Source organism: Agarilytica rhodophyticola (assembly GCF_002157225.2).
GTDB lineage: Bacteria > Pseudomonadota > Gammaproteobacteria > Pseudomonadales > Cellvibrionaceae > Agarilytica > Agarilytica rhodophyticola.
In genome coordinates this window covers 1,303,358-1,361,028 of sequence record NZ_CP020038.1, presented here as the reverse complement: position 1 = coordinate 1,361,028, position 57,671 = coordinate 1,303,358, and the positions used below count along the sequence as shown (strand labels likewise).

Annotated in this window: 53 protein-coding genes and 1 tRNA gene; 26 read left to right on the top strand and 28 right to left on the bottom strand. The window is 39.2% G+C overall.

All coding sequences use genetic code 11. From position 1 onward, the window contains the following. Positions 1–278: 278 nt before the first annotated feature. The 3 genes from BVC89_RS05795 to BVC89_RS05785 form a co-directional block, all read right to left on the bottom strand. Positions 279–2,600 (bottom strand): TonB-dependent receptor plug domain-containing protein, encoded by a 2,322-nt coding sequence (locus BVC89_RS05795; protein WP_086930276.1) that lies wholly within the window; start codon positions 2,598–2,600, stop codon positions 279–281. A gap of 423 nt (positions 2,601–3,023) precedes the next feature. Then, entirely contained in the window at positions 3,024–3,401 is a 378-nt protein-coding gene (locus BVC89_RS05790; protein ID WP_086930275.1) for a hypothetical protein, read from the bottom strand. 943 nt (positions 3,402–4,344) lie between these two features. Beyond that, positions 4,345–5,400 carry a YHYH protein gene (locus BVC89_RS05785; RefSeq protein WP_086930274.1) on the bottom strand — a complete coding sequence of 352 codons (1,056 nt, stop codon included), beginning with the start codon at positions 5,398–5,400 and terminating at the stop codon, positions 4,345–4,347. Positions 5,401–5,466: 66 nt separating this feature from the next. Here BVC89_RS05785 and BVC89_RS05780 point away from each other — a divergent pair, with 66 nt between their 5' ends. The 4 genes from BVC89_RS05780 to BVC89_RS05765 all read left to right on the top strand — a co-directional run bounded on the left by BVC89_RS05780 (position 5,467) and on the right by BVC89_RS05765 (position 8,932). Beyond that, a complete protein-coding gene (locus tag BVC89_RS05780) occupies positions 5,467–6,939 on the top strand; it encodes an ATP-binding protein (RefSeq protein WP_086930273.1) in 1,473 nt (490 codons plus the stop codon). A gap of 8 nt (positions 6,940–6,947) precedes the next feature. Next, positions 6,948–7,634 (top strand): response regulator, encoded by a 687-nt coding sequence (locus tag BVC89_RS05775; protein WP_086934531.1) that lies wholly within the window; start codon positions 6,948–6,950, stop codon positions 7,632–7,634. Positions 7,635–7,893: 259 nt separating this feature from the next. Beyond that, a complete protein-coding gene (locus BVC89_RS05770) occupies positions 7,894–8,517 on the top strand; it encodes a CDP-alcohol phosphatidyltransferase family protein (RefSeq protein ID WP_086930272.1) in 624 nt (207 codons plus the stop codon). Positions 8,518–8,638: 121 nt separating this feature from the next. Then, complete coding sequence (locus tag BVC89_RS05765) at positions 8,639–8,932, top strand: hypothetical protein (RefSeq protein WP_086930271.1); 294 nt, start codon at positions 8,639–8,641, stop codon at positions 8,930–8,932. 61 nt (positions 8,933–8,993) lie between these two features. Here BVC89_RS05765 and BVC89_RS05760 read toward each other — a convergent pair whose 3' ends face one another. The 4 genes from BVC89_RS05760 to BVC89_RS05745 all read right to left on the bottom strand — a co-directional run bounded on the left by BVC89_RS05760 (position 8,994) and on the right by BVC89_RS05745 (position 15,660). After that, the gene (locus BVC89_RS05760) at positions 8,994–9,554 is read right to left on the bottom strand and encodes a hypothetical protein (protein WP_086930270.1); all 561 of its coding nucleotides are present in this window, start codon (positions 9,552–9,554) and stop codon (positions 8,994–8,996) included. Positions 9,555–9,632: 78 nt separating this feature from the next. Beyond that, positions 9,633–10,664: a hypothetical protein gene (locus BVC89_RS05755; protein WP_086930269.1), complete on the bottom strand. Its 1,032-nt coding sequence runs from the start codon at positions 10,662–10,664 to the stop codon at positions 9,633–9,635. A gap of 736 nt (positions 10,665–11,400) precedes the next feature. Continuing rightward, positions 11,401–14,523, bottom strand: a complete 3,123-nt coding sequence (locus tag BVC89_RS05750; protein ID WP_086930268.1) for an efflux RND transporter permease subunit — start codon at positions 14,521–14,523, stop codon at positions 11,401–11,403. A gap of 3 nt (positions 14,524–14,526) precedes the next feature. Continuing rightward, positions 14,527–15,660 carry an efflux RND transporter periplasmic adaptor subunit gene (locus BVC89_RS05745; RefSeq protein WP_086930267.1) on the bottom strand — a complete coding sequence of 378 codons (1,134 nt, stop codon included), beginning with the start codon at positions 15,658–15,660 and terminating at the stop codon, positions 14,527–14,529. A 103-nt stretch (positions 15,661–15,763) separates the two neighbouring features. On the opposite strand from BVC89_RS05745, the gene BVC89_RS05740 reads away from it, so the two are divergent. Beyond that, entirely contained in the window at positions 15,764–16,384 is a 621-nt protein-coding gene (locus tag BVC89_RS05740; protein ID WP_158657802.1) for a TetR/AcrR family transcriptional regulator, read from the top strand. Positions 16,385–16,571: 187 nt separating this feature from the next. On the opposite strand, the gene BVC89_RS05735 is transcribed toward BVC89_RS05740, so the two are convergent. Next, positions 16,572–17,663 (bottom strand): Vgb family protein, encoded by a 1,092-nt coding sequence (locus BVC89_RS05735; protein ID WP_086930265.1) that lies wholly within the window; start codon positions 17,661–17,663, stop codon positions 16,572–16,574. Between the two features lie 501 nt (positions 17,664–18,164). Between BVC89_RS05735 and BVC89_RS05730 the strand changes: the two genes are divergently transcribed. Next, the gene (locus BVC89_RS05730) at positions 18,165–19,268 is read left to right on the top strand and encodes an MBL fold metallo-hydrolase (protein ID WP_086930264.1); all 1,104 of its coding nucleotides are present in this window, start codon (positions 18,165–18,167) and stop codon (positions 19,266–19,268) included. 125 nt (positions 19,269–19,393) lie between these two features. Here the strand turns inward: BVC89_RS05730 and nagA are convergent, their stop codons facing one another. Further along, positions 19,394–20,551 carry an N-acetylglucosamine-6-phosphate deacetylase gene (nagA, locus tag BVC89_RS05725; protein WP_086930263.1) on the bottom strand — a complete coding sequence of 386 codons (1,158 nt, stop codon included), beginning with the start codon at positions 20,549–20,551 and terminating at the stop codon, positions 19,394–19,396. 1,192 nt (positions 20,552–21,743) lie between these two features. Further along, positions 21,744–22,121: a Rap1a family protein gene (locus tag BVC89_RS05720; protein ID WP_086930262.1), complete on the bottom strand. Its 378-nt coding sequence runs from the start codon at positions 22,119–22,121 to the stop codon at positions 21,744–21,746. An 87-nt stretch (positions 22,122–22,208) separates the two neighbouring features. Here BVC89_RS05720 and BVC89_RS05715 point away from each other — a divergent pair, with 87 nt between their 5' ends. Together BVC89_RS05715 and BVC89_RS05710 are read left to right on the top strand one after the other, a co-directional pair. After that, entirely contained in the window at positions 22,209–22,751 is a 543-nt protein-coding gene (locus tag BVC89_RS05715; RefSeq protein ID WP_086930261.1) for a DUF2975 domain-containing protein, read from the top strand. A 14-nt stretch (positions 22,752–22,765) separates the two neighbouring features. Next, positions 22,766–22,984 carry a helix-turn-helix domain-containing protein gene (locus tag BVC89_RS05710; RefSeq protein ID WP_086930260.1) on the top strand — a complete coding sequence of 73 codons (219 nt, stop codon included), beginning with the start codon at positions 22,766–22,768 and terminating at the stop codon, positions 22,982–22,984. A 114-nt stretch (positions 22,985–23,098) separates the two neighbouring features. On the opposite strand, the gene BVC89_RS05705 is transcribed toward BVC89_RS05710, so the two are convergent. The 4 genes from BVC89_RS05705 to BVC89_RS05690 form a co-directional block, all read right to left on the bottom strand. Beyond that, complete coding sequence (locus tag BVC89_RS05705) at positions 23,099–24,610, bottom strand: DUF885 domain-containing protein (protein ID WP_086930259.1); 1,512 nt, start codon at positions 24,608–24,610, stop codon at positions 23,099–23,101. Between the two features lie 156 nt (positions 24,611–24,766). Next, positions 24,767–25,597, bottom strand: coding sequence for a helix-turn-helix domain-containing protein (locus BVC89_RS05700; RefSeq protein ID WP_086930258.1), 831 nt, complete (start codon positions 25,595–25,597; stop codon positions 24,767–24,769). Between the two features lie 82 nt (positions 25,598–25,679). Further along, positions 25,680–25,756, bottom strand: a tRNA-Met gene (locus tag BVC89_RS05695). A gap of 118 nt (positions 25,757–25,874) precedes the next feature. Further along, positions 25,875–26,819, bottom strand: a complete 945-nt coding sequence (locus BVC89_RS05690; protein ID WP_245929351.1) for a YbgA family protein — start codon at positions 26,817–26,819, stop codon at positions 25,875–25,877. Positions 26,820–27,144: 325 nt separating this feature from the next. Here BVC89_RS05690 and BVC89_RS05685 point away from each other — a divergent pair, with 325 nt between their 5' ends. After that, a complete protein-coding gene (locus BVC89_RS05685) occupies positions 27,145–27,576 on the top strand; it encodes a hypothetical protein (RefSeq protein WP_086930256.1) in 432 nt (143 codons plus the stop codon). A gap of 45 nt (positions 27,577–27,621) precedes the next feature. On the opposite strand, the gene BVC89_RS05680 is transcribed toward BVC89_RS05685, so the two are convergent. Next, complete coding sequence (locus BVC89_RS05680) at positions 27,622–30,759, bottom strand: DUF5060 domain-containing protein (protein WP_086930255.1); 3,138 nt, start codon at positions 30,757–30,759, stop codon at positions 27,622–27,624. A gap of 1,256 nt (positions 30,760–32,015) precedes the next feature. Between BVC89_RS05680 and BVC89_RS05675 the strand changes: the two genes are divergently transcribed. Then, on the top strand, positions 32,016–32,579 hold the full coding sequence (locus tag BVC89_RS05675; RefSeq protein WP_086930254.1) for a hypothetical protein: 564 nt from the start codon (positions 32,016–32,018) through the stop codon (positions 32,577–32,579). A gap of 968 nt (positions 32,580–33,547) precedes the next feature. Continuing rightward, positions 33,548–34,126 (top strand): hypothetical protein, encoded by a 579-nt coding sequence (locus tag BVC89_RS05670; RefSeq protein WP_086930253.1) that lies wholly within the window; start codon positions 33,548–33,550, stop codon positions 34,124–34,126. A gap of 74 nt (positions 34,127–34,200) precedes the next feature. Here the strand turns inward: BVC89_RS05670 and BVC89_RS05665 are convergent, their stop codons facing one another. Continuing rightward, positions 34,201–34,797, bottom strand: a complete 597-nt coding sequence (locus tag BVC89_RS05665) for a TetR/AcrR family transcriptional regulator (protein WP_086930252.1) — start codon at positions 34,795–34,797, stop codon at positions 34,201–34,203. Positions 34,798–34,885: 88 nt separating this feature from the next. Between BVC89_RS05665 and BVC89_RS05660 the strand changes: the two genes are divergently transcribed. From BVC89_RS05660 to BVC89_RS05640, 5 genes are all read left to right on the top strand, one after another. Continuing rightward, on the top strand, positions 34,886–35,818 hold the full coding sequence (locus BVC89_RS05660; RefSeq protein ID WP_086930251.1) for a glutathione S-transferase family protein: 933 nt from the start codon (positions 34,886–34,888) through the stop codon (positions 35,816–35,818). A gap of 46 nt (positions 35,819–35,864) precedes the next feature. Then, positions 35,865–36,233, top strand: a complete 369-nt coding sequence (locus BVC89_RS05655) for a DUF6616 family protein (protein WP_086930250.1) — start codon at positions 35,865–35,867, stop codon at positions 36,231–36,233. A 26-nt stretch (positions 36,234–36,259) separates the two neighbouring features. Further along, positions 36,260–36,892, top strand: coding sequence for an HD domain-containing protein (locus BVC89_RS05650; RefSeq protein WP_086930249.1), 633 nt, complete (start codon positions 36,260–36,262; stop codon positions 36,890–36,892). A gap of 228 nt (positions 36,893–37,120) precedes the next feature. Continuing rightward, positions 37,121–39,358, top strand: coding sequence for an acylase (locus BVC89_RS05645; protein WP_086930248.1), 2,238 nt, complete (start codon positions 37,121–37,123; stop codon positions 39,356–39,358). A 227-nt stretch (positions 39,359–39,585) separates the two neighbouring features. After that, positions 39,586–41,577 carry a methyl-accepting chemotaxis protein gene (locus BVC89_RS05640; protein ID WP_086930247.1) on the top strand — a complete coding sequence of 664 codons (1,992 nt, stop codon included), beginning with the start codon at positions 39,586–39,588 and terminating at the stop codon, positions 41,575–41,577. A gap of 30 nt (positions 41,578–41,607) precedes the next feature. Here the strand turns inward: BVC89_RS05640 and BVC89_RS05635 are convergent, their stop codons facing one another. Next, positions 41,608–42,360 (bottom strand): VOC family protein, encoded by a 753-nt coding sequence (locus tag BVC89_RS05635; protein WP_086930246.1) that lies wholly within the window; start codon positions 42,358–42,360, stop codon positions 41,608–41,610. A 25-nt stretch (positions 42,361–42,385) separates the two neighbouring features. Continuing rightward, the gene (locus BVC89_RS05630; protein ID WP_086930245.1) at positions 42,386–42,841 is read right to left on the bottom strand and encodes an SgcJ/EcaC family oxidoreductase; all 456 of its coding nucleotides are present in this window, start codon (positions 42,839–42,841) and stop codon (positions 42,386–42,388) included. Positions 42,842–42,949: 108 nt separating this feature from the next. On the opposite strand from BVC89_RS05630, the gene BVC89_RS05625 reads away from it, so the two are divergent. The 3 genes from BVC89_RS05625 to BVC89_RS05615 all read left to right on the top strand — a co-directional run bounded on the left by BVC89_RS05625 (position 42,950) and on the right by BVC89_RS05615 (position 45,171). Continuing rightward, a complete protein-coding gene (locus BVC89_RS05625; protein ID WP_086930244.1) occupies positions 42,950–43,858 on the top strand; it encodes a LysR family transcriptional regulator in 909 nt (302 codons plus the stop codon). 224 nt (positions 43,859–44,082) lie between these two features. Further along, the gene (locus BVC89_RS05620; RefSeq protein ID WP_086930243.1) at positions 44,083–44,538 is read left to right on the top strand and encodes a hypothetical protein; all 456 of its coding nucleotides are present in this window, start codon (positions 44,083–44,085) and stop codon (positions 44,536–44,538) included. A gap of 54 nt (positions 44,539–44,592) precedes the next feature. Then, positions 44,593–45,171 carry a hypothetical protein gene (locus BVC89_RS05615; RefSeq protein WP_086930242.1) on the top strand — a complete coding sequence of 193 codons (579 nt, stop codon included), beginning with the start codon at positions 44,593–44,595 and terminating at the stop codon, positions 45,169–45,171. Between the two features lie 198 nt (positions 45,172–45,369). Here BVC89_RS05615 and BVC89_RS05610 read toward each other — a convergent pair whose 3' ends face one another. Together BVC89_RS05610 and BVC89_RS29570 are read right to left on the bottom strand one after the other, a co-directional pair. Next, positions 45,370–45,882 carry a mechanosensitive ion channel domain-containing protein gene (locus tag BVC89_RS05610; protein WP_086930241.1) on the bottom strand — a complete coding sequence of 171 codons (513 nt, stop codon included), beginning with the start codon at positions 45,880–45,882 and terminating at the stop codon, positions 45,370–45,372. 289 nt (positions 45,883–46,171) lie between these two features. After that, positions 46,172–46,327, bottom strand: coding sequence for a hypothetical protein (locus BVC89_RS29570; RefSeq protein WP_158657801.1), 156 nt, complete (start codon positions 46,325–46,327; stop codon positions 46,172–46,174). Between the two features lie 248 nt (positions 46,328–46,575). Here BVC89_RS29570 and BVC89_RS05605 point away from each other — a divergent pair, with 248 nt between their 5' ends. The 5 genes from BVC89_RS05605 to BVC89_RS05590 all read left to right on the top strand — a co-directional run bounded on the left by BVC89_RS05605 (position 46,576) and on the right by BVC89_RS05590 (position 49,812). After that, positions 46,576–46,995, top strand: coding sequence for a hypothetical protein (locus BVC89_RS05605; RefSeq protein WP_086930240.1), 420 nt, complete (start codon positions 46,576–46,578; stop codon positions 46,993–46,995). A gap of 374 nt (positions 46,996–47,369) precedes the next feature. Next, positions 47,370–48,545 (top strand): DNA/RNA non-specific endonuclease, encoded by a 1,176-nt coding sequence (locus BVC89_RS30105; RefSeq protein WP_216825095.1) that lies wholly within the window; start codon positions 47,370–47,372, stop codon positions 48,543–48,545. Positions 48,546–48,547: 2 nt separating this feature from the next. Further along, positions 48,548–48,904, top strand: coding sequence for an immunity protein YezG family protein (locus BVC89_RS05595; protein WP_086930239.1), 357 nt, complete (start codon positions 48,548–48,550; stop codon positions 48,902–48,904). A gap of 430 nt (positions 48,905–49,334) precedes the next feature. Next, on the top strand, positions 49,335–49,544 hold the full coding sequence (locus BVC89_RS29565; protein ID WP_158657800.1) for a hypothetical protein: 210 nt from the start codon (positions 49,335–49,337) through the stop codon (positions 49,542–49,544). 4 nt (positions 49,545–49,548) lie between these two features. Beyond that, the gene (locus BVC89_RS05590) at positions 49,549–49,812 is read left to right on the top strand and encodes a helix-turn-helix transcriptional regulator (protein ID WP_086930238.1); all 264 of its coding nucleotides are present in this window, start codon (positions 49,549–49,551) and stop codon (positions 49,810–49,812) included. A gap of 65 nt (positions 49,813–49,877) precedes the next feature. Here BVC89_RS05590 and BVC89_RS05585 read toward each other — a convergent pair whose 3' ends face one another. Next, a complete protein-coding gene (locus tag BVC89_RS05585; RefSeq protein ID WP_158657799.1) occupies positions 49,878–50,147 on the bottom strand; it encodes a hypothetical protein in 270 nt (89 codons plus the stop codon). 102 nt (positions 50,148–50,249) lie between these two features. Here BVC89_RS05585 and BVC89_RS05580 point away from each other — a divergent pair, with 102 nt between their 5' ends. Then, positions 50,250–51,554, top strand: coding sequence for a tyrosine-type recombinase/integrase (locus tag BVC89_RS05580; protein ID WP_086930236.1), 1,305 nt, complete (start codon positions 50,250–50,252; stop codon positions 51,552–51,554). A gap of 36 nt (positions 51,555–51,590) precedes the next feature. On the opposite strand, the gene BVC89_RS05575 is transcribed toward BVC89_RS05580, so the two are convergent. From BVC89_RS05575 to BVC89_RS05565, 3 genes are read right to left on the bottom strand one after another with little or no spacing between them, the layout of a single operon-like run. Next, positions 51,591–51,824, bottom strand: a complete 234-nt coding sequence (locus BVC89_RS05575; protein ID WP_086930235.1) for a hypothetical protein — start codon at positions 51,822–51,824, stop codon at positions 51,591–51,593. A gap of 2 nt (positions 51,825–51,826) precedes the next feature. Next, positions 51,827–52,042 (bottom strand): hypothetical protein, encoded by a 216-nt coding sequence (locus tag BVC89_RS05570; protein WP_086930234.1) that lies wholly within the window; start codon positions 52,040–52,042, stop codon positions 51,827–51,829. Further along, complete coding sequence (locus tag BVC89_RS05565; protein ID WP_086930233.1) at positions 52,039–52,626, bottom strand: recombinase family protein; 588 nt, start codon at positions 52,624–52,626, stop codon at positions 52,039–52,041. The genes BVC89_RS05570 and BVC89_RS05565 overlap by 4 nt, the downstream gene beginning before the upstream one ends. A gap of 247 nt (positions 52,627–52,873) precedes the next feature. Between BVC89_RS05565 and BVC89_RS05560 the strand changes: the two genes are divergently transcribed. After that, positions 52,874–53,212, top strand: a complete 339-nt coding sequence (locus tag BVC89_RS05560) for a hypothetical protein (RefSeq protein ID WP_158657798.1) — start codon at positions 52,874–52,876, stop codon at positions 53,210–53,212. On the opposite strand, the gene BVC89_RS05555 is transcribed toward BVC89_RS05560, so the two are convergent. The 4 genes from BVC89_RS05555 to BVC89_RS05540 form a co-directional block, all read right to left on the bottom strand. Beyond that, the gene (locus BVC89_RS05555) at positions 53,213–53,818 is read right to left on the bottom strand and encodes a hypothetical protein (RefSeq protein ID WP_158657797.1); all 606 of its coding nucleotides are present in this window, start codon (positions 53,816–53,818) and stop codon (positions 53,213–53,215) included. A gap of 360 nt (positions 53,819–54,178) precedes the next feature. Further along, positions 54,179–54,973 (bottom strand): iron-containing redox enzyme family protein, encoded by a 795-nt coding sequence (locus tag BVC89_RS05550; protein WP_086930230.1) that lies wholly within the window; start codon positions 54,971–54,973, stop codon positions 54,179–54,181. Then, positions 54,963–56,288, bottom strand: coding sequence for an NCS2 family permease (locus BVC89_RS05545; RefSeq protein ID WP_086930229.1), 1,326 nt, complete (start codon positions 56,286–56,288; stop codon positions 54,963–54,965). The genes BVC89_RS05550 and BVC89_RS05545 overlap by 11 nt, the downstream gene beginning before the upstream one ends. Next, on the bottom strand, positions 56,285–56,680 hold the full coding sequence (locus BVC89_RS05540) for a hypothetical protein (protein ID WP_086930228.1): 396 nt from the start codon (positions 56,678–56,680) through the stop codon (positions 56,285–56,287). Before BVC89_RS05540 ends, BVC89_RS05545 begins: the two co-directional genes overlap by 4 nt. Positions 56,681–57,671: the final 991 nt, after the last annotated feature.

Here is a 57,671-nt window from a genome sequence, read left to right as displayed (position 1 = left end):
TTTATAGCGATAACTCATTATCAGTATTTAACCAAGTAGCAACTTCAAACTCTGACGGTTTTTCTCGTGTTATTTTCATGATCATTTACTTTATTTAAACAACCCATTAATACACTATGTGATAAGGATGCAAAAAGAAGTTTACTGTCCAAAACGACCTAGAACCTGTTGGCACTAGGCTTCTTTTTATAAAACCATCTTTGATAAAGGCGGCATTGGCTAACCGGATATATTGATACATCCGGTTAATCACAATCTGAAGGGATAGGAATTAATTATTAAAATACACCGCGTAAAATCAACTGCACATTGCTATCTGACTGTGCTCTATCACGAGAAATGCTTGCAGGATTAGCTTGATTTGCGATATTGAGGGTATTAGTAACGCCTTCAGAAGCATCGTCAATATTTTCAGCGACGAGACGAGCTAAGAAGTATTTATTAAAGCGCTTCTCAACGAAAATATCCACTGAAGGGTCTCGATCAAACACTCGAGTTGTCGAACTACCGTCTTGATTGACGAAGCGAATTGTTTCGTCACCTTTTATATTGTAACTAACACCATAACTGAACAGTGATCCCACCTTATGATCAAGGGTGAAGTTAGCTGCGACAGAGTCGACTGCACGATCATCATCGAATTCTCTTTCAAAATAAGATATGTTCGACGAAAAACTTAAATCAGGGAGACCTATAAGTCGCATAGGAATACTGAAATCTAACTCAGCACCTTTTAAAATATTCTCACCATCTCCCGAAACAATAACATCTAGAGAGTCAACAGGAGAGCCATTTTGCGCTTGGCTATTGAGAACAGATAATAAACTCGCTTGGTTATTGGCAATAAAAGTTCTTACTTCATCGACTCCTTGAACCTCGACTACCTGCGGTATGTTATCTGATTCTTTGTGAAAAAGCGCAAAGCCAATAATGCCTCTTTTTTCATCAAAGTGATATTCGTAGTCCAATTCAGTAGAAATATATTCTTCCTGATCTGGGTCTAAATATTCAAAGGTGTTAGCACCAACTTGCGTAAAAGCCGGAGCAATAACTGGAGGTCGAGACACGTTACTTGCAGCTGAGAACCTCAAGTCATGGTTTTCGGCAATACTCCAGCGGATATGTGCTGATGGGTTGCTTGTGCTTTGATCCGACTCTACAAGCTGCTGATTGCTACCTGAAGACATTGCTTCGTTGTCTGTAGTCTCATATCTGTATCCCAAATCGACTGAAAAATTCTCAGTTGGATGCCAAGAATATATACCGAAAAAGTCAATTCTTGACTGCTCCGCACTGCGAATATCTCCTAAGCTATCAATATCTGTCTCATTAAGCTCAGTATGCACACCAAGCTTAACGTCATAAGTTGAATAACTTAAAAGATCTAATCTAACTTCAAACTTTAATTCTGATCGCTCAAGGTCTTGGCTGTCATCATCTGTTACTGCATCAGTGGGTGTTAATGCAGATGACAAAGTATAATCGAAACTTGATTCATCATAGCTTAAATCAAAGGTCAATGTATTATCCGAATCGGCACCCAAAGGTAAAGCAAGGGAAATTGCTGAACCAAAATTACGCTGCTCTTCAGTATTCTTTTTGATGGCAAGAAAATCTGGATTGTCGAATCCATTAGTGGAAGTCATCACACCTTCAGTATCATCATCTCTATCATTACTAAAATAGTATGCTTGCACTGATAAAGCAGTATCATTCTCGTACTGCTTATCTAATGTGAGGTTAAGACCTAGTTGAGTTTTATCAATAAGGGTTTCTTCCCTAGTGAAATTCATGTCCGCATCTGTCGTGATATTTCCATCGGCATCTTGATTAAATACTTTATTTTCGATGGTACTAACAGTATTACGAGAATTATTATCAAAACTATAACTTACAGAAAAATCATAATCATCCGCCAAGCTACCGCGAAAAGAGCCCGAGACATTACCGCTGGTTTCGTCACCAATCTGTCTTAAGTTAGTACGCCAATAACCATTTTTTGTAGACGGAATATCCTGACCATCTTTTAGCACAACGTTTACTGTTAAACCATAACCTTGGGCATCAATATCGGCGCTACCTGTACGATGTACTTCAATCTTTTTTACAAGCTCAGCAGGTATACCGCTAAATGATAGAGTGTTTTCATCATTAATACCTGGAATTCTTCTACCATTTAAGAGAATCTGTCCGGCACCCCGACCGAATGCACCACGAAACCCAAATCCATTTGCTTCTGTATCGGAAAAATTAGAACTTGAAGAAAAAAGGCTGTCAATATTTAAACCAGGTATGCGCTTTAACATATCACCTAGGTTTGTAGGCTCAAAGCGTTGAAAAAAGGCGATATCGTAAGACAAAATGGGCTGTATAGATTCTACTCGATCACGCGCCACTACCCGGGGGCTCACCACAAGGATAGCCTCTTCAATTTGATCTGAGCCACTGTCTACTGACTGGCTTGCTGATTGAGCCAATACGCTATAAGAATTAATGCTACCAATAATTCCCATTATTAAACACGAAAGTCTTGTTTTTGCAGTACTGCTTTTTTTAAATACCATCGTTTTCGAATTAGTATTTAAATCATTAGAATACATAATATCGCCCCTTTTAAAATATTAAATCAATGAAACTCGACAACCTTGATATTGGCTAAGTGATATTTATTCTGCTAGTAGATGTTCTTTTTATGGAGCCTACCAAAAACTCAGAACTAACACTTTTCTTCTTTACATTTTATTTGAGTGGCGTACCCATTTAAAAATGTTCACTTTAATTATAAAAATTTTTAGCAAACTCAAATTAATCAATATGAGGAAAGGAAAAATTAAAATAATTTTCGCATAGGAATATGCAATTACAATAAATCGTACTGGAAGGAATGAAGACAATTGTTATTGCTCGAAGTATAGCTGTATATGATACAGCTATATATTTCAAAACAACCGCATAAGGGAACTAACTATGTTACTAGTTTTAAGAGAGGATCTCAATGATACCTTATATTATGGTTTTAACTATCATCGATCACTTAACATATGCTGATAATCTTTCAAAGCACCGACCCAAAAATTTTGCAGAGACTCACTCACACTTCCATCTTTATTTCGGTATTCTATGACAAGCCCCACCGATAACTCTTTTTCCTCGGAAGAAAGATAGAGTTTCTCGGAAGAAGCATAATAGTACTTACCATCTTCCGGAGAATAATCAGGATTACCTAGCAAAGCATCCACCTCCTGTTTGGTCATACCAATAGAAAGTTTATTATGAACCGCTTGTATTTGAGCAAGCGATTTCTCAGTGCTGTAATTAGCACTTTCTCTTGCTGACATACTTGCATTACAACCAACAAGTATAATTAGAAGGGGTATCAAGCCAAATGTAGCAATTTTCATAGGGTATCACCTTATCATTAGCTAAAATATATAAGCCTTTATAAATACCTACCTAGGTAGAACGAGATTGACACTACCAAGTATTTTTAACTATGTGGCAATTTGAGCAAATATGGTCATTTTAATTTGGAATTATTTAGGTTTTTTATTAAACCTATAAACATGCGTGTCAATAACGGAGAAAATATTATTTAAATGTATTAAAGGACAATTTGCTTCTTTAATTGGTCAGGCATTATTGCTCGAAATTCAGATAGAAAGCTAACATATTGCTGGACAAAGATATAACATGCTTACAATAAAAAAAATAAATGATATCAAACGCGAATTATAAAACAAAAACCACCTTACCAATTCTTTTAAATAAAAATAAATTAATTTTATTTAATAAAAAAACCACATGGAAATAAAAAATAGGTATCGCAACAACATAGTATTAGATTTAACACACTATTAGCATAATAACTATTAAAACCAGAAAAAACTAAAGATAAACTTTGACACTAATACCAAACCAAACGGTTATTGTTACCAGATATTCTTCAACAGAAGTAGCAAATATAATTCAGCACCAAGTATTATCATATTCGCAATTAAATTATTAAGACAAAATTTAGGCTAAGTTTTTTTCTTACCGAAACCATTGTCTTTTAAAGATATTTTTCAAAGGCCTAATAGATTTTCTATAGATAATTTATAAGAGGGTATCATATCTGACTAATACTTTCTTAAAATGCTTAACTCGCATATAAAGTTGTCATTCTTAATAGCAAATCTATTTATTATCCGTTGTTTAGTCAGTATATAAGATTTCCCTTCAAAGTTAGCTAGCGTATCCATTGGTAACGCATAAAAACTTAATAATGAAAAAAGGACGAGCTTGTTACCGCTCGTCTAATAGGCTGATAAAATCAAGCAATATGACAATGTTTCTAGTGTTTTGTTAAGGTGGGGGGCCGCCGCCATTAAGAATAAAAGACTCATGTGGCGTGCCAGAATGGCAAGCAATAACCCACGGATATGTATCTATAGCATAGTAACCGTATTGTCCATTAACAGTCATACCGTTGCATTCATCAAGGTCGCCACTGTCAGTGAACTCCCAATCAGCAACATAGTTTCCATCGTAGGTGCCTCCAGGGTTAAGGCCATCGATGGAAATTCGCTCTCCTTCTTTTAAAGTGTAGCCAGAAACAGCTTTGCGCACTGTGCCACTTGCTTCATCCCAAAAATAGCTACCATAGATGGGGAATCCGTCAGCAGCGAAACCAATAACAGGTGAGCCTTCCGGTCCAGGGTTGTCATCAAACATTGCTTTTGGGCTTCCATGGTAGTGATACAATCCTCCTGGTTGAACATGTGCGTTATTAAGATCAGCACCAAATTTTTTGGCTGTGCCTAAAGGGTCTAGTAACCATGCAGAATCTTCCCCACAACCGATCCCAACATTACCGTCTTCATCCGCATCAGGGTTTGTGGGGTCATAGCATCCTGCGGAAAGAATATCTAACACAACGCCGTTTAACATAATACCGTTTTTAATACGTTGAGATAATGGAGTAGAGGACAGCGCCATACTTGGGTTACGGACAACTGTAAACTCTAGTTCTTGCTCTGCAGCAGGCCCACCAAAGTCCGCAGTATCATCATTAAAATCGTGATTGGGGATTGCGTCAGACATAAACGTACATGTCTCATCATCACTACTAATTGTCACACCTGCTTCAAAACCCGTACTTTCCTGAATATCGAGTACTGAGGCTTCATAGGTATTAACATAGTCTCCACAGTCTGGGCTGCGTTCGCTAAAGATAGCATTGGTTATATCCACCGCTTCCAATTCAGTAGCTGAATCATCAGATCCAGTAGAACTATCAGTGGAATCAGAAGAATCACTGTTGCTGTCACTACCTCCGCAAGCATAAAAAAAGAAGGAACATAGCAATAGTAAAACACTAAGGCATGATCTTTTTTTGGAGTATGGAATTCGATATAGCATTATTACCTCCGGTTTAGAATTAACACCTAGAGGCTAACAACGAAAAGTGCAGAACTTGTGCAGAAGATGCTTGAAAACGGAGGATATGATTTAAATTGCGTTACCCTGAGAAATGATACCAGTTACACTATAAGAATGATGCTTACAATTTCGAAAAAACTAACACTGGCTTTTGTGGTGTTAACAATAATCATACTAATAGCAACGCTTGGATTGGCCCGTTGGAGTTTCGAGCGAGGCTTTCTCGACTATATTAATACTATCGAGAAAATTCGTTTGGAAACCTTGGCAGAGAGTTTAGCCAAAGAATACGCCAATGCAGATAAAACTTGGTCAACATTAAATGAAGAGATGTTTGGTCGACTTATTCATCATACCCGTTCTAAATTAAATCCTCTGCCGCCGCCCGGACACAGGCCGCCAGCCTCAAAGAGGAATAAAGCTCACCCAAGGCGAACTAAGCCGCCAACAGCACTATATAATGCAAAAGGTACACTTATTAGAGGAAGAGATATATCAAATACAAAAGGTGATATGATTTCTGTACCTATACTCTTGGATTCAGTAAGAATAGGAGAATTAAGAAGCCATCCTCAACGACATTTCGCAACACCGGCTGAAGCAGCCTTCTCGCAACAGCAATTAGTCACAAGCAGCTTAATCGCCATATTATCACTAATATTAGCCATTGTTATCGCATGGTTGCTAACACGCATCCTATTGTCACCTATTCGCCATATGAACAAAGGGGTCTCACTACTCTCAAATGGTGACTATTCCATTCGCCTAAAAAATAATGGAAGTGATGAACTTGGACAATTGATGCGAGACCTCAATCACTTGGCCGATATACTGGAAAAAAACCGCACATCACAACGTCGCTGGCTAGCTGATATTTCCCATGAGTTAAGAACTCCAGTCACTGTGCTAACAGGAGAAATCGAAGCGCTTAAAGATGGTATTCGACCACTTGATATGAAACAGGTAGTGTCATTAGATCAAGAGATTTCACGTTTACGCTACCTTGTGGAAGATCTCTATCAACTTTCTTTAGCAGACATTGGTGGACTTAGATATACCTTTGAAATACTCGATATTACTATCATTATAGAGTCCGTCGTTAACAGTTTTCTAAACCGAGTCCAGGAGAGAAACCTCAAGTTGTCTTGTACAGCGGCAAGTAGAGTTAAAATTAATGGCGACAAACAAAGACTGATACAACTGTTTACTAACTTATTAGAAAACTCTTTAGCCTATACTCATGCACCAGGCGAGATCAAAATCGAAATATTAACCGACAACCAACGAGCTATTATCAAAATCCAAGATACTCCACCTGGAGTAGAAGCAAGCAAGTGTAAAAAGTTATTTGAGGCACTATACCGCCAGGAATCCTCACGCAATAGACATATTGAGGGTGCAGGACTAGGAATGGCCATTTGCAAAAGTATTGTTGAAGCCCATGCAGGAGAAATAGAAGCGTCTCCTTCTGCGCTCGGTGGTCTATGTGTCACTATTTACTTTCCCTTTATTAAATGAAGCTTACTATGAACAATAAAAAGATTGTCGTCGTCGAAGATGAAGAAAAAATAGCTCAAATACTAGTGGATTACTTGGAACCAGAGGGATTCGAAGTAAAGGTTGTTAATAATGGTAGCGATGCACTAGATACGATTCAGAATTACTCTCCAGATTTCGTTATCTTAGACGTGATGCTTCCCGGAAAAGACGGCTTAAGTATATGCAAAGAACTAAGAAAATTTTCAAATGTACCCGTATTGATGCTGACAGCAAGATCAGATGAAATTGACCGCCTTTTAGGACTTGAACTTGGAGCTGATGATTACGTGTGCAAGCCCTTTTTGCCACGAGAGATTGTTGCCCGTATAAAGGCTATATTAAGAAGAGCGAATGAAACGTCTACAACAAAACAAGAACATATCATCGGATACCGCAGTATCCGACTTTTACCAGACAGATTTCAGTGTCAAGCTGGACAACAAACCATCGAATTAACACCTGTTGAATTTAGGATGTTACAAGCATTAATTAGTGAACCTAAGAAAGTATTCTCACGAGAAAAATTAATGCAAGCAAGCTATCTCGACGACCGCATTGTCAGTGGTCGAACCATCGATAGCCATGTTAAAAACTTACGCCAGAAGTTAGCCGATGCGATTGGAAACGAAGAAATTATCCATTCCATTTATGGCGTCGGTTACAAAGTAGAATAAGAGTAGTGGCATTGTACTTTTTCATATATGCAATCAATAGCGAACATAGATAGACGATAAGTATCGAAAAAAACACGAAACGGTTCACCAGCACTATATTCAACCCATAAAATCACTATATAATTTCTCTCATTTTGCAAATTTATGCGCCTACCTTGTAGAAATAGCATATAACATAGGCAAATCTCTACTATTTTAAATTAGCTTTTCTTAGTAGATAAAAAACAGTCGTATAGTAAAACCATATAGAGACAAATACATGCTTGATGCTCACATCACACCTTTAATAGATCCTGTGATCAAGTTAATGGTAGAGAAAATAGACCGACACGGCATTACACCTAATCAATTGACCGTGAGCGGCTTTATTATTGGTGCACTTGCTTTACCGGCCTTGGCAATGCAATATTGGTACACAGCATTAGTATTAATTTTAGTCAACCGTTTGTTTGATGGCTTAGATGGCGCACTTGCTCGCCATTTAAACCAAAGTAGTGCGGCAGGTGGTTTTTTAGACATATCTCTTGACTTTTTATTTTACTCCTTTATCCCTCTAGGCTTTGCATTTGCAGACCCTCAACAAAATGCTCTTTGCGCAGCTATTCTACTGGCAACATTTATTGGCACAGGCGCAAGTTTTCTAGCTTTTGCTATTCCAGCAGAGAAGTATAATATCGATAAGCCGCAATTTGCCTACAAAAGTTTTTACTATCTCAATGGATTAACAGAAGGCACTGAAACCATCGCCTTCTTTGTTGCTTTTTGTATATGGCCTCAGTATTTTCACTGGCTATCACTAGCTTTTTCTGCAGCTGCAATAGTTACTATACTAACACGTGTAACAGGCGGTTATATGACACTGAAAAATATAGATAAAGAATAACTTTTACAGATAGCCACCATAAGCCTGTATTTACTGAACTTCTTCACATTTTCTCCACTTGTAATGCTTAGTCTTTTGACACAATAACAATCACATACAAAGTCATTTATGGAGAAAATTTATGTCATTTAAAAAACATAATATATTTACATCACTACTCATATTATCGATAGTTGTACTTTGCGCTCAAACACATGCATCTTCAGAAGATAGGAAAAAACGACATCGCAAACCACCTTTAGAAGCATTTGAAGCATGCGCAAATCTTTCGGAAGAACAAGCATGTAGCTTCGTTGGACGCAGAGACAACACTGTGGAAGGTACTTGTATTGTTCTACCATTCGACGAAGAAGCGATGGTATGCAAACCTGCTCATCGTAGAAAAAAACACAGAAACCAGGATAGTATTGAATAATAGAGTTAAAGGGTTATAAAATATTATTCCTTTTATAACCCCTTAGTTGCATATACAGCAACTAATTTGCCCTAATATCTGTTCTAGAAATACTGCCATCTGAGGAAATTTTTATACTATCCCCAATAGTTTTGCCATGATATAAGAGGTTAGAGTGGTCATTGGTATTCAGTGTCACACTAATATGATGCTCACCTTTAATTACTTTATCAAGATGGAACCAGTTACCGTAGAGCCTAGAGACTTTTCTACCATCAAAATAAATATGGGCATGGCCTTCATTATTATGATTTTCCTGGCCTGACATCTCGGGAGTAAAAGTAAAATTTTCAGTACTAATATTTATATTCCAACCTGATACGGGGTCGGGATAAGCCTTTAGTGATACTGATGGTATATGGCTCCAGTTAGAAATATCAACATCATTATGGCTGTGAGTTTTCATATGTTCGTGGTCATGATGAACATTTACTTCTACTACGCTATCAAGCTTTTCTACATCACTAGTATAGCGTGGTAACATTATACTATTAGATGAAGCAGCATAGGCTTCTAAGTTTGAAATCATATCAACAGCAACGAGAAAAGCAGATATCATCGCTAAGGGAAAAAGGTATTTCATAAATCGAATCAACTTAGGTTAAATAGATTGTTAAGGTGTTTACCAGGGTCAGTTAATGCTAACAACTACGTTATGTTGCTATTGAAAATAAAGGTGGGGAATATAGAAGCAAATATAATATGCCACACAAAATCCTAATACAGCCAAACAGTAGTAGATTAGAGTGAACGATATTCGTGCCGAGAGAGCATGATAATATAGCCCACTCGCACCAGGAAAACGCTTATCCCTGGTAAGAAAGAATGATGCTAATGGATTATTACTTAGCAGTAATATTATAAGTACAACAATAATTTCGAAATGACCTATCGCATCAATCATCCCAAACATTGGTATTGCACCGACAATAAAAAACAATAATACAGCTGATGCCATTCTTGCAGTTATCTGCCCTGCTAGTAACATAAATGCAGCGATAAACTCCACAAAGCCAGCAACGACCATGAAGGTATCAAAATCCATACCAAGCATAATGTTTGGATTTTTTTCTAATAACTCGAAGCTCCACTGAGGGAACGCCCACTTCTCAATAGATGCCCATAGCAACGATATCGCCATAGAAAAACGAAGTGCTATATCACGATAAACAAATACACTTTCTTTTCCTGTTGAATCTAAAATTAAGTAAACTGCAACTCCCAAGAATATAGGATAATCTAATAGATGAAAAAATCCATATTGATAAGCCGCTACACTATACAGTAAAAGAATTCCGAATCCTGAGATCATTTGAGTTCTTCTGTTTAACAAGAAAACGGCAATGCTCAACTGCACCCATGAAACCCAAAAAGCGTCAGTTTTAAGCTCTGGCGTTAAGTAAACACCATTCATTTGAGCAATAAAAAGCATAAACACAAAAGTCCCGAAGCGCAAAAACAAGGGCAGGTAATTTTTTGAAAAAGCAAAACTGTATTTCACCTTGTTTAACCAGGAAAACCTTACTTTGTTGAAGTATCCATCAATAAGAACTGCAACAAGTACCAGCACCGCAGTAACGGAAAAAAACAGTATAAAATCATAGCTTAGCAGCATATCTTTTATTTTTTTAGGTGGCGAATTAAGATCATATTCGACAAACCATTTAGTATGACCAACTGCAGTGACAGGCATAATCAAACAACCTATGACAGAAAAAAATAACAATTTCAATACCTGTATCATGCTACACCCTAATAAGCATTTATTTAAACAATAGAATTATTTTATAAATAGACGAAAAAGCTACTAACCATTTAAAAAATGGAAACATTTAAATAGTTAGTAGCATTAGAATCGATATCAAATCACGTATGCTTTACTAAACTTTACTGTTGTTTACAAACAAAAATAGCTCTTGTCAATCAAATATCTTAATTTGATCTTATACGTAGTTATATTTTTAGTAAAGATAAGGCAGCTGCCAACTTATTTTTTTGTGATCAAAATTATACAAAAAAATATTTATGCTTAAACATTTTTTAAATTCGATAATTAATTTGAATGATGAATCTATCAATATTCCGCAAGTAAGTATCAACTTTCCTATGGCGAAAAGCTCACCAACAAAAATATTAAAATAAATTTTTTCTTGGCTATTTATTTGCAGAACTCTTCTCTTATATTTTCTTTATACAGCCGGTGTAGACTTCTTTGGCGAGTGGTTTAAAACGAGAGAGTTAAGTAGGGAAATGTAATACAGCAAAGAGATTGTAGAAAACAACATGCTTCTACAATCTTTCACAAAATCATATAAAATGAGCAACGCCATGAAAGAAATTAAAAATCGCTTTACCTCCCAGGAAAACCAGATAGCGCAATCGATTAAGACCTATTAACATAGGTTAAACAGGTCATAATTATGCATATTCTAAATAAAAGCCTCTTGAACTACTGGAGACAATCTAGGCTTTTGCGGATGTAACATGCAGTAAACGGCAGGGGTAAAGAGCAATGATAAAATGATGGATAAACCAACTCCTCCGGCAATAACAACAGCTAAAGGAGGCCAAAACGTACCGCCGCTCATTAATAAAGGCCCAAAACCCGCTACAGTTGTAAAAGTGGTCGACAATATATGGCGAGATGTTCCCATAGTTTCTTCTATGATTGCTTCTACATTGCCCGCACGCGCCATACTATTGCTTTTAATAGCAGCAAGCACAACGATCGAGCCATTAATAGCAACACCGATCAAGCCTGCGGTACCAATAAGAGGATTAAATCCTACAGGTAGACCAAATATTCCCAAAGATAGAAACCCCAAACCAGAAGATAGTAACGCTACAACAATAATCACTAGCGCTAAAGTGACACTTTTAAATGCTAAAATTAGTGTCGCCATCATAAGTACTAACAGTACTGGTGCATAGGTGAGTAGTTGTCCCACTGCTTGATTTTGTGCATCGGCATCACCAGCTACTTCTATCCGATATCCACTGGGTAGAGAAAAATCACTCTCCTTTAGTACATTTAAAACGTTGTTGGTAATATCAATAGGCGCGATATTAGGTTCTAAGAATGCAGAGATTGTATTAACACGTTCACCGTTGCGACGGGTAATAGATGTGACTTCTGGTTTTAATGTGATATCGCCAAGGGCACTAACAGGTAGCCAAGTATCGATAGCAGGAGCATTTATCTTCATTGAAGCTATCCGCATTAAATCTCCGCGTATAGTATCAGACGCTTTTACTCGTACAGGTAGTTCCTGTAAATCTTCTAATACCGTTCCCCCTATAACTCCGTCAAGTTGTGTTTGAAATTGCGAAGACACATCATCCAAAGTAAGACCGGCAAGTTTCACTTTATCTTCATCAGCGTTTAGCCAAAACTTCGGTTTGCCACCTTCTGTAGAAGCAAAAGCGTGGGTAACACCTGTCTGGTTTTGTAATACCAGGCGAATACTTTCTCCGATGGAACGCAGGGTTTCCACATGAGGGCCAACGACACGAAAAGAAACAGGTGAAGATACAGAAGGACCTTGGGCAAAAGCCCTGACAATTACACGAGCTTGTGGAAAATTTTCGTCAAGGGAATCTTGCAGGGAATCGATAAGTCGGCTAGCTGAAGAGGCACTCTCGGCAAATACAACAGCATGAGCATAAGAAGGATAATTATCCTTGTTCATGATTTGATTGTAATAAACTGATGGCACCGAACCACCAACTAGCCACATAGTTTTTTCAACACCATCCTGTTCAACGATATGTTTATTCATTTCATCTGCAAGGTTATAGGTACGCTTTATGGATGCATCTTCGGATAACCACACTTGTATTTCAAACTGATCTCGATCAGCACTTGGAAAAAATTCTGTCGGTAGCTGAGTAAAAACAAAGATTCCAGCGATAGGCAGTAGCATCGCCACTAGTACTGATCTTTTTGGATGTAATAGTGCATAATGCAAATAACTACGATATTTTTTCGCAAGTGTTTTATTTTCTATACCATTTTGCCACCAAGCTTTGGAAACACTACCTGAAGCAGTATCGTCATTTTTCTTAGTGAATATTGCAGCCAAGGTAGCAATAATTGTTAATGATATACAAAAAGAAAGTGCCAAGGCCATAACAACAGAAATCGCAATAGGAGAAACAAAATCGCCGATATTCCCTGGCAATAAAAAAATAGGCATAAACCCTAGAATAGTTGTTAGAGTGGAAGCAAGCAGTGGAATTTTTAAATGAGACACGGCATTAGATAAAGCCTCGGCCGCGTTCATATTGCGTTGACGAATATTTTTCCGGACTTCGTCGGTAACAACAATAGCATTATCAATTAATAATCCGATCGCGATTATCATCCCGAAAATAGTCATTTGATGAATTTGCTCACCAAAAAAACTCAGCGAAAAAAGTGCACCGGCCATTGAGAGAGGTAGAGCTAAACCAACAATTAAGGCAGGCCGCCAACCCATTGAAAACAATACCACTAACATAACTACCAACACACCCAAAATAAGATTTGTCGACAAACTGTTGAGTCTATCTTCGGTATATTGGTTTTGCTCAAAAATTGTTTCAATACTAACAGAGCTACCAAATTCCTTCTTAAATATTCCTAAAACTTCGTTTGCACGTGCTGTCCACACATCGACTCGCACATTGTTTGTCATGCGAGCTGCCACATAAATGCTTCTATAACCATCTTTGCTGAAAGCAATATCAGTCTCTGGCTGCATAATTGTTTTTTTAATCTCTGCAATATCCCCTAAATAAACATTTTCGATGGGAATTGCTGCAATTCTATCTACTGTTGATAATTCTCCAGCCACTTCAATCAAAACGTCGCGCTTTGAAGAGCGAAAAGCTCCCGCTGTTTTCTTAGCATCTGCCTTTTGAATTAAGTTGGCGATCTGTTGATTATTCAGGCCTAATGCAGAAACTTGATCCGCCATCACTTCTACTGTAATTTCTTCTTGTGGTGCTCCGTAGAGTTTAACTAGTTCGGTATTACTAATATTACGTAAACGGTCAGCAAGCTCTTGTGACAGTCGGGTTAAAATATTTAATTGACTTTTTGCTGCTTTAGGTATCGAGAGTTCTACCACCAAAGTAAAGGCGCTTGCTCCTCGCTTATCATCAAATTCAGGTTCACCAGAAGCAGCAGGAAAAGAACTGGCAGCATCTTCTAGCTCTGCACGAATTTTTGAAAAAATCTGCTCATTATTGGTTTCATCCACCCAATCCTGCAGCTCAATAGAAATTAGTGAAGCACCATCACGGGAGGTCGATTCTATAGTTTTAATTTCGTGTAATTCGCGCAATTCATCTTCAATTGGTTTAGTGATTAAAGACTCTACACGGGCAGAGGAAGCACCAGGGAAAAAAGTAAGTACTGTCGGATTCCGATTGGTGATTCTAGGATCTTCCAAACGCGGTAAATTGGCAAAAGCAGATAACCCCGCAACTAAGATAATAATGATGCTTAACACCAAGAGATAACGGTTATGATACATTTGAGTATTGGGTAGTAACTTATCATTACTCATCTTTTATTCTCCCAGTGCTAAGGCTGCGCTATCGATAATACGCAGCTGCTGTCCAGGAACAATACGGTGCGTTCCTTCAGTCACGATTCGATCACCATGGTTCAATGAACCGCGAACAAAAGCTTGATCACTATTATGATATATTATTTCCAGAGCTTTACGCTGAGCTAGGTTCGACTCATCAACAAAATAAACACTCCATAAGCCTCTTACCGTTTCAGAAAGTGCTGCGATTGGAACCCAAACACCTTGTTCTTCAACAGCAACAGATGTTCGCAGCTCCACTAAATCTCCTGGTCGGACTCTCACATTACCAGCTAACGAAAAAATAACGTCAACCGTTTGCATTCTTTCGTCTCTCTTTTGTAGTATGGATTTAACGGTGACGGAAACGGGACTATTTTTTATATAAAGCTCGTGTGTATCTCCAACTTTAAAATTATCTGCCAGTCCATTAGCTAATGAAATACGCGCTTCGGCAGAAACGTTCTCTTGTAAACTCATTAAAGGAGCGCCTGCACTTATAACTCGCCCTTCATCCATCAAGCGGCTTGTTACAACACCGTTGAACGGCGCTTGAAGCGTAGATTTCTCGATGGTAACGTCAATGCGTTCAAGTGCAGCTCTAGCGCGCTTCACCGCAGCGGCAGATGTACTTCTGTTGTTCTCCGCTTCATCAAGCTCTTGCCTGGATACACCCTTAGCTTTGAATACCGAGCGAACTCGCTGCAAGGTCGCGTGAGATAACGACAGTGCTGCCCGTGCTTCTTCTAAAACAGCAGCAGCTTCTTTTCTTTGCGCATTTGCTTGTGCAACATCCAGCACTGCCAATACGTCCCCCTGCTGAACCTTATCTCCCTCGTCCACGTATATCTGCAATAGCTTACCGCCAATCTCAAAACCTGCGTCAGAAACTCTTGAGGCTTCTATTCGGCCAGTGAAAATTCTTTCTTTTGTATAAGAGTTTTGGGCTGTAACGAGTGCAGTTGTAACAGGCAAACCCTCCTTGGCGTTGTCGTCGGCTAGCGCTATTTGGCTGCAAAGTAGTGTGTAAGTTAAAGCTAAAATAATGGCTAAGCTATTGTTTCTATTAGTGATAATACTCTTGTGGTGATTTCTATTCTGTATCGCATTCATGGCTAGACCTTCAGTAATAAACCCTATATATCAAACTATACAGTCTAGTTTATTAAATGAATCGGCATTTGTCAAACTATACAGTCCAGTTTATAATTGCCTCATGAATCAGATTAATAGACAAACAGAACAAAAGGCCTCACGGGGCCGCCCAAAAGACCCTGAGAAAGCTGAAAAAATTCTCCATGCAGCGGCCCACCTCTTTTTAGCTCACGGCTTGAAAGGTACGTCGATGGATGCAGTAGCAAAGGAAGCAGACGTTTCCAAACAGACCTTGTACTCGCATTTTGCAGGAAAAGACGCCCTATACGGTGCAGTAATTAAGAGCAAAGTCAGCTCATATAAGCTTTCAGAAACAACGGTACTTTTTAGTGGCAATCTAGAGGAAGACCTCAATACTATTGGACAACAGGTACTTCTTCTGGAAATGGACCCCGACGCTATCGCCATGCTTAGAGTAGTGCTGGAAGAAGGCCACAGTTACAAAAAAACATCTCAGCTTTTTTATGAAAATGGGCCCAAGAAAGTAACCCATGAATTAACCCGTTACTTTGAATCAAGAGAAATTGAAGATGCACGTTTTTACGCCGTTGCATTTTTAAATATTTTGATGAGCGAATGGCAAATGAAAGCCCTAATGGGTTTACAACCACCACCAGATGAAAAAGAAATCGCGTCTTATGTTAAAAAGGTTTCTAAACGTTTTATCAAAATGTTGCCTTAATAAGGCAACACATCGACAAATACATGTTAATTTCTTATATAACTCTTAAGATCTATTAAAATCTCAGACAACTCTGTTGGAGCATACATTGGAACATAGTTCCGCCGTTCTCTAATACTGCTAGATCAAGGTAGACAAGCGGTTTAATATGATCATTAATATGCTCTGCTACAGGGCATGTTAACACTTAATTAATTTTAATCACTGACAAGGTAAATGGTCGACTCGCAGTTTTATTGGTCATTTCAGGGCTATCAAAAACGGCATCAAAGTTTGTAACAATAACTTCATTACCTCTCACAATTACTTCAGCTGGCCCATCCAACTCACCATTGGCGCCATCAGTATTTCCGTTTTGTACAAGTAGCTCACGCCTACCATTCATATCAATACTATAAACAGCATTAGCAAATAGGTCTGCGATATAAACTTTGTTGGTGCGTCTATCCCACTTCATACCATCAGTAGCGATCATACCGTCCGAAAAAACGGTGGTATTAATTTTTTCATTATTTTCGTCCATCGTCGTTTTGTGAATAGCACCTTCTTCCATAATTGCAGTGTAGAGACTACCTTCACCATCAATAGTGACACCATTTGCACCAAATTTAAGTTTACCGTTGGAAGTAAAGATTTCGAATAAGTGAGAGTCACTATTTTTAGTATCTGTATAAGGCCTAACTTGCAGTGGTTTTAGTGGATTTAATTCTTTGATATTAAATTTATATACACCACTTATCTGCTTACCGTCTTCGAATTTTAAAACTGTATCAGAAACAAATAAATCATTACCTTTCCATACAAGACCATTTGGAAATAACATCCCGGTAGCAACAACATGAGTGCTTATCGCCTTTCCATCCTTAACATTAATTCTTAGAATCCTAGACTTATACTGATCGTTAAACCACAGCTGCATATCAGCGACATAGGCATTACCATCAGGCCCAAAGGCGATCCCCATAGGCGCAACCTTACCAGTAGACTTTTCCATATCTTCAGGCTTAAATGTATACCATGTAGTTAAGCGGTTGTGTTTATCTACTTTGCCAATTGTTGGCACAGCAGGCTTTTTCATTTCACCAGATTTAATTAATGTATCATTGTGAAAATTAGGCGATGTAAAGTAAATGTTACCAGTAGCATCAAAGCCGCTACTTGCGGGAGAATTAAATGTTATTGGTAAACTTAAAAATAGTTTAGATGTTAATTTTTTGGCAGATACATAATTCGATAATAAGCCAATAATTACAATGCTTAAGATATATTTAATATTCATTTTAGTTTTCAGCTAACCATGTTTTTTTTATTTTTCACTTTATTATAATTAACTTAAATAAAATTATAATAATGATTATTACTGAATCATAATTAGTTTATTTTTGATAAAAAACTTAAAACTATAGTTATCTAACTAAAAAAGAGTTAAACACTAACAAGGCACAAATGTTAACGCCCAATAAAGCCAACGATGATAAGGGTGCTATATCCATTTTCCCCTTATTGTTTCTGATGCGCAAAGGCCCTAAGAGCTAGCTTTTTGTAATCAAGCATTATTCAAAACTGACGTTATTTCTGCGAAAAAATGAGGCCCCTAGCCAGATACAGTTTTGGCACAAAGAACAAACACTCCTCTTTTTAGTTGCATAATGAAACCAGATAAAGTATCGTAACAGTAGTTGCATAACGAAACTAAAAACATATAAGTATCAATGCTCGCTAGCTCACTATTAGGCACAGAAGTGATGAAGAACTGCGGGTAATTAAGGGGAAAGCTCCTATGAAAACTAAAACAATTCTGTACATTGCCTCGCCTCTAATAGTAATAGCAATATTCATTATGAGTCTTGGCGTGTGGATTCAAGGAGGGGGGCGTAATTCAGAAGAATCTATTCCTACGACATTCGACGATACTCCATTTCGCGTATACGAAGCAGTGGTTCCTGGCAGCCCCTTAAAACTCAAACATTTCATTTCAGAGAATAATGAAATCAATGTTTCATCCAGTTTAGTAATGGGTGAAAAAGAAGTGATTGTTTTCGCTGCTCCAGCCACAAAATACTCTGCAGAGCGCCTCGCAGACGAGATTGAGAAAACTGGTCGCAAGCTCACATATATTTATTTAAGCCATCCGCACTTAGATCATGCGCAGGGCGCGGTGATTTTGCAGCAGCGATTTCCAGGCGTAAAACTTATCGCCGAACCTAAAGTTGCAGAAATAAATAACTTACGCATTCCTCTACACGATGATATGGCAAAAAAGCGCTATGGAGATAACGCAGCCATACCATCACCAATTTTTGAAGAATACGATAGTGATGTCTTGATGCTAGAGGGGCGTGAAATTCAACTTTGGCACGATCAGCACGGTGATGTAGGCATAGGTTACGAAGATGAACCACATACAGTGGTTTATATACCAGATCTAAAAGCACTGCTACCTAATGACATTTGCTATTTTGGCGGCCATATGATGATGGGAGGCACAACTAAGCAGAGTCGTGCAAAGTGGAAAGATCAAATACGTAGCTATATGAATATGGATTTAAATGTTGTGATTCCAGGACATGTACCACGCAGCTGGAGTGGTAAAATGACGGCTAAAGGTGTGCTTAATCATAGCCTTACGTATATAGAAAATTATGAACAAGCACTAGAGTCGAGTAAAACCTCTGACGAAGTTATTAAAAAGATGTTGGCCAATTACCCCGATCTAGGGCATACATCTGCACTGTATTTGGGAACATATATAAATTTCAGAGAAACACATCGCTTGCTTTTTAATCCTCGGTTGGAAAAATTTGTATCATTTCTGCCAAAGTCTTTTGTTAAGGAACTAGATAAAAAGATGTTTGAAGATAAACGGAAGATGTGGAACTTATAAAAGAAAAATATTAGATTCAGTAAAGTTTACCATGGAAGGTATAATATTGTTCATATAGAAATTAAATTGGGTTATATTAATTTAAAGTCACTGTTAAATAAAACCATATACTCAAAGATTAGGTATTATTTATGCGGCTTATGCTCACCTGCTACCCAAGTGTTGAGTACATTATAATCCTGATTAAAATGCACAAGGTCTGCACGATAGCCATTTTTAATACGACCAAGACAATTGTCTTTTGCAATAAACTGCGCAGGGTATAAAGACGCCATACGCAAAGCTTCATCAACGGCTAGGTTTACATGCTCAACACAAAACTTTACCGCATCAATCAAACCAATAGCACTACCCGCCAAACGCCCCTGGGCATTAATAAGACAGCCATTATTCTCACTGATTTCTTCTGTGTATAATGTAAAGCTGTGATCTTCACTTCCTACAGTCGCCATCGCATCAGAAACTAAAAAAACTTTTCCCGGTGGTTTTGCAGCAATAGCGACTTTAATTGCAATAGGATGAACATGATGACCATCAGCAATAATACCGCACCAGGAATTAGGGTCAGATAATGCAGCCCCAACAACACCAGGGTCACGACCTTGCAAAGGGCGCATAGCATTATAAAGGTGAGTAAAGCCACTAACACCTGCAGCTAAAGCTATTTCAACTTTTTCATATTCAGCATCACTATGGCCTACACATACAATAATACCTGCGTCGACCAGTTGTTGTATATCTGATGGTGTTACCTGTTCTGGTGCAAGTGTCACCACCAGACAGGCCTTGCCAGATTTTCTTTGCTTTTCTAATAGCCATTGAATGTCACTACTACTCGCTTTACGAATATAACTAGCGCTGTGTGTACCTCGGCGAGACTCCACCAAAAAAGGCCCCTCTAAATGAAGACCAAGAATTCCCTTATATGATTTATCAAATGCTTCATGTACAGCCTCTACGGCGCACGAATAAGAAGAAGGGTTATCGCTAATAAATGTAGGCATCATACTGGTTGTACCTTTTTGGCGATGCCCGTCAAGCATATATTTTAAGGTTTCCAGACAAGGTTTATTGTTAAATAGCTTGCCACCACCACCATTAACCTGCAAATCAATAAATCCTGGTGCAACAATTCCATGAGCTAACTCAACACGTTCTATATTTTCAGGGAGTTCACTTAGTGGCATAATAGCTTGTATATTTTCTCCACTTAGTATAATGCCATGATTTTCAAAAAAATGCTGGCTATCAAAAATAGTTGCGCCGGTCAGAGTTTTTAGCATAAGAAGCGATTCTTCCAGTATTTAGACATATATTTATATACTACTTTAACATAAACAGTATTAATGCAAAGGTTTTCCATACCTTAAGTGAAACTTAAGCTAAGACTAATAGCCTTACAATTTACCACCCAATAAAATACAGTAAAACAAGTATAGTAATATCAAGACTACAGCACTATGCTTAAAACCAATGTATTTTCATAGTATATTGGCAAAACATCTGGAATGTTAATGTTAAATTAGTCGATTTTAGCTTGATATGACATGTTAAATTATGGACTGGGATTTATTTACTAAAATTGAATATTCTTGAGAGCTAGATAAGACAAACAAAACCTTCCTCTCCAAACCTCTTTTGTCGTAATATCCTTAATAAGGGTAAGTTAATATGAAAAAAGTAATTAAGAATATCTTAATCTTCAGCGCAATATTAATGACCGCACCCTTCTCTACATTACATGCCAAAATAGTTGATAATTTTAATCATTTTAGTGAGCTAAAAAGTATAAATTTTTTATTTGAAAAAAATAACTCACGATTAGTTTGTGCGCAATGGATATGCCCTCCTCGCCGAATTTGCTACTGCATCCGACACATATAAATTTACACTTAATTGTCGAATTAAAAAATTCGGATCGACTTAATATACCGCAATATATTTTGCAGCATACTAGAGATTTAACTTAAGTAATTTTTTGAGCATTTACTTGAAAATAGACAATCTAAAACAATGTATATTTATTGCCTTAAGAACGGCTACCCATACTGCATCGAAACATCAGGCATAATATCAATGTGAAATTATATATTTTCACATTGATATGATTACACACGGATCCTAAATCTTTAAGCATATGGTCACTATTACATTCAATGGTGCGATAGTTACCACTGTCGGCATAAACCGAGTACAAGATCATTAAGCAGTCATTTCATAGCCAAGCCATCACAGCCCGCAACACAATCGCATCCATAAATACAGACAACTTTGTGGAAAAGTGTTTTTCATTTTTGCTCTGACTCACAGTCAAATGATGCTTACAACACCTCCACCAGGCAACAAATACTTAGTTTAAACAACATCATATGGGATAAATATCAAATCTCAGACTATATTTTATCTAACATTAACCTGCTCTTTGCGATGCCTCATGATTAGGCACCGAGCAATACTAAGTCTCATCTATTATATTCATTTCTTACATGGGTATTTGCGCCTATACATCTCCACCAAGACTACCGACGCTGGCCGGCTCTTATCTGCGCTGGAAGATTGCTCAAACAAAGTCATCATCTCTTTTATGGAATAGCTCTTACCTTTAGGTGGACAAAACAATGGTGGTAAATCACTAGAGCCTAGACCCTCTTGATAGGCTCCGACACCTTCGACAACTCCTTGTAAGTAGTATGTCAAAGCATTCCACTGTGCACGACCAGCAAAGCTGCCTGACTGAGTACGCGCCTGAATGCCTTTAAGCTCGTTTACTGTTAATCGCTTTGCCTGAAGCGGCAAGCTAAAGAACAGAGCCGTAAAACTTAAGCATGCGAACAAAAATTTGATATTTTTCATATTTCCTCCTTATCAAAATATTAATCCTTGAAATTTAAAAATTCAAGTGTTACTTTAATTTTTAAAAGTAAAGGACGATTTCACCCCATGACAATTAAGATAACAACTAAGCATCAACAATTTGCACATGTGCTTTCATATCTCACTTTATTCGGCGCGCTTATGCTGCCGCTCATGGCAGCTACAATCTGGCTTTTCTGGAATCAACTGGCACCATTTGCGTCCCTCAACCTCCACCATATCTTCGATCTACGCCAGCTATCGGTGGGTGAGCGGTTGGCGGGCTTTACTGTCTCCCTCATCGGCGCGACCATTCAGGCATATGGCTTATTGGGCTTAAGAAAAACTTTTTGTGAGGCTGCCGCCAATAAGCCACTATCGGAGCAGGCTATATATGGCTTTCGCCGTTTCGCATGGGTAACTCTCACTATGGTTTTTATTGGTGTTGCACAGAGAACAGGGTTAATTATTATTTTTTCCTTGAGTGACCCTGCCCAACAAGGAATGTTAGATATTCAGCTTGGCACCGAAGAACTGAAATCACTTTTTATGGGGCTACTATTGGTTTTCGTTGCTCATATATTTGCCGAAGGAAAAAAAGCAAAAGATGAAAATGAAGCCTTCTTGTAAGATATGAATCACATATGAAAATTATCGTCAATCTCGATGTTATGCTAGCGAAGCGAAAAATGCGTTTAAAAGAACTAGCCGAAGCAATTAACTTAACAGAGCAAGCCCTATCTATGATTAAAACCAACAAGGTAAAAGGCGTTCGCTTCGATACGTTGGTAAAGATATGTGATGTACTGGATTGCCAACCTGGCGACATTCTAGAATTTACACGTGAAGAAACTGATAAATAATAATTTAGTTATGATTCAACATTTTATGATCGAATATCATATAACTTACAAATAAAAAAATAAAATTTATCTTTGCAAATTATGCGCTGCTGTATTTTTATATAGCAGTAACGCCTATGTACCGCATTCCAGGCATTTAGAGATAGATGTATCATGCATAATAGAACTTACCCAAGCTCGAATATCATTTTGCACTATCGATAGGGGCCTTGCTCCTGCCTTGAGTACGACTTCGTGGAAGGCTTTTATGTCAAAAGCAGAACCCATAATTTCCTGCGCTCGTTTGCGTTCAGTTAAAATAAGGTCTGCCCCCAATATATAGCTTAGAGATTGACCAGGCATGGCAATATAACGGTCGACTTCTATTTCAATTTCTGTGCGAGACATAACGGTATTTTCTAGCATGAAATTAATGGCTTTTTCACGTGACCAGCCTCTTAAATGTAGCCCAGGCTCTACGATAAGACGACTCGCCGCCCAAAGATGTTTCGCCATCATCCCTTGTCGATCAAAGCTAGAAGAATAAAGTTTCATTTCATCAGCGAGGTATTCTGCATAGATAGCCCACCCCTCAACCAAACCAGTAAGACCTGAATCGTATCTTGGTGATGGCGTATCACGAGGAAAAGTTGCCCACAAATGGTGACCAGGAATACCCTCATGGAAAGCGATCACCTCGGCCATTATGCGACGTTCATTGGGTCTCGATGGATTGATGATGTAGCTGGCCGAAGAATCCCCTTGTTGTCGGCTACGGTAACGGCCTGCGGGAAATGCTGCTTGTAAGTGTTGTGGCAACTTGGTTACAACTATCTTCTCAGAAATTTGATTTGAGAAGGCTAGGTGTGTCTTTTCATAAGAGCGATCCAAAGCATTTTCAGAAATGCGAATTAACTCATCAACCGTCGTCTTATTATTTTTCAACGCACCTCGTAAACGACTGAGTATAGTGTTTAAGTCTTCTCCATCCTTGCCAGTTTTAAGTAATTCAGCACGAGTTTCATTGATATAACGCCAGCCAATTTTCTCAATTTCTTCTTGTGTCAAACGTAAACTCGTCCACCATCTAACGGCATTTAAAAAACACTGCGATCCATCTTTGGTCAACAGGAGACCAGGAAGCTCTTTTACTGCAGGTAGATACTCATTAACAAGAAAGGCATCAAATTGCGCGACAGCTAAAGCAATCTTTTTTCTTACGAGAGCATTCCAAGCCGCCGCATTGGGGTGAGCCTTACTCTTAAATATATATTTTGAATTAGGGGATAATAATTCAGCAGTGAGATCCGCTACTTGCTGTTGAACACGTAAAACAACTGCACGTGGTGCAGTTTGCTTCATCTCTATTCCTAACCTTAGTTGATCGACCAGAGATATAATCGCCTGAGACGCTGAATGCCAGTGTTTGATTTGCTCCTGTGCATTGTCAGGGCCACCAGCAACAACCGCCTGCCACTGAGAAGGCCATCCACCCTGCCAACCCAGCACCTGATTGAGATATCGCAAATCAGAATTACAGTTTTCCAAAGGTTTTGCTGCATACCCGCTATTAGCGACAAGGTGATTATCTTGCTGGCTCGCACATGAAACTAGCAGTGTAATTAGAGTGATTAATACTACTTTCAATTGCTATCTCTTTTTTATTTATAGTGAGTGTATAGCTCCTATTAGTCCTATTAGGGTAGCAGACGTCGCCTTTTAATAGGATCAGGGTTTCAGAGCTGATTTATCTCTCACTATAAATGATATCTACTGGCTTTATAGATACCGAAATTGCTTATTTTATTGGTCTTCCGAAGGGGAATAACCATGGCGACGACGGTAAGCTCTTGAGAAGGATGATACCGTTGAAAACCCAAGTTCTTCTGCAACCACCGTTTGAGGTACTCCAGCCTTTATCTGCTTCTTGGCAATATCCAGTTTTAGATTTTGATGGAAGCGCAGTGGGGGCACGCCATAAATATTGGTGAACGAACGTATCAGGTGAAAACGAGAGAGGCAGGATGCCTGCTCGATATCGGTCAAAGATAGATGATGACTTCCAGAGTCAACGATATAAGTTCTTGCAACCTCGAGCCGAGCTAATAATTCTTGCCGAGTACTTGCTCGCTTACAGGGAAGGTTTGCACTTAAATTCGCAAGGTAGATAATGTGCTCAGCCAAATAGGTTGCTAACACATCAGCATCGGCATCGAGTCTATTGTTTGCAACTGCCTGCATTAATAATCCCACTTGTGAGCCGCGGATTGGCAAACGAATAGTTTTTACATCAGGAACATCATCGCTTCCCCCCTCTATATCTTCAGAGAGAACTTCAGACATCAAGCGGCTTACTCGGTTTGGGTCAAAATAAAAACAACAGCCCTTTGCATAAGATTCTATTGTAAGCTCAAAAGATTCACTTGGAGCAGTTAAGAGAAACTGACCAGAGCCCAAAGCAAAACGATTGCTTGCTGATGTATAGGTTTCTGAGCCGGTTAGCAACAGCTTCGCCGAGAAATTGGCAGAGTGAATCTGAGCACGCCCTTGATTAAGGCTGGAACGAACGAGATAATCAGAGGAAGTGGGCTTTGGGCCAATTCCTTCATAGCTATTGATTAAATAAGGTGTCATCTACTAATGATACCGCTAACACCGAGCATAAAAAAAGCCTGATAAGCTCTTTCTCTGAAAGACCTTATCAGGCTTTTTAAATTGGTAGCGGGGGCTGGATTTGAACCAACGACCTTCGGGTTATGAGCCCGACGAGCTACCAGGCTGCTCCACCCCGCACCTGACTTAGTGTGGCCTCTGCCTCACCAAGGACGCGCATTATATGGGTGACTTTCCCATCGGTCAAGCGCCATTATAAGTTATTTTTCTAAGCGTACATTTATCGCACAAAGAGATGTTATATTGTGTTGCGGAGCCCAAGATCATGGGAGTATGGCTCTAGATAGGCTTGCTTTTTAATATAGTCGCTGCCGTATAATTTTAAATAGTGCTTTAAAAGTGCAACTGGCACCGCGAGGTTTACAGCACCAAGGCGATAGTCTTCGATACTTTTAGCCAGCTCCTGTCGAACAGTGCCCGAAACCTCTTCTCGTAAGTATCCAAGCAGATGATAAAGGGTATTGGTGTGGCCATTGCGGGAAGCCAACTGGGTTATTGAGGTCATAAACTCTTTTATATATTGCTTGGTGAGGGTTTTGATATCACCGATGCCTGCCTTTGCTACCATTTGCCCTAATTTCTTGTAGGGTTTCTGTCCGTGAGCCATAAGAAGATATTTGTAGCGGCTATGAAACTCGACAAGCTTATTTGGCGTTGGATCAGTGTCCATATGAGACTTCCAGTCATGATAAGCAAATACTCTGGCAATAAAGTTCTCTCGTAAAATAGGATCATTTAGGCGCCCCTCTTCTTCTAGAGGAAGTAAAGGGTTTACCTCTTGTAAGGCTCTGACAAACAGACCCGCATGTTTACCCGGCAGAGGCTGCTCATTGCGATAAACCTTTGTGCTAAAGAGCCCACAACTAGGAGACTTTTTCATCAGTATATAGCCACATAAGGATTCGCTGAGCAGGCCGATCTCCCTGCCGTAAGCCAATAATGCATCACTTACGTCTAAGTTATCGCTGACCGAGCCTATTGCTCTGACCTCACCTTCAAGATCGACCAAACGAATGGGCTCTCTAGGTACACCTAGGCCTATGGCTACTTCAGGGCAAAAAGATTGGAATTCGAAAACCTGTGAAAGATGGTTTAAACAGAACTTTGACTGTTTGTGGCCACCGTTATAGCGTACCTCATGTCCCAGTAAACACGAACTAATACCTACCGCAATTTTATCCATGAGCCCCATCTACATCACAATAAACCTGACATCTTCACTAAATGCTAAACACTTTCAACTAATAATGCATCAAAAATACACATAGCGGTTTAAGACTCCCAGCGCTTTCTTAATGGATAATATAAAAGCATGTTCGCGATACAAAAATATACAGAAAACCCTAACCTAATTAATTAGTATGTCACCCAAAGTAAGATGGCGTTAGATAGCTTTAACGTGAGGTAGCGATAACTACCTTTACAAGACTCTCAAGTACTCATGCGGTATTGGCGCTACCTAAGGCCTGTCCATAATTTCCAACATTTTGTATTAAGCGGAAAGTTATATGTGTATAAAGAAAAAAATAGCAAGCTTATTCTTCATTGCACCATTATTTTTAAATACCATAGGTTGTTCTTCGACAACATTAGACAATAATTCGTTAACAGAGTCTGCGGTCAAAGAAGAACACGATATCGAGCCGATATATGCGATGGAAATCCGCGAAAAAAGTTTATGGTTCTTGGTGCAGTCAAACGGTTGCACCAGTGAAAAGAGCTTTCACTTAGACATTAAAAAACGAGATAATCAAGAAGATTTGATTACATTGTACCGGGTAAGAAAGGATCCTTGTCGCGGTATGCCCATTACTCTAGCCCTAACTTCACCGCTGCCAGAAGAAAATATTGGCAATCGATCTTTCTTGGTAAAGAATCCATTTATTACTAAGCCTATAGAACATTTCCAATCGAATTTGGACTTATCCAAACGACGCTGACAATAACGGAGCCGTTTATCAGCACGGCTCCTTAGTATATTTACCTTATTGCCGAGTCTCTCCCTTGGATAAATCTTGAGCCTGACCTGCACTCACTGACTGATGTCGAAACACAATTCTGTCAACCTTAAAGAACTGCGAACGCCCGTGCAGAACAAAAGTGTAGCTTTCTCCTGCACGTAAGCGATAGACCGCAACACGCTTATTATTGTGGCCACCTGGGTCTAGACGGTTGCCGGACGCCCACTGGAATTGATTGTTTGCACCACCAAAGAACTTGGTATTTCTCTTCAGCATAGCAAGAGGTGCATCATCCCCGTGGGAGTTACCTGCATTTGGCCCAGCGTCGTAGTTACCATCTAGTCGCACAAAGCCATCATTTGCTACATCAGTTCGCAATTCGCCATTAATCTCACGATGTTCTTTCGCAGCAAATAAGTGCAAGAAGTAAAGACCATCACGATTAATTGTAAAGCGATACTCCAAAGGGGATTTAGCAGGGCCATTTAGTGGCGTGTTACCGCTAAATTCTATATATCCTGTACCTGTATGCCCAGAGATACTAGTTTTGGTTTGCCAAAGGTCAAGAGATGATGTGGTGTTTTCCGCCTCCATAATCACCAAGCCATCTTGCTCCACATAATCACCAGTAGCGGCAGGAAATTTCCAGGTAGGCCCAATATGAGAGCAACCTTCTTTACCCGCATCAACACGGCCTGGACAATAACTTTCATTAGGGGCATCACCTACAGGGCCATTACCACATTGCACATCGTTGTATAGGGGACGTCCAGCTGCGCCAGGACCAGGGCCAACTAAGGCGCAAGCTTCTCTTACTGTCATAGTGCCACGGCTAGTATTAACCATGGCATTCCCTTCATTGTCGGGGAAGTTAGAGTCACAGTAACATTGATTGCCAACGGAATAGCTATCTTTCCAAGCAGCAACAGGGGTATCAATAATATCTTCAAGAGGAATATTATCGATGCGCACAATATCAGGATGACGCTGAAGGCCGCCTGTTTTGGCCACTACTATAACCGCCCAATCTTCCAGCACCTGAGAGGGAGGATTGCCGATACTCTTCGCGCCGGGGCCTTGTAAAGTATCGCCGTTACTCAGTTCTCCCGTGCGCGGATTAAACCACTTAACCTCATAGCTATGATTATTAGGTAGGCTAATATCTGTTGTTCCACCATCACGCAAGTATATGAGATAGGCGTTTCCAGCATCGGCTAATACCCAATCACTGTTGGTGCTGGTAACATTATTGTCAGCCTGCATACTTTGCAGATTAATGGACAAGTCACGCTGCAGGATATCACGGAAGAATTTCACCAAATGCCCCGATTGCTTCCAATGATCATCGAACTCGCGCATATTTTCTACCGCTAGATCGTAAGCGTGTCCCACACCTTGGTTTTTAAGATACCATTCAAAGCCCGCGCCACCGGCCATAACATTGGCCCACATCCAATAAACTCTCTGCTTCTCTGTAACATTGGAATTAGGAGTTGGTGCGTCACCGCCAGAGGCTTCCGTCATAGTGATCACCCAAGGATAGCCTGCCTGAGTAGACTTATTTAACCATTCAGCAGTTTTGCCATAAACACCAGAACCACCCGTGGCGTTACTAGGAATACCACCAAATTGGAAAGTGGGGCCATCGAAGTCAGCGTTACCGAGTAAATCATCATACTTGTCATGATCACCAGGGAAGGTGTGCATTAGAACAGCGTGTTGATATGGATCGACTTCCTTAAAGTATTTAGCGAACGCCCGCTGCTGCTGGGGAGTATTGGTATTTTCCTCACCTAAATTCCACTGCAATGCAGGGTGGTGGGCAAAGCGAGAAATCAGCTCACGATAATATAATTTACGCTCAAAACCGAGATTACCATTATTAAGCAGTTGATCGTTTTCAGTCTCTTGGGTCATCATATGGGCCATGATGCCTTTTTTCATCATATGAGATAAAACTACCTCCCACTGGTCGAGCTTACTGACATCAAACGCTTTACGATTACCACTGTACTCAACCCATGGATGAGCATCACAGCCGTCGCCGTTTGCAGTCATCGCCATAATGTAAATAGCGTTTACACCTGTAGATGCTATGTAATTAACAACACCTATTAAGCTCTTGCCACGCCCATTACCCCAAGTAGGATCGTTGTTTTGCCAATCGTTTGCATGCGTTGGGAAATCATGCAAAATCCCTTTACAACTGTTAACGTTATTATGCTTGGTAGTATTATCGAATTCGGAGTAGCCAAAAATGTTTTCGGGGCTATCCATTCCACCTTCGATATAAACAGAACCGTCACCGGCAAACCTCAGATAGCGCTCACCGGCAGTATGCCCCAAGAATCCACGTTGACGCATATCATTAGGCTCTGAGTTAGCCTGCGCAATAGTAAAGCGGCCTGTATTGCCATTAAAGTTGCTCACTGCTTGGCCCGCATTAGCATTACTTTCGACAGCAATATTATCACCTTGACGCATAGAAACACTGTAACGCCATTCACCAGTAGAAGGAGGTGAGAAATAGGCGCGCCATTTATCACCTGCGACAGCACCACTATTTGCCGCATTACCATCAGCAGCAAAATGACCGGGAATCACCATAGTTTTATTACCCTGGGTAAAGGTGACATTAAAGCGGTGATCAGTAAAAGTTGCATCGTCTTCTTCCGATGCACTGTAGCCACTACAAGTAACACTGACTCTATGCCATTGCTGCAGAACACCCTCGACTTCACAGTTATTATTACCTGGTGCAGGTGTCGCAATGGGCGTAGGCGTTACTGTGGGACTTGGTGCATTATTAGAGCAAGGCGTTGAGCCACACATACAAATACTTTGTTCAGAACGACTATTGGCACAGTCGGTCGCCTCGTTACCGTATATTGTCCGACACTCTTGCGTAGTATCACACTGGTCTACCACAGGCGTAATTGGATTGTTAGGATTTGGCGTTGGCAACGGCTCTGATGTCGGCGTGGGCATTACCGTAGGCTCAGGAATAACAGTCGGAGCTGGTGTTTGTGCTGAAGGAGTAGCAGTCGGTGATGGAGCACTATCTCCACTACCAAGCAGAGAACTACTTTCAGAGCCTCCGCCACACCCTGAAAGAAGTAAAACAAATACACCAATAATATTAAGATATCGTATTGTTTTCATGACAGTCCAATCGGCCCAGTTATCTAATTAGAGCCATACTAACGTAGAACATATAAGGAATTTTATAGCGGTATTACGAAATGTGATTTGCCACTCAAAAAAAATCACACCTTAGTGAACTATTTATGTTCACGACTATTTCTCTAGGCTTAGTTACTTTGAGAGCCCGTGCAAACCCATAAAAACAAAAAAATCGCCATTATCGATACGAGCGAAAGCAGAAAGCAGAAAGCAGAAAGCAGAAAGCAGAAAGCAGAAAGCAGAAATAAAAGTCTGTAGGATTTTTTAACAACAAATAAAGAGTAATATCAAGAGGTACTCATCAACGTTTACCCTATTGTAGTTAGAAAATAACAAAACTTTAAAAAACTTAACAAGCTGCCACATATTATCCAACTTTAGATAATGATATTATCCATTGGTAGAGCTTAGAAGGGCACCTGACTCTAAACCGATTTTAATTTTCAAAAATACAAAAATCTAATTTTTTATATTTACATTTTTATATTAACATATTGAATCAATAACTCTCCTTTTTCTAAAGGTAGTTTCTAAATTTAATTATGCTCAAAAACTTACGTAAGTTATAGCGTTAAAGAAACACCCCCCCTATTAATACAGCCATTGGTTATTCTCGTTATGGCCCTTTTTATAAAATTTATTTTTTCAGGGTGTAACCTGCAAGATCCAAACAAAACCTGATGTAAGACGCCGTATTACTTTTTGCAACTTGATTATAATCAATGAAAGCGGTGATGAACTAAGCTGTAATTGGATATCAAGTTTCAGAACACATCTTGGCGTACATACTGCTGTATATTTCTATGACATAAATAAATTTTCCATATAATAAATTCAACAAAGACCAATCGAGCTAAATTATTTATAAATTATAGAAAGCTCTAAAACTGACAGAATTTACTATTGGAATATTAAGCAGTGAGAATTAACGCACATCAAGTGCTCACTATTAAGAATTAAACAAAATTTATATATCCAGGCTAGTTATACAGCTAAAATATTAAAAACAAATCAATAAAAAATAATACTCACGTCATTTCTATTAAAACTATGAGATGTCTTTAACTTTTTCTAAAATCCATCTTGATAGCGACAATAAAAAAACCTATTCTTCCGCTCAACTAAATTTATTAACTAAATTTAATAACTAAAAGAGCAATTAAACCTTATAGTTTAAAAAAAGACTCTAAAAGCCATACAACTCCAAAATACATATAAAAAATAAGGTACAAGTTATGACGTTCAAAAAACTAGCTTTAGCTACTGCTTTCAGTGCTTTTTCTGCTTTCAGTTATGCACAAGATGTAACTCAGGGTGTCGTAATTGAGGGTGAATCAATTCCTATTGGAATTTCTATTGGTGATCGTGTTCGACAAGTTGAAGCAGCTATCGGTAATTTTTCAGAATTTGATTTGCAAGACCCTAATAGAAGCTTTTGTTCAAACCCTGACTCAGATGGTGATATTAGTTGCACTTATATTGCAAATGATGATACTGGATCAGAGTTGGGGGAAGTTATTGTAGATTTCAGAAGAGGCCGAAAGGTAGATAACCTTCGTTGGTCATTTGAAAACTGGACTACAACTACCGGCTTATCACTTGCTGGCTTAAAGACCGTGTCTGATCCTTCAGAACTAGAAGCTCTATATCCAAATGCGAGGGTAACAGTATTTAACTCTTCAGTACGCAATATTGCTATAGTGGACGATACTGAAAGCGGCCTTCTTATGGTGAATAACAGCACTGCAGAGCCTTCTCCATTTAATGGAGCATATGGCGAGATTTTTAAGCCATTTTAATAAATAATTAAGTCATAGTTTAAAATTAAGGTGCCAATCTTATTGCGCTTGGCACCTTTTCAGTATATCGAGCAACAGTCTAATTCACATATAACGTTTATACTCGCTTAGTAGATACATGTAATTGTTCTAACAAATTTCCTGTAATTACTATCGGAGAAAGGCTGTAAAAACTCTATGCTAAATTATCTATTATTTCACAATTAATAGTTTTCTCTTATTTACAGTAAGGAAAATATAGAGAGGAAAAGTTCTTTATTTTCATAAGCAGAGCTATTGACGTCATAGCTTGCAGCAAAAATAATGCAATTCATTAACACTTAATCAAAGCGATTTTAATCTTATGGAGATTTATAACGCCCTCACACATCAACAATAAAATAAATCACCTGCCAATTAATCAAACCTCACCACCTACATTAGTTATTATTGAAGCTTACAATTTTCAAAATTGTTAATTGCAATGTTATTACCCCCAACACAAAACGTATGCAACGCATTTCAAGGTTAATACAAAAAACAAAAGCGCCTCTAATGCAATAAAAAATAACAAATAAAATAAATTAATCTGTAACTCTCAAGAATCGATATGAGAAATAGAAAACTTTATAAAGTAAACAAAACCTATATACATAGTTTATTTAATCATCTAACAACTTCGAAGTGACATAAATAAAAACCTAAGCAAACACCATCTCACTTAAAAATGTTAGGCACTTCTAAATTTTAAAAAACCACCCCTTGATCACTACAAAAAAAAAGCCTAATCTCGCGTTCCACTAACACAGCTAACCAAATAAGAATTTAATAATTTTATTAATAACTTATAAAAATCACAAAACTATAAAATAATTTTGCAAAGTTATTAATTTTATAATTAAAGGACAATTAAACATTACCGTTTAAAGAAGGAGGCCTAGAAGGCCACAAGACTCCAAAACACATATTAAAAATATAAGGTATTACTTATGAAATTTAAAAACCTGGCTTTATCTGTTGCGCTAAGTGCTTTTTCTGTTTTTAGTTACGCGCAAAATGTAACCGAGGGCATTGTTATAGAGGGTGATTCATTACCCATTGGTGTCGCTCTTGGCGATTCACGTCAAGAAGTTGAAGCCGCTGTTGGCAGTATCTCGGAGTTTGATTTACAAGATCCAAACAGAAGCTACTGTACTACTCCAGAAGCAAGCGGTTTTTATCGCTGCACTTTCATCGCAAATGACGATACTGGAGCAGAACTAGGTGAAGTCATTGTAGGCTTCAACAACGGCGCTACTTCAAACGAAGAAGTCACAAGCCTTCGTTGGTCATTTGAAAACTGGACAACAAGCGCTGGCGTATCGCTTGCTGATCTAAAGACCGTCAACGACGCATCAGAGTTAGAAGCCTTGTATCCAGATGCTAGAGTTAGAGTATTTAATTCAGCGCAACGCAGCGTTGTTATCGTACAAAGCTTCACCGATGGCATTACTATGGTTTATAGCGACAGTGCAAGACCTTCTCGCTTTAACGGATCATATGGCTCTATCTTCTCAGCGGTGCAATAAGTAGAGTTGTAAAAGCCTGAAACAAGGTGTCAAAGTGATACACTTTGACACCACTTAAATCTAAAAACTAGCACTTAAATCACAATCACTTTTACACTCGCCTTAATGAGTTCATGCAATTTTTCTCTTGTCTCTCCCGCTCTCGCCCTTAGGGAAAGACTGTGAATCAAACTCTGCGCCAAACTTGCACGGCTCTCAGGACTGACAGACACCGATAACTTTCCTTCTTCTGCAGAAAGACGAAACTGTTCGGCTAACTTAGTATCGATATGATGAATAAAGCCAAGTAAATCTTCCTGAATAGCAGTATGGCTCGGCGCAACAGCAACAGCGGCACTCATTATCATACAGCCTGTGTACGGCCTAGCACGAGTATAGATATCTAATGCACTAAGACAGAAACGCTCCAGCTTTACCCCCATCTCTTCGTCAGATTGCATGCTTTGCTCGAAGGCTGCATCCATCATGCAAGCAAACTTAGCCATCGCCTTTTTGAAAACAGCCTCTTTATCACCAAAAGCACGGTATATGCTGGGGCGATTCATTTTCATTGACTCAGCTAAATCATCTAGCGAGGTATCGCTATAACCCTTTTGCCAAAAGACCTGTATCGCTGCATTTAATGCCTCTCCCTCATCATACTTACGGGGTCTGCCACGCGTTCTTTTCATAAATTAACTCTTAATATTGTACCAACTTGCATAATATTAGCACTCAATATATTATTATGCGAAATAGTATAATATTTCAGGTGAGATTATGGCCAGAATTGAGCACCCCAAAAGCCCCATTCCCCGTCAATTAAAGGGACTACATTTATTCCACTTTGATAGCGCTCCCTGCGCTCAGCGGGTGCGCTTCGCTCTCGGAGAAAAAGGCTTACGTCGTGGTCGTGAAGAGAAGTTTGATGATATATCGGCTACTGCCGTTGCCTCCGATGAAGGACACTGGGTAAGTAGAATTGTGTCATTACCTAAAAAACAACATATGACTCAAGTTTATGCCGGTATTCACCCCAACATGGTGGTTCCGGCCCTGGTTCACGATGGCCAACTCTACCTCGAATCGATGGATATTATTCAATACATTGATGAGGCATTTAGTGGCGTAGGCCCCAGACTATTGCCAAAAAATCAAACACAGAGACAGTCGGCACTTAAAAGGGTCTCGCAGGCCAAAGTTTTACATCGATCAGTACGCTATGTCTCTTTTCACTGGGGACTGGGGAAATTAGCGATGTTAAATACTTCAAAGCGACGTGAACTAGCCCAGCTCGCAAAAGAGGGTAAAGACGAAGAGCAATTAGTCGATTTTTATAATAAATATAGCGTCAACAATATTTCCTCAAACATTTATCAAGATCACCTTAGAAAACTTTATCATGCATTTAATGATGTTGATCGAGAGCTCACTGACGGCAGAAAATTTCTCATCAGTGACGATATCTCAATTGCAGATGCATTCTGGTCAATGAAGGTATTAAAACTTATAGAAACTGGATACCCCATTGCTGAACACCACCCTACTCTTTACCAATGGTATCAGCGAGTATGTTGCAGGCCGTCCTTTCAAAATGAGGTGATGTCCCACAACAAAGGTATGAATCGTTTTTTTCGTGCTAAATCTTTTCTTCAGAATCTATGCGGTAAAGGCTTGAATAGTGCCGTTTCACAAGTAGTACGTGCAGCTTAAATATAATTAATTAATTTTTCATTAATACATACAGGTGGAGATATCCATGAGCACAGAACATACTCAGCTTTATATTGAACTTTACAACTACAAGCCTGCTTGGTTTGAACTTACACAAGAAGAACGGGAAAACTACGTGGACATTGTCAGCAAAGCAATCGCCGAGATGGAAACAGGGGACGTTAATGTTATCGGCTTTGGTTACAACGACTCAAACACAGATCGACGTGCAAAATACGATTTCTTTTGTGTTTACACCATGCCCAACACTGAGTTTGCAAGAGCTTTTGAGGAGCAAGTCAAAGCTTCAGGTTGGTACAATTATTTTGATCAAGTTAATATATCTGGGCCCCAAAAATCCTACGCGGTAGCTCTAGCTGATAATGCACAGCAACTAAAACCCGAAGCTCAATAAAGCTATTTAAACAATGTGAGGGCACAATGAGTATTTTTGAGACTGTCAAGATACCAGATACAAAACTATGTAAATCCGCTTTTCAGCTAGTGAAAGATTGCCACGAGCCTTTCCTGTTCAATCATGTATTGAGAACATTCTTCTTTGGAGCTTTTGCCGGGCAGAAAGCCTCATGTAATATTGATATGGAAATGTTATTTCTTGGAGCAGTACTACACGATATTGGCTTGGTAGAAGATTATGTTGAAGATAATCGATTTGAAATAGATGGGGCCAACGCAGCTGCAAAATTTCTTCAAGCTTCTGGCTACCCCGATGAAAAAATTGAGATAGTATGGGATGCCATAGCACTCCATTCGACAATGGGTATTCCTCAGTGTAAACAAGCAGAAATTGCTCTTGTCCAGATGGGTGCAGGTATAGATGTAGGTGCGATACCGCTGCATATCATTAATGCAAAAATTGTAGATGAAGTCATAGACCGCTACCCCAGAGAAAACTTCAAAAAAATGATGACTAGTCGCGTTGCTGAAGTAGCAGGCCGAAAGCCTGAGACTTCAATGCATACCTTCGCTGCAGATTTAGCAGAACAACATGTCGAGGGCTTTCATCGACATAATTTTTGCGATGTTATCCATAACGCTGGATTTAAAGAATAATGCAAGGATATGCAAATTTGGAATCACTGTATGACATTTTCAATCACATGTTAAATGGCTAGAGTCTGTGTAGCCACGTTCGCTCTCGATCTACTTAAGCTTCAAATGGAAATATATAAAGCTGTTTGATAATATCATTCCATAAAAACCGAAGTAGATATAAATAATAGAGCCGCTCTAGAGTTGACCGATAAGGCAACTCTAGAGTCGATAACAAGAGGCAAAGAGATGAAGTACGTTAGTTCTTATATTCTGTCTTCAAGCGCTACAAATAAACAACCATTGTGGTATTCATTTAAAATATGTTCAATTACCCTACTCTTCTCAACATTTATCGCGTGTTCAAAACTGCAACCAGAACCGACAGATACCGAATTTAGCCGCTTACAAGAGCGTGCAAATGCTGTAGAAATTATACGTGATAACTACGGCGTGCCACATATATATGCCAAAACAGATGCTGATGCCGTATTCGGTTTGCTCTATGCACAGGCAGAAGATGACTTTAAACGTATTGAACGCAACTATGTGTGGGCCATGGGGAGGCTTGCCGAAATAGAAGGTGAAGAAGCTTTATATAGCGATTTACGCGTACGGCTATATATGACGCTGGATCAAGCAAAAATTGAGTACCAAAAAGCTCCGCAATGGTTAAAAGATTTATGTATTGCTTTTGCCGACGGTTTAAATTTTTATCTAAAAACTCACCCTCATATAAAACCCAAACTTATCACTCAATTTGAGCCATGGATGCCGATGTTTTTCTTTGAGGGATCAATTGGTGGTGATATTGAAAAAATCCCCTTAGATGGCATTAAAGCTTTTTACGGTAGCGCGCAGAATATACCACTACAAGCCTCAATTGATTCAATGTCAGAACCTAAAGGCTCCAACGGATTTGCTATTTCTGGCAAACTCACTGAGTCTGGCAACGCTATGTTACTAATAAATCCACACACTTCATTTTATTTTCGTGGTGAGGTTCATGTTGTCAGTGAAGAGGGACTAAATGCTTATGGTGCTGTTACTTGGGGACAATTTTTTATCTACCAGGGATTTAATGAACACAATGGCTGGATGCATACCTCTACCTACGCAGATTTTAAAGACGAGTTTATCGAAGATATTTTTACAAAAAACGGGCAGCTTTACTACAAATATGGCAATGAGAGCCGTAAAGTAGAAGAGTCAACTGTAACGTTAAAATACAGAGATGGGAATGTGTTAAAAAACAAAGAATTCTCCATGTATCATACACATCATGGCCCCATTACTCATATGATAGATAACAAATGGGTAGCAACTAAGATCAACTGGGAGCCGGCTAAAGCATTAGAGCAATCTTATATTAGAACAAAAACACGCAACCACAAAGAATTCCATAAGATGATGGACATCCGAACAAACTCATCAAACAATACAGTCTATGCTGACTCGCAAGGTAATATTGCCTATTATCATGGTAATTTTATGCCAAGGCGGAATGCCGGCTTCAATTTCTCCAAACCCGTCGATGGCAGCAATCCAAAAACAGATTGGCAAGGTCTTCATGAACTTGATGAAATGATTACTTTATTAAACCCGGATAATGGCTGGCTACAAAACTGTAATTCGACTCCATTTAACGCTGCACTAGAATTTAGCCCAAAATCTAACGATTATCCCACATACATGGCTCCCGACGCAGAAAACTATAGGGGCATACATGCTGTTAGTGTATTAGCAGGTCAGGATAATTTTACTCTCGACAAGTTAATTGCACTTTCCTACGACCCCTTCTTACCCGCTTTTGCCGAACTTATCCCTAGCCTCATCGGGGCTTTTGATAAATCAAAAAATAAAGACAAAAAAACTTCAGACGCTATTGAAGTATTAAGAAAATGGGACTTTAAGGTATCGGAAGACTCCGTTGCAATGTCACTTGCGCATTTTTATGGAATGCATTACTTAAATAAAGGAAATACTCCTGAAGGCTTGAAGTTTGTTGAGAAAATAAGATATTTCAGTAATGATACCACTGAGAAGGAACGTTTAAAGTTTTTCTCCGAAGTACTCATAGAACTGGAAAACGACTTCGGCAAATGGAATATTCCCTGGGGAGAAGTCAATAGATTTCAACGTTTGAATGGCAGCATTGCTTCAAGTTTCGACGATACGCAACCTAGTGTAGCAGTAAACATGGCATCCGGTCGCTGGGGTGCTTTAGCTGCCTATGGCTCACGCAGGTTTGAAGGAACAAAAAAACTATATGGCTATCGAGGAAATAGTTTTATTGCCGTAGTAGAATTTGGGAAAAAAGTAAAAGCAAAAAGTTTGCTCGCAGGTGGCCAGAGTGGAGATCCCTTATCACCTCATTTTAACGACCAAATAGTGAATTATGTAAACACAGAATTTAAAGATGTTGCTTACTATAGAGAAGATGTTGAAAAACGCGCAACAGAGAGATATACACCTGGAGACCACTAATTACTATTAGCATTTCTATTTTCTTACACGGATGTAAGAGAACATAGCAACATCACTACCCATATTTACCTACTACAATATTCTAAATACTTATATCACTAAGCAGTTATATAAGCCAGTTTTTATCAAGCCGATAGAAAAGGTATGAGATTCGTCTAGACTAATAATGTCTATTATCCTCAACCAAATCTCAAAACTGAATTTCAGACGAAATCGGTGACAAATACATGCTTTTATCAAAGGTTAAAATAAAGAATAAATTATTATTACTTACAGTAATACCTATAATAGCAACATTTTTTTTAAGTTTTTTGTTACTAAAAGGCTTCATTCAGGAATATAACGACTCAAAGAAAGCCAATAAAATCATTAAAATTGTTAATATATTGGATAATATCGCACATCAACATGCAGTAGAGCGTGGACTCACCGCAGGTTATTTGGGGAACAGAAATGAGAGAACTAAAGCCAAAGTTATAGACCAGAGAAAAAAGGCAGACACAACGATACAAGCGCTGGAAAAATTAATACAAAACAATGAGTTTTCTACACTTATACCCCAAAAACAACTGTCAAATTTTCAAACATTTATTTTAAAAAAGAAAAAGATACAAAACCAAGTTGACAATATCACGTCATACAAAGGTGCATTTAAATACTATTCTGATCTTAATAAACAAGCCTTAGATATTATTGCTCAAGTTGTTCATATCATAAAACAACCCACTTTACGAAGTGAGCTAAACCAGCTAATTTCATTATTATGGATGAAAGAAAAAGCCGGACAAAGCCGCGGTGCCATCAACGGAGCACTGGCTAAAGGCAGTACATCGGTCACTCAGTACTCTTCTATCAAAGGTTATATTGAAGCATTCGAGTCGAGATTAAGCCTTCTTTTACTTTACGACGACACTTTTTCTTATAGTGATATTAAAAATTTAGAAGCAAGGAAAATTTTTTCTGATGTTGTTCAACATGAATCAAACTTTTTAAATAATACTAAAGATTTAAGCAAGGTTTCTGGGATAGCGCCAAGTGATTGGTTTGCACTAGCCACACAAAGAATTAAGGCTATCAAGAAAATTGCTAATGAACTTGCTGATTATGTAAGTCGAACTAGCGATAACATGGTATCCAAACAATATACTAACCTCATTATTGTTATTGTAAGTGTACTATTTGTTAGTATTGTCGCGATTAGCTTATTAATATTTATAGGCATAGATATTGTTAGCAGAACGAAGCAGTGTAATTCGATACTCAATACCAGCATCAATAACTTTGATTTAACACTACGTATACCTGAAAAAGGAGATGATGAACTTTCGTTTATCTCTCATGGAATAAATGAATATATCGATTGGATGGGTAAGCTGATTGCCAGTATTAATACTGTTATCAACACACTTGACAAACAAGTTGTGATATTTTTTGATCAAGTTAAAAAGAATAAAACATCTTTAGACGATCAACAGAACCAGACACAACAAATTGCAGCAGCGATTACACAAATGTCTGCCAGTATGAATCAAGTTTCCGACTCTTGTAAAGAAGCTGCTGAGCATTCCAAACAATCATCAGCGAATATTCAACAGACTCGCTTATCTACAGAAAAAACGTCTAGTGAAGCCCTTAAACTTTCGCAAAAGCTAACCTCATCACAGGATATTATTAAAAAATTATCCGACGATAGCGAAAATATAGGCGGCATCCTCGATACCATCCGGGGTATTGCTGAGCAAACTAATCTGCTCGCATTAAACGCAGCGATTGAAGCGGCTCGAGCCGGCGAGCAAGGCAGAGGTTTTGCAGTAGTAGCAGATGAAGTACGCAGTTTAGCACAACGCACTCAAGAGTCGACCGAAGAGATTCAACAAATGATCGAGTCATTACGCTTAAGTGCAGAAAAGGCAACTGGTACGATGCAGCAAAGTCGAGCTATCGCGGAAAATTGCTTGGATAGCGCTAAAATCACAACAGAGAAAATCAATGAGACTGAACACTTAATCAATGATACCGATAATCTAGTAATACAAATAGCAACAGCTACAGAACAACAATACACAGCTTCTGATGAAGTAGCCGCCGCTATAGAAAGAATTAACAGTTTATGCCATGAGAGTTTCGATATTTCACAACAGGTAGAAAATAGCGGTAATGACCTTAATACGGTTGCTATAGAACTTCGTGATAATATTAAAGACTTCAAATTTAGTTAATGTACAACTTCTACATTACTCGTCACTATCTTACATGTAGTTTTCACTCATCAACCCCAAGATATTACCTTTATCAAATGACATGCCGGTAATAATAGCCCCACCATAACCAACGTCATTTTTTTGGGGTTGCTTGATAACGTTTGTGTTATGTAAATGCTGCACTTCAAGTACGGTGTACGGACGCTGATATACCCAGCTACGATTTACCACCGCATTTAAATCTGAATCGGGTGGCGATTCTTCAGTGAAAGCATAAAAGTAAAGTGTGAAGCCATAAGGTTCTACTGATTGCACAGACAAAGGCTGCATACCAAGTTTGTTAATACAAAAATCATCGACCTGGTTTATATCATGACAACGCAAGGTCAATAAGTTTACCGATGGGCCTCCACCCAAGCGTGAGCAGTTTGACACAACTAAAGATGATTCCCCTTCAAAAACATGCTGTATTAACTCTATAACAAACCCCTCTGGCGCGATAATTTTTGTTAGATAGCCCACATCACGAAATTGGCGAGGTGCGGTAACATCAATCCCCTTCGCAATCAGCTGTCTATAGGCTAAATCAAGATCGGGAACTGCAATAGCAAACTTCCAATACAAATCCGCTTGTCGATGCTCATATTCCCCCTGAGACTGGACAAAGCGTATGCCCATCTGTTCTTCACTGTAACCTACCCGACCATTCGCAAGTTCATGCATTTCGAGTATATCGATGTAGAATTGCTTATGGATTTGTGGTTCATTGACATATAAGTCAAGCGTCTCAATTTTAGGCATACTACTTCTCCTTATTCAGCTGGCTTTATTGAGCAATTTCAAAATGATCCTCACGCATTAGCGCTTTACCATTAGGCTGAACAACCCATAGTTCATTAGTGATCACACCACTGGCATTATTCATCGTCCAGCCAGCTGAAATACTCGCAGACGTATCATTCATCACTTTAGTGTTTGGCTTAATATAAATAACATCATCAAAGCCCTTTGCAATAATATCTTCCCAGAAAGCTTGAATTGCCTTCCGGCCTTTATACTCCCCAAATGGTTTGACGACCATTATCGCATCTTCCTCGTAAAGTGCGGCCGCCGCTTTAGCATCACCGGCGTTAAAGGCATCTCGCCAAGCCTTGCTACCAACAGCCACAGCTGTTTGCACATCAAAATCCTGTTGCGCCTTAGCGCTTGCCTTATCAGCAAAAGTAGAGCCTGCATTTATTAGCAAAGTAGCTGCAGTCATAAGTGTTATTAAGTTTTTCATAGTCATCTCCGATTTCATATTGTCGATGTAGATATAATAGGAATGTCACTTTGTTTAATAAACTGCTATTATTTGAAATAAATGTTCACAAAAAAAGAACAATAGCTTATGCTTTCTGCGCTACCTCTTACCTTTGTCACCATTGTCGAAGCAGGCTCTATAACTAAAGCAGCAGATACCTTAAACCTCGCAAAATCGGCTGTTAGCCAAAACCTGAAAAGGCTAGAAGAGCAACTGGGCGTCAAACTCGCAGCTCGCACCACCAGGCAACTCTCGCTCACACCAGCGGGTGAGCGCTATTACAAACGCTGTAAGGAAATGCTCGCACTTTCAAACCGGGCGAGCACGGAAATGGAAGACTTCGGTGCCGCACCCGCCGGGCCAATCACAATTACTGCACCTCACGCCATGATGACGCCGATAATAGCACCAGCATTACTTAAAGTACGCAAGCGTTTTCCTAGACTCATACCAAAGGTTATCGCTGACGATAAGCGGCTTGACCTTATTGGCAATGGAATTGATATTGCAATTTCCGTAGGCGACCTACCCGATAGTAATTTAAAAGCCAGGCGAGTAGGCACATTGCAAGACACACTATGTCTAAGCCCCGGACTTTTTAACGAGCTAACAAACAACCAAGAAGTATTGGAAGAGAATCTACAAAACTTACCTTATATCGCGCATTTTCGTGAAGGAGAAACAACATCAGTAGAACTTACTTCAAAACAGACGGGAAAAACACTTCGACTCAGCTTTCAACCCACAGTTAAATGTAACACCATCGAAGCACTCGCTAGCTTCGCTCGGGAAGGCTTAGGCGTGGCACTATTACCAGATATTGCGATAGCACAAGATTTAAAAAAAGGTCTACTAGTACGCCTACTGCCAGAATACAATCTTAAGCCTCTTCCTATTTACGCCGTACATGTTTATGAAAAACTACCTCCTTTATCTGTATTAGAAGTTATTACAGCAATTGAGGAAGCAATGACTACCGCCAGCCTTGATGATTAAAACTGTTTTTTACGAAAACATCACACTACATAATATTCTAGCTTCGCGAAAAACAACCTAAGGCTCTACATTAGGTATGTTATAAAAAATAAAAATTATTACTTTTTAAAAATAATTTAAAAAATGTCATCTCTATTGCCATCTCTTTATTTCTATCCTCTATCTTTAGATTGCTAATAAATCAGCAAACTTTCTATTCATTGATTAATTAACGGATTCTTATCATGAAACTTTCAAAATTAACGCTAACGACTTTTTTCTTATTAGGTATTTTTTCGATAAATACATATGCAGTCGATAGATATACCTACACAGCGTTTAAACATCAAAGAGGCACCAGTGTAAACATTCCCGAGAGTGTTGTAACGAATTTATGTGCAGATTCAGATGGATGTAAGATTAGAATTTCAATGTATGACTGGGATGGTTTACGCCGCACAGCTTCAAGAGAAACATTATTCTTCTACAACGAAGACAACGGAAACTGGCGCGACTCTTCAGGTGACACACAGGGTACAAGTGGTAATGGCGGAACACAACATATCGAGCAAGCCTGGGCCTGCTATTTTACAGATGGAAACTATAGTGCCTGGACAAATCTAGGAGATACAAATTCTAGCTTCTCGTTGCTCTCATGGAATCAATATAACGCAGACTGCAGTGTAACGTTTATTGACTGACAATCACCTATAGCGGAGAAACTTTAACTCTCCGCTATAACTAAAGGATAAATAATGAAAGCTACACCAACATCAAAATTTTATATGCTAGTTACATTTACTTTTATACTAATAGTTATTTTTTCATTTCCATTTTTCGATTTCACAAGAAGCCAATATAAAAAATCTCTTTTGCAGGATACGAAAGCAAAAAACGACAAACACATTTTTCAATCTTCAAAAAATGAAATTTCAAAGGGGTCTATCAATATGGATATAGATAAATATAGCAATATTAACAAGGAAAAATCTACAGATAGTGAAGTTTATGAAGAATCCAATTCTGTAGAACTAAGCCACAACAATGTAGAGCCAAGTTATAATAATTTTGAGCAACAGGGTATTGGGCCGTACGCAGATCAAATAAACCTAATCAATGAGGAAAGTAATTGTACAGAAATATGCGCAACTACACTAAGTGTAAAGGCTATTGCAAAAGGAGATTTTGCCCAACAAGTAAATCAAGATAGCATTGAAAAACAGATTGCTATAAATAGAATAGTATTATTTCACAAAACTAAAGGGATCGAATTAAAAAGCAAAGGTAATCCACCACCAACAGATGTAGGCGCTTACATACTACCCGACCAATAGAAATAACCTCATACACTAAATATCTATAATATTTAGTTTGACTTAGCTATAAGGAAGTAATTATTAAAGAAGATAGCATCGACACTATTACTTGTTAACAACAATTTAACATATAAGGCGTTAAACGATTAAAACTCAATATAGTTCACAGAAAACTTAATAATTTGACTAGTTATTAAATTTTTAGCATATAAAACTTCAGTCACCTTTAACTTGCTGAGACGAAGCATCAAGATCTGACTCTTTTATAACAGCTTTTTGTAAGATTAATGTATTAGGGTAAGTTATTAATTCGTTCCCCTTCTTTATAAGAACATGGAAGAGAGTAATCTCTTCTATTACCCCTGCAATATCATCGTCTTTGTCAACCACACGAATTCTATCACCAACCCGATAAGGGAAACCGAAAAATATAACAAGGCTTGCCGTAATATTACTGAGAATTGACCATTGAGCAAAAAGCGCAACACCAAGAACAGCAAATATAGAAGATAGAAAAATAGAAATTTGTGAATACTCAACACCTAAAAAAGTGATCAAGAGAATCGAATAAAAAACCATTAAAGACATGCTTATAGTCTTTGCAATATATTTTGTCCGATAAGGGCTGACGGATCGAGAAGATGCAAACTTAGCTATCGCCGAATTTGACAACTTCACACTTATCGAAAAAGCGACAATTACTAGTAAAATAATAATAAAAATTCTCATTTTCTATCTATTAGCTCCTATAAAGCACCAAACTTTTCATGTAAGCCTACTTAATTCTAACTCTAGCTTTGAATTAATTTCAAATGTGGCGTTTTACGCTAATCTACCCGTTGAAACCATCCTGCTTAAAGACAGAGTGATAACGAAACTCCATGGTCTCTTGTAGGTGGCTCAAGTCGGCCTTAAGCATAAACCTGCATACAGTATATTTTTTATACATTAAGAGCAATACACTATTGCCAGAACCATCGGTTCTAAGCTCGGTAATATATAAGTAAACATAAGTTTACTAAACAGCTTTACTCTTTCCAATGCCATTACACATTACATCAGAAAGGCGCAAGCGCTTACAAGCCAACGCGTTTTCAAAAATACGAGCGATCGCCAAATCCGTTACTAAAGGCACCAGCACCACAACACTTACTTTATTAATCGCTTTTGGCATCGCGGGCGTTGTCACTACGACGGTTTTAATACGCTCAAGAAAAAAATAAGCAGAAATGTAGGTTTCATCATTATGTTAGGAGAATTCACCTTACAACCCAATGAAGACAAGCATATTCAAGTCGAAGGCTAGTTTTTATTATTAGTCTAGAGATCATCGCGTTTATTGGTAGTCAGACCACAACACTTATTATACGTTTAATTCGCTAATGAATATTTTATTTTTTATAGGATTAGGGTTAATGGGAATTGTATAGATATCACGCCGACATTTACTGCGAGGTATTCGCAGTAAATGTCGGCAATATTCGCCGTAATGAAATCGAATGGGAAGGGATACAAGCCATTCAAAATGATAAAGACTTTGTACAGTTTAACTCCCCTGAATACGGTTTTAGAGCGATGGCAAGAACATTGAGAAGCTATCAGCGGCGCGGTGTTTTAACGGTGCGAGATATTATTAACACCTATGCTCCCGCAAGTGAAAACCATACCGCAAATTATATTAGGTTTGTGGCAAGACGTTTAGATGTCTCACCTGATCAACCTTTAGAGGTGAATCGTAGGATGTTTGAATTAATAAAAGCCATTACTGTTTTTGAAAACGGTTCACGCTTTGAAAATCATTACGATGATACAACCATTCAAGATGGTATTGTGCTAGCGTAATGTAAACCCGGAGCTTAATAAATAAGGAAAAATGAAAAGATGAAAAGACGAAGCACAAGAACCACAAAAAAAGCCCGTAAAGGTCGCGATAGTAAAGGCCGGTTTTTAAAAGGTTTTTACCAACCCTGCACTAAAGGGGCAAGGATTCGCAAGGTTCGAAAACAATGTTAGATTAAAAAAGTGTCAACGATCACATATGAAAAAAATTGACATTAAAAATTTTATTATGACGCCCATGCTCCTTGGGCTATATTTCAATGACATGTAGAATTTTGCGCCTCTAGTATTTGTATCTTATGGGTACAAGTAAAGATTTTCTATCATGATCAGGCATTAAGGAGGATACCGCTATTCACCCTCGAATTATTCGCGTCATGTTCAGCTATATACAAGTAATATCCCGTAGCTTTGAACAACCCCATCCCGCCGCTACATTAAAAAAGTTTCGTGAACCGCTCTCATTACAAAACTTTATTACAGGCTACGGTGGCTATTCACAGTCATTTTGGAAAACATTTATTCATGATGTGTTACCCCATGATGCTTCATGGAGCATGATTGCACATTGTCTATATAATCAAAATGTACGCTTTTACGAGTTGCCGAGTAAAGATAGTGCACCCGTCACGCATAACGGTAAAGGTACCGGCTATGTATTTTTTCAAGGGCCGGAAAGCCTCCCTTCCGAAGCATTAGACGGCATGACAATGTTAGACAGTGAGAAAGCGCAAACGATTATGGCGACGGTGAAAGCTGATGCGTCGTACTGGAAGCGCTGTTTAAATCATGCTGGAATAGTAGAAGGATATTCACCTTTAGACGATGGATTACAAGATAAAATAAAATCCTATTTAGCTTCTGGTAAATTACGAGCATACAGTTTTTCTTATAAGCCTAAAATGTCCGCAACGGGTGAGTCTTCCTCAACCGTTGAGAATCATGTGCATAAACCTGTGCCGCTTGCGCCGGAATCACCCTCTAAGCCAACAGCACAGCCTCAAACCAGTACGCCAGGACAAACACCAGTAAACAACACACCTAAAAAGGATGATGTCACCGTGTTAGATCCTGGTGAAAAAGGCAACTGGAATGCTGAGCTTAACGGTAAGCTTAAGCCCGAACATAAGTACCAAGTAGGCCCGTACCTCTATGAGACCGATGACCAAGGCCGTATTAATCGTGTATCGGGTACGTTAGACTTAGAGAAGCGCGATAGAAACACCTACCAGCAAACCAAAGCAGGTAAGGAGGACGGGATTAAGGATGGTTTAGCTGATGACGAGGGCGGTCATATTATCGCCTCGATTTTCAACGGGCCAGGTGAGCAAATTAACTATGCGGCAATGGATGGCAACCTTAATAAAGGGGCTTGGAAGCGAATGGAAAATTCGTGGGCTGAGGCTCTAAAAAAAGACCCTCCAGAGGTAGTTATTGTTGATATTGACATCATATACGAAGGCGATAGTAAACGACCAGAAGCTTTTGAAGTGTTCTACGAAGTAGATGGTAAAGAGAAATTTAGAACTTTTGAAAATGTTGCGGGAGGCTAGCAATGGAAACAACAGTTGATCATATATACAAGTCTGTAGCTCAAGAAATGATAAATAATATACCTGATGACTGGAGCCTGTCACATTTAGATGTTGAGCGCGAAGCCGGAGATACAATAGGCTTTTCTGGTGGGTGGACTAGTAAGCAAGGTCAGTTTAATTCGTTCAAGTTTCGTGAATTTAAGAATAGACGAATGCTGGTTAAGAATTTTCATAAGTTGCATGAAATCACCACAGAAGGCGGTGCCAATAAATGGAACAAGGCCAAGTTTGTTTTAAAGCCTCAAGGAGAATTTGAAATTAATTTCGAATGGGATCAATCCTTAGCAGATGAAATAGAAGCCCTATCTAAAGACTAAAAATTCAACAACAATAGCCCACTCTAAAGCCAGCTCAATAGCTGGTTTTTTTGTGCTTTTTGGGTGTCCAAAAGGAGTCCACTTTATAGGGTAAAAAAGGGGGTTATAGGGTAAGACGCTTTTTTAGCGCAGTATGTAAGTGCTTGATTTTATTGATAAAGGGGAATAAAGGGTAGAAATAAATGGCGGAGAGCTTTAGTAAAAGTTCGAACCAATTCTTCGAGACGTTAGAGGAATGGAACACCTATCTAGAGGCCGAAGTACCAGAGGTTTACCGACCAGATGATCCAGCACCTTAACCCCACATATACAGCAGAGAAGTGACTGCTCAAAAGTTGTACTGCGCCTTGCTACCATTTTCTAAAATACTTTCCCGTTCACTCATCATGAACCTGTTATCCTTTTATCACTCAACGCAACAGGACTAATAATGATGACAGAACGCACCGCACAAAAGCCCCATGTGTGTGTCTATGGAGATTTAGCCAATTTGATGAATTTGGGAGGTGATCTGCCATTAGTATCAGAAACTCTAAACTGCCCGCCAAGTTATGAGAGCAACACCTATCAGGGAATGAACAGCTCATCATTGCAAGACCTCCATTCCCTAACGCACATATGTTTGGATTTGGAGGTATGACAGCGTGGTAAGTACATCTAAAAATTCAAAATCAGAGTTTGAAGCCCAACTTACCGCAGCACTTATGCTACAGACTAATGCGCTTGTTTCAATCAAAACAGTGACAAAGCTCTGTAGTTTGTCCCGGCAGGAGATTGATCGCCGGGTATATAATGGTACATTCCCAAAACCGCAAAAGCTATCCAAGCAAGATAATGCCATCCGCAAAGCCTTTCGCTTACATGACATCCAAATCTGGCTTGATGATCCGCATAATTACCAGCAATAAGAATACTGTTTAACCGATTCTGTCCCACACTAAGTGAGTAGCCCAATGAGTAGCCTGAGGTTTTTTCAAACTTTTGCCATAAAGCCACTCCTTGCATAAACCATTGAAAAACTTAGGAAAAAATGGCGCGCCCGGGAGGAGTCGAACCCCCGACCTTTTGATTCGTAGTCAAACGCTTTAACATTTAAATAATTGATATGTGCCTTAGTGACAAAGGCTTTTAAGGCATTGGAAAGCCTTATTTCTTCAGCAAGATAAATTTTCCCAAGATAAACCAATAAAAATGTTAATAAACAACAAGTTAATTCGCTTTTTTGTTGTACATACTGCCTCATTATGACCATATTGTAAGGGTAATTTGAGTAGCCCAGTGAGTAGCCCAAAAAGGATTTGGACTAGCTGACTCCAAAAGTAACAGCACAAGGAAAGGTGACGTCATGAAGTTTATCGACTCTGTTATTCGCAATCTAGAACCCTCAGATAAACGTCAAGTCTTCTGGTGTGACGATAGTGCTGGATTTGGGCTGCGTCTTACTCCTAATGGAACAAAAACCTTTGTTTATAAATATATGCTTGGGCGCAAAAGCCGCTGGCTCACCTTAGGTAAATATCCGCAATATTCTATCCGCAAGGCACGCCGACAATATGATGAATATTATGAACAAGTAAATGATTACCGGCGTGATCCAGTTGAAGAAATTCAACAAAAAAAAGAGGCCAATAAAGGTATACCAACGTTTGCTGATTTTTTACCCACATATGAAGAAGTCATGCGCCTTAAAGGTAAAGCTACAATAGATCATGAAATAAAAATCTTAAACTGCCACGCAGTACCTGTTATAGGCAATAAACCTCTTAATAGCGTCACAAGTAGCGATATTGACGATATTCAAACCAATATTTTAAAAAGCGCTGCAAAACAAAAAAATGCTTCGCGTGGCGGCAGGTCAGCCGTCAAACACACACTAGTTTACATCAGCCAAGCATTTGAACTAGCGAAAAAGAAGCACAAAAACGTTGTTACAAACAATCCTGTCAACGATATTGAATCGCTTGGTGAAGCAGGTGTTAGAGAACGAGTTTTAAGTTTTCAGGAAATCTGGCACTTTTGGCACAATGTTGAAGATTGCTCTTCACCTGTTACCGCAAAAGCGCTTAAGTTTTTATTGGTGTCCATGCAACGCAGTAATGAGGTACGCTTTATGCGCCATGATGCTATTCAAGATAACATCTGGCATATGCATATGAGCGATACAAAAAATAATACAATACACCGCGTGCCTTTAACGCCCTTAGCGCACCAACTTATCAAACAAGCAATGGTCTTTACGGAGGCTTGCCCTTATGTTTTTGGCGCAACCCGCGCTTCTAAAGCTCCAAAACAACCTAAGCCTGATTTAATTCCTCTTGGTCAAACTGCGTTTTCTCAAGTAACACGCAAGAATAAAGATAAATTAAATATAACAGACTTTAAGCCTCATGATTTAAGGCGCAGCGCAGCTACATGGATAACGGCTGTTGGCCTGCCTAAACTGTATGCTCGCTTGATGCTTAATCACAATGATGGTGATAACGATGTAACAGGTGAAGTTTATGTACAATATTCCTATGACTTTGAAAAACGCAAAGCTGCGGATGTATGGCAATTTATTCTAGAACAGGTTATTCATTGTAAGTATGTAGATGATGTTCCCTCACTAGATGAGATGAGAAAACAGGTAAAACAATCAGGACTACTATAATATTGATGAAGACTAAAACCTAAAAGGTTACAAAGCTTAGTCCTCTAATGTCACCCTGATAATGTCGAGTGTTACCGCATATTCTTTGCTGTCAGTCGGATAAGTGATAGCAAGGATGCTGAGGTCTTTAATGATTTCCGCTTTGCTTAGATCGTTGGCAATGCCGTATGCAGCGATCTTCGCCACACGTTTTGCGTAAGCCTCGGTAAGCTTTAACTGCGTACAAAGATGTACATAAATGGCATTATATTCATTTTGATAAAAATCCATCTTCATTCCTTTCTAAATTGTTCGATATGGTTACGCAGAGTTTGTTCAAATGGGGATAGGTCTTTGCCGATCACAAGACGCTGTATATGTTTTTGCGAACGTGAAAGCTCGGCGATCATATCCGCATAGAGAATAAGATAATCACGGTAATGGCCAATTTGCTTGATCATCTCAAGTTCATCCTCTTGGGGGCTTAAACAGCGGGGATCATGGCTCATTGTGCATACTCCAATACTGGATCGGCTTGAGCATTTAATTCACGGCTCAGTGTCCGCGTGGATATGCCAAAATGAGCGGCGATTTGTCGGTGGGTGATGTCGGGTTGCCACGCTAAGACATAGCGGATAAAAGAAGACATGGCAGGCAGAAGCTTGCGCGGTCTGCCAACATGAACCCCTTTTTCTTTGGCAATCGTCATACCGTCTGTGGTGCGCTCTGCATTTAAATCTATTTCAAGCTGGGCGAAGCTGTTACTGAGAATATATAAGCATCTTCCTATAGCACTACTGGTTTCAATATGCTCGGTCAGGCTACGCATCTTGATACCCCGCATATCAAAGAGTTCTAATATATCAAGCGCATGTTTAACCGAACGAAAAGCGCGATCCATTTTCCACATCACCAAAACATCATCGGCTTTAAGAATATCTAAGACACGCTCGAACTGCGGCCTATGCAATGCGGTGGCAGACACGCCAAAATCTTTATAAATAATGTCGCACCCGGCTTTTTTGAGTGCATGGAGTTGCAGATCAAGATTTTGTTCTTTCGTGCTGACCCGCGCATAGCCAATAAGTGCCATAGGTTTTTACCTTTTTCACAATAATTTTTAAATACCTCTTGCTCTTAAAGGGTAGACAAAAGGGAACCCTTTTGTCGTATAGACATAAATACGCCGAGTCAATGAAAAAAGGAGTTTATGACGTCAAAAACGCCTATAAAATCCCGCATTTTAAGGAAAAATTAGTCTTATGGAATTGTGACAAAAGGGTTCCCTTTTGTCCTGTTTGCATAAGTTGAGCGCCCTTGATGACAGGCGGTAAGCTCTCTTGAAATATTTAATGATTTGTATGTTTGTATTTTTCTTCCTCGCGGCATGTAAGCCTATGGGAATGGCCTATGCCGAAGGATTTCAGAATAAGGATTTTTTAAATTTGCCAGAGGCACATCAAAAATTTTGGATACAAGGTGCAATGCACGCTTTGGGATTAGTTGCATCAGGGAAAAGCGAAGAGACTGGGAAATGTGTGATTGACTGGTATTTTGGTGATAAGCGCGCCGAACGCAACGGCCTGATTTTGGCAAGCATGAGAAAATACCCAAACTCTTATCCCAGTGCTATTTTTCTGGCTCTGACAGAACGTGTGTGTGGGACGTACCGAAAGTGATTACAATTTAAGATCAGGAACGGCTGAGGGATTAACATGTGTGACCTCCAGTTCCTGCTTGCTCTCCGTTTTCGGGGATACGTCCGCATGAATAGCTTGAATTTCTGCGGTAAAGGCTTTTATCTCATCAAGTGATAAGGGATTATTTTGATCTTCAAACGCTTCGCGAATGTCACCGAGGCGTTGCTCATGCGCTTGTATGTGGTCGTAGTGCGCTTGAGCTTCTTCTAATTTCTTTTTGCTGGCTTCACTTTGTAAAGCATCGTGTTCTTTTTGCGCTTTGGATAGATGTTCATTTGCCAAATTCAAAGCATCATATACCGCTTGGTCAGCTTCGTTTAAAGTGGATATTGCATGTGTCCACGCTTCCCGATATTCAGGGTTTTGCATGAGTAGCGCAAGCTCAGATAATTTGCGTTTTTCTTCTTTGTGTTGCTTTTCTTCACGGGTTTTATTTTCAAGGCCAAAACGTTTGATGCGGCCTGTATTCTCATGACCTGAACGTTCAGAATTTAGATCATAATGATCATCATCGATTTTTTTTAGACGGGCGCGCATGTTGATGCGGTCAAACTCTTTATCCATGCCGCCCCGCAATCTGGGCAAAAGCGAATATCTCTATAGAGATATTATAATCAGATTTAACAGGGTTAAATCTGATTACTATGTCCTTATTCTTTCTCATATCTCACCCCGATGTCCCAACCACCCGTTAATTACGTTAATAAATGGTTATATTTATTCTAAAGCACGGGGTTTAACAAAGAGTTAATATTACAGTAAGGATGAGAGGTTTAACTGACCACGACCAAATTTTTCTTATAAGAGAATGACTGCTGTTTCCACAAAACGGACGTTAACGTCGCATTTACCGGCTTGTTCGGTGTAATACTTGCCGTACGATTGCTATCGAGTTCAACCAATTGTTATGTGCAGTCCCTAATGAACCTCGGCTATCTCCTTCTCTTAAGTACTTCTTACTTGATTGTCCGTAATTGAAAGATGGATGCCGTCCCAAAATTTCGCAAGTAATTGTAGGTAACGTTGGAAACTATCTGACATCTCCAAGAAATCTGATTCACTATTACAGTTACGAGCGCACATTGTGACAGCTTGTTCCTTGTGTTCCTTTTCTGCCCTGCCTAGATGAACATAAAAATATTCTGAGACATCATGAAAGTCATCGAACTCATATAGTGGTTTGTAATTCCTGAACCCTTCATATAGCAAACCAATCTGCGTGTATCCATGCCACTCTTGGGCAAGTATAGCTCCACACGCACTTAGTGCGCCCTTTTGGCAAAGGGACTCAGTTTCTGCTATGAACTCTTTGGTAGTATCCAAGATCATCGATTCATCTATGGCGTCAAAGCGCCAACTGCTATCAATCTTTCTACCAAGTGAATTAATCCAACGATGCAAAACTCGTACATGTACATTTTCTGAAAATCCCGCCCCCAGTTCATCAGAAAGATTGTGGAGTAGCTGAATTTTTGAGTTCCAGTCGTCTATAGAAACTAGAGCCACGGAAAGCCTTCTCGTTGTTGCATGCACTCGATAAAAATAGTTATGAGAAAATTTTCGAAATTCAATCTCTGTGAATGGGCGTGAAACCCACAACTCATAGAAACTATTTTTTAACGCTTGATGAATAAAAACTGTATTGGCTAGCTCCCTAATTCTGGATTCGTAGCGTAGCGAAACATTATCATTTGGAATAAATGATAAATTCTTACTCTGTGAGTTGTCATTATACGACATACTTGTACCCCACAGCGAATGCGAGAATCACTGACGATAAGTGAAATAACGCATGCTTGCCTATAGTATCTCCCGAAGTAATTAGGAGCAGAATGGAGTTTAGCGAAAATACAAGGGCGATCGCCAGATCTAGACTGAATGTAAATAGAGAAAGCATGGCCGCCACCACACAAAGGCTTACCTCAATCCATCCAATAGCTCTTGCGTCAATCTCGGACCGAATTCTCCTAATTGGTAACAGGATAAACCCTATATATACCAATATTCCACTTATAGCTATGGTGGGTATGATTCCAACAAGTGGAATGAATGCAATACTGATCGCCATTAGTACAGCAATAAAAACTGCAGTTAAGCCAGTGCGACCACCTGCTTTAACTCCAACAGCACTTGATACGAAAACTGCAACGCTTCCTGCGCCGAAAACTGACCCAAAGATGTTCCCTAGGCCGTCAGAATACAATGAACGGCTAAGTTTTGTTTTACTTTCTTCATCATTAAACAACTCGCTGCCATCAGTTTTGTCGCTTTTTAGTGCTTGAAAAAGCCCTATATACTTCCCAACCCCTGCAAAAAAATCAATAACAAAGAAAACGATAACAGCAATGAAAAAATCAATGCTACTCACTACCTTAGCTATTGCCGAAAACTCTATTGCCCCAACATAAGAGAACAATTCAGTGGAAAATTCCGCCTCAGACACACCTCGATGGCCATACAAAAACGCAATAATAGATGCGGCTAGCAAACCGATTAGAGGTCCAGGTATATTCTGATTATTAAACAACACTGAAACGAATAGACCTGCCCCCAGTATGACTAAGCCTTCGGTATTTAATGTAAGGGCAGAGAAGAGTCCATTTTGATATTGAATTAGGTTTGCTTGTTTTAGCCCTACTGCTAATAGAAATCCACATAAAGCCGCCAAAACACCATAAGATACGAGTGGAGATACGCTATCAACTATTTTTCCTTTAATTGAAAACGTCGTCATTATCAGAGATAGTGCCCCTGAAAGGAGAACGGCAGCCAACGCTTGTTCAAAAGTCAAACCTAGAGTAAGTACAACATAACCGACGAAAAACGTCGTAATTGATGGCACCGGCGCTGCCGCGAAAGGTGCCTTTGCCCAAAGCCCCATAACTAGTGTTGAAAAAACAGCGGTTAACACCGTTGCTCCAAATACAGCTGTTATGCTCACACCATCAATTTTGGCGAGCAAGATCGGATTTAAAAGAAAAATGTATGACATTGTAAGGTACGTAGACAGTGCAGCCACGAACTCTACTGTGATATTGCTTTTTGAAGTGTTCATTCTTTTTTGCCCCCTTTAAACGTATCAAGGCTTTTGGAAACGATTTTTGCAAAAGCGTCTCCGCTGATCAGTTTTCTTAGGACTAAGCCCACAAATATGAGAAACGCAGAAAATCCCAATGGAATCGATGTGCCTCGTTCTTGCTGGGCGAGGCTCCACACTCCGAGGCAGCTGCCGCCGATGAGAAACATTGTTCCAACGATGTCTAACGCACTCTTGTTTTCGTTAAGGGTCAATGCATGAAATGCGATTGCCGCTGGGAATGGAATAAAATCTTCTAGACTATAGTAGTCATCTGAAATTTTTATCATGATAAATACTAGTGACGCCGCATATACGATAGCGTAGAGTATTCTCCATATTTTCGATTCTAAGCTACTCTTGTCAGTCATACATCTCTCTTTCCTTATCTAAAATTATCTAAAGATGGCACTGGCTTGTTCTACTTGACTAACTTCTACATAAATGTGGGTTGAATCGTCTGGATAGTACCAGTTTTGCGAGTGCGGCCAAATTTTCTGCGAACATATGAGTCTATTAGGCGAAATCCGTATTTTACTTGCTTAGGAGGTTTCCATATAAGTAGATTTTTGCCCGCTTTGGGCGATACTACGCCGTTAGTTTGCACGTTATCCAATGTCTCCTAAGGGCTGTAGATTCAACCGGTCGCTGCAACACACGCCATTCGCTATCAGTGTAAATTAACGACTATTTATTACGTATAGATTTAGATGCCACAATTTAAAAAGAATAAAGGGCTGTTCTAATAAAAAATGATGAAACTAAGTTTAAGAGATTGCTTTTAAACTTCTGGTTTAATATCGATGTATACCTATTGTGTTTCCACAACTCCGATACTCATCCCTTAATTTCCCGACATTCGCTTAAGAACATCTACACATCTTAAATATGAATTTCGTTGACAACCTGTTAATTTTTGCGTCATATAATAAGAAAAAGCGGTGATGATTGCCGCAAGTTCATGGAATATTAAAGCACCGATAGGAGCGCTTCAATTATTTGGAGCGCTTTTATTATGCAATAAATCAGCTCCAGTAACAGAACAAGTTCTGCCATACCATCATCTCCTTTCTGCTGTTATTCCAGAAAGGATTTTCTGGAAACCCGAGAAATCCTTATGCATCCGCTTAAGATTGGGTTTCACAAAAAAATGCGGCAACCACCACCACCTATGGTTATGCCGATTCTCCAAACGCTAATCAAGATAAATGATGATGTTCCCTTATGAAAAAACATTGTTTTCGGAGCCGCGCAAGGCCAATAAAACACGGTGAGGGTTCTGCCGGAATACCCCCTTGCGGGGTTGTAGGCATGGTTCTCACTGTGTTTTATGATGAGGCCGCGTGGTCTCCGTACACATTG

Coding starts and splice junctions, on each gene's coding strand:
- BVC89_RS05795 (WP_086930276.1), bottom strand. CDS start 2,600: ATGTATTCTAATGATTTAAATACTAATTCGAAAACGATGGTATTTAAA.
- BVC89_RS05790 (WP_086930275.1), bottom strand. CDS start 3,401: ATGAAAATTGCTACATTTGGCTTGATACCCCTTCTAATTATACTTGTT.
- BVC89_RS05785 (WP_086930274.1), bottom strand. CDS start 5,400: ATGCTATATCGAATTCCATACTCCAAAAAAAGATCATGCCTTAGTGTT.
- BVC89_RS05780 (WP_086930273.1), top strand. CDS start 5,467: ATGCTTGAAAACGGAGGATATGATTTAAATTGCGTTACCCTGAGAAAT.
- BVC89_RS05775 (WP_086934531.1), top strand. CDS start 6,948: ATGAACAATAAAAAGATTGTCGTCGTCGAAGATGAAGAAAAAATAGCT.
- BVC89_RS05770 (WP_086930272.1), top strand. CDS start 7,894: ATGCTTGATGCTCACATCACACCTTTAATAGATCCTGTGATCAAGTTA.
- BVC89_RS05765 (WP_086930271.1), top strand. CDS start 8,639: ATGTCATTTAAAAAACATAATATATTTACATCACTACTCATATTATCG.
- BVC89_RS05760 (WP_086930270.1), bottom strand. CDS start 9,554: ATGAAATACCTTTTTCCCTTAGCGATGATATCTGCTTTTCTCGTTGCT.
- BVC89_RS05755 (WP_086930269.1), bottom strand. CDS start 10,664: ATGCCTGTCACTGCAGTTGGTCATACTAAATGGTTTGTCGAATATGAT.
- BVC89_RS05750 (WP_086930268.1), bottom strand. CDS start 14,523: ATGAGTAATGATAAGTTACTACCCAATACTCAAATGTATCATAACCGT.
- BVC89_RS05745 (WP_086930267.1), bottom strand. CDS start 15,660: ATGAATGCGATACAGAATAGAAATCACCACAAGAGTATTATCACTAAT.
- BVC89_RS05740 (WP_158657802.1), top strand. CDS start 15,764: ATGAATCAGATTAATAGACAAACAGAACAAAAGGCCTCACGGGGCCGC.
- BVC89_RS05735 (WP_086930265.1), bottom strand. CDS start 17,663: ATGAATATTAAATATATCTTAAGCATTGTAATTATTGGCTTATTATCG.
- BVC89_RS05730 (WP_086930264.1), top strand. CDS start 18,165: ATGAAAACTAAAACAATTCTGTACATTGCCTCGCCTCTAATAGTAATA.
- nagA (WP_086930263.1), bottom strand. CDS start 20,551: ATGCTAAAAACTCTGACCGGCGCAACTATTTTTGATAGCCAGCATTTT.
- BVC89_RS05720 (WP_086930262.1), bottom strand. CDS start 22,121: ATGAAAAATATCAAATTTTTGTTCGCATGCTTAAGTTTTACGGCTCTG.
- BVC89_RS05715 (WP_086930261.1), top strand. CDS start 22,209: ATGACAATTAAGATAACAACTAAGCATCAACAATTTGCACATGTGCTT.
- BVC89_RS05710 (WP_086930260.1), top strand. CDS start 22,766: ATGAAAATTATCGTCAATCTCGATGTTATGCTAGCGAAGCGAAAAATG.
- BVC89_RS05700 (WP_086930258.1), bottom strand. CDS start 25,597: ATGACACCTTATTTAATCAATAGCTATGAAGGAATTGGCCCAAAGCCC.
- BVC89_RS05690 (WP_245929351.1), bottom strand. CDS start 26,819: ATGGATAAAATTGCGGTAGGTATTAGTTCGTGTTTACTGGGACATGAG.
- BVC89_RS05685 (WP_086930256.1), top strand. CDS start 27,145: ATGTGTATAAAGAAAAAAATAGCAAGCTTATTCTTCATTGCACCATTA.
- BVC89_RS05680 (WP_086930255.1), bottom strand. CDS start 30,759: ATGAAAACAATACGATATCTTAATATTATTGGTGTATTTGTTTTACTT.
- BVC89_RS05675 (WP_086930254.1), top strand. CDS start 32,016: ATGACGTTCAAAAAACTAGCTTTAGCTACTGCTTTCAGTGCTTTTTCT.
- BVC89_RS05670 (WP_086930253.1), top strand. CDS start 33,548: ATGAAATTTAAAAACCTGGCTTTATCTGTTGCGCTAAGTGCTTTTTCT.
- BVC89_RS05665 (WP_086930252.1), bottom strand. CDS start 34,797: ATGAAAAGAACGCGTGGCAGACCCCGTAAGTATGATGAGGGAGAGGCA.
- BVC89_RS05660 (WP_086930251.1), top strand. CDS start 34,886: ATGGCCAGAATTGAGCACCCCAAAAGCCCCATTCCCCGTCAATTAAAG.
- BVC89_RS05655 (WP_086930250.1), top strand. CDS start 35,865: ATGAGCACAGAACATACTCAGCTTTATATTGAACTTTACAACTACAAG.
- BVC89_RS05650 (WP_086930249.1), top strand. CDS start 36,260: ATGAGTATTTTTGAGACTGTCAAGATACCAGATACAAAACTATGTAAA.
- BVC89_RS05645 (WP_086930248.1), top strand. CDS start 37,121: ATGAAGTACGTTAGTTCTTATATTCTGTCTTCAAGCGCTACAAATAAA.
- BVC89_RS05640 (WP_086930247.1), top strand. CDS start 39,586: ATGCTTTTATCAAAGGTTAAAATAAAGAATAAATTATTATTACTTACA.
- BVC89_RS05635 (WP_086930246.1), bottom strand. CDS start 42,360: ATGCCTAAAATTGAGACGCTTGACTTATATGTCAATGAACCACAAATC.
- BVC89_RS05630 (WP_086930245.1), bottom strand. CDS start 42,841: ATGAAAAACTTAATAACACTTATGACTGCAGCTACTTTGCTAATAAAT.
- BVC89_RS05625 (WP_086930244.1), top strand. CDS start 42,950: ATGCTTTCTGCGCTACCTCTTACCTTTGTCACCATTGTCGAAGCAGGC.
- BVC89_RS05620 (WP_086930243.1), top strand. CDS start 44,083: ATGAAACTTTCAAAATTAACGCTAACGACTTTTTTCTTATTAGGTATT.
- BVC89_RS05615 (WP_086930242.1), top strand. CDS start 44,593: ATGAAAGCTACACCAACATCAAAATTTTATATGCTAGTTACATTTACT.
- BVC89_RS05610 (WP_086930241.1), bottom strand. CDS start 45,882: ATGAGAATTTTTATTATTATTTTACTAGTAATTGTCGCTTTTTCGATA.
- BVC89_RS29570 (WP_158657801.1), bottom strand. CDS start 46,327: ATGCCAAAAGCGATTAATAAAGTAAGTGTTGTGGTGCTGGTGCCTTTA.
- BVC89_RS30105 (WP_216825095.1), top strand. CDS start 47,370: ATGTTCAGCTATATACAAGTAATATCCCGTAGCTTTGAACAACCCCAT.
- BVC89_RS05595 (WP_086930239.1), top strand. CDS start 48,548: ATGGAAACAACAGTTGATCATATATACAAGTCTGTAGCTCAAGAAATG.
- BVC89_RS29565 (WP_158657800.1), top strand. CDS start 49,335: ATGATGACAGAACGCACCGCACAAAAGCCCCATGTGTGTGTCTATGGA.
- BVC89_RS05585 (WP_158657799.1), bottom strand. CDS start 50,147: ATGAGGCAGTATGTACAACAAAAAAGCGAATTAACTTGTTGTTTATTA.
- BVC89_RS05580 (WP_086930236.1), top strand. CDS start 50,250: ATGAAGTTTATCGACTCTGTTATTCGCAATCTAGAACCCTCAGATAAA.
- BVC89_RS05575 (WP_086930235.1), bottom strand. CDS start 51,824: ATGGATTTTTATCAAAATGAATATAATGCCATTTATGTACATCTTTGT.
- BVC89_RS05570 (WP_086930234.1), bottom strand. CDS start 52,042: ATGAGCCATGATCCCCGCTGTTTAAGCCCCCAAGAGGATGAACTTGAG.
- BVC89_RS05565 (WP_086930233.1), bottom strand. CDS start 52,626: ATGGCACTTATTGGCTATGCGCGGGTCAGCACGAAAGAACAAAATCTT.
- BVC89_RS05550 (WP_086930230.1), bottom strand. CDS start 54,973: ATGTCGTATAATGACAACTCACAGAGTAAGAATTTATCATTTATTCCA.
- BVC89_RS05545 (WP_086930229.1), bottom strand. CDS start 56,288: ATGAACACTTCAAAAAGCAATATCACAGTAGAGTTCGTGGCTGCACTG.
- BVC89_RS05540 (WP_086930228.1), bottom strand. CDS start 56,680: ATGACTGACAAGAGTAGCTTAGAATCGAAAATATGGAGAATACTCTAC.